Source organism: Methylomonas sp. EFPC3 (genome assembly GCF_029643245.1).
Lineage (GTDB): Bacteria > Pseudomonadota > Gammaproteobacteria > Methylococcales > Methylomonadaceae > Methylomonas > Methylomonas koyamae_B.
In genome coordinates this window covers 1,900,811-1,957,700 of record NZ_CP116398.1, presented here as the reverse complement: position 1 = coordinate 1,957,700, position 56,890 = coordinate 1,900,811, and the positions used below count along the sequence as shown (strand labels likewise).

Sequence of the window (56,890 nt, the reverse complement as noted above, 5' to 3'; positions counted from 1 at the left end):
CCTGAGGCGGTTTAACCTGGGTTTGCGCCGGCTCAGGCTGCGGCCAGCATGCCTTGGCGGACGATGAAGTCGATAATCCGCTCCAGGCCGTGGCCGGTTTTGATGTTGCTGAACACGAACGGCCGCTCGCCGCGCATCTTTTTCGCATCCCGGTCCATCACGTCCAGCGACGCGCCGACGTAAGGTGCCAAGTCGATCTTGTTAATCACCAGCAAATCCGATTTGGTGATGCCGGGGCCGCCCTTGCGCGGAATCTTGTCGCCGGCCGAAACGTCGATCACGTAAAGCGTCAGATCGGCCAGTTCCGGGCTGAAGGTGGCGCTGAGATTGTCGCCGCCGCTTTCCACCAACACAAAGTCCAGTTCCGGGAAACGCTCGCACAACTCGTCCACCGCCGCCAGATTCATCGATGCGTCCTCCCGGATCGCGGTATGCGGGCAGCCGCCGGTTTCCACGCCCAGAATTCGCTCTTCCGGCAAGGCCTGGCTACGGATCAAAAACTGCTGGTCTTCGCGGGTGTAAATGTCGTTGGTGACGACGCCGATTTGGTAATCGTCGCGCATGCGTTTACACAAGGCATCCACCAGCGCGGTTTTGCCGGAGCCTACCGGGCCGCCGACGCCGATTCTCAATACGTGTTTGTCGTTCATGTTTTCTCCAGTAGTCCGGATGCCATCCGGGGTTAAGGTTGCTCAAACCTCGATTGCGCTTGCGCTGCATCGAGGCATTATTGTTATTTCACGATCGGAACAGCCGCGAATACTGCATCTCATGCCGGCTGCTGGCCAGGGCCAGCCCGAAACAACTGCCGCCGATCTGGTCGTCGGTCATGGCCAGGGTTTGCCCAACCAAAGCCGGCAATTCGCCGGCCAGACGCTGTAATAATTGCTGCCCGGCGACTTGCCCCAATGGCACCAATTTGATCGCGCCCAGCACCTGGTTTTCCAACCAGCCCCACAGGTAACCGCTCACCGCGTCGGCCTTGTCGATTTGCCAGCGCACCGCCGCCAAGCCGAACAAAGTCGCCAGCGTCGCGTCCGGCCGTTTCTGCCAAGCCTGCGCTTCCGGCATCTCCAGATTGACCAACAAACGCGCCAAGGCTTGGCCGGTCTGCTTGTCCTCGGCGCGCAATTCGGCGGTTTCCCGATAGGCATTGAGAGTCTGGCTCCAATGCTCGACGGCTTGCATATCGCCAGCTTGCCAGGCATCGTACAACCGCGCCAGCAGCGGCGCATCGACCTTGCCCAAAGCGTTGTGCAGCAAACCGCGCAGCCAGTCGCCGGTTTGCTCGGCGTTGGTCACCCAACCGTCCTGCACCGCCGTTTCCAGCCCCTGCGAATAGCTGTACATGCCAATCGGCAAACTGGGGCTGACCAGTTGTAACAGCCGCAGCAACGACAGATTAGTGACCATGGCTGTGGTACGCGCCGGCTTCCGGTTCGAACGGCAGGGTGTGATGCTCGACGGTCAAGCCCAAACCGACCAACATTTGATCCAACACGTGGTCGGTCAGAAAGCGCAGTTCGTCCGGCAGAATTTGCAGGGCGATGTGGCGGTTGCCGAGATGGTAGCAGGCGCGGGCAAACAACAGTGGGTCGCTGCATTTGACGACCGACAGTTGTTCCGGAGCGGCATCGACGCGTACTTTGAAGCCTTGGCCGTTGGTCAGGATTGCGCCGTGTTTCAGGGTTTGGCCCCTGGGTAAAAATACGCCGACTTGGATGCCGCCTTTGGTAGTCGCCGGTTGGCGAGATTTTTGGCGGGCGTCGTAAGGCAGGGTCAGGGTGTCGTCGGGCTGGTCTTCGGTGTTGGTGGTTTCGGTGAGTTTTAGCATTGTTTTATTTTATGTAGGTTGGGTTTACCCGAAGGGCATAAAAGGCGATAGCCGTAACCCAACACGATGGCTTTTGGATTATTTGATTTCTTTTGGTTTTGTTGTGTCGCGGCAGCGACACAACATTAATGAAAGCTAGAGCTTTCGAGCACTTCGATTCCCAAGCCGGAGCTTAGGAACCAGTCCGCATCAAAATAAGAAATACCGCTGCGCCATCGGCAACACCACCGCCGGCTCGCACGTCAACAACACCCCGTCCGCCTTGACCTGATACGTCTGCGGACAAACCTCCATCACCGGCTGGTAGTCGTTCAGCTTCATATCCGATTTACCGATGTTGCGCGTATTGCGGACCGTGCCGACCCGCTTTTGCAAACCCAATTGCCCGGCCACGCCGGCGGAGACGGCGGCTTGCGGCAGGAAGATCATCGAGGTGTTAGCTGCGGTGCGACCGAAGCTGCCGAACATCGGCCGGTAATGCACCGGTTGTGGGGTGGGGATGGAGGCATTGGCGTCGCCCATCGGTGCAGCAGCGATCAGGCCGCCTTTGATAACCAGGCTGGGTTTGACGCCGAAGAAGGCTGGTTGCCACAGGACCAGGTCGGCCAGTTTGCCGGCTTCGATGGAGCCCACTTCGTGAGAAATGCCGTGGCTGATCGCCGGGTTGATGGTGTATTTGGCGATGTAGCGTTTGATGCGCTGGTTGTCGCTGGTGGCCGGGTCGCCGGCCAGCGCGCCGCGTTGCACCTTCATTTTGTGCGCGGTCTGCCAAGTGCGGATGATCACTTCACCGACCCTGCCCATGGCTTGCGAGTCGGACGAGATCATCGAAAACGCGCCCAGGTCTTGCAGAATGTCCTCGGCGGCGATGGTTTCGCGGCGGATGCGTGATTCGGCGAAAGCCACGTCTTCCGGGATGCTGGGGTCGAGATGGTGGCAAACCATCAGCATGTCCAGATGCTCGTCGACGGTGTTGATCGTGTAGGGTCGGGTCGGGTTGGTCGACGACGGCAGCACGTTGTTCAGGCCGCAGGCTTTGATGATGTCCGGGGCGTGGCCGCCGCCGGCGCCTTCGGTGTGGTAAGTGTGGATGGTGCGTCCTTTGAAGGCGGCGATGGTGTCTTCCACGAAACCGGATTCATTCAGCGTGTCGGTGTGAATGGCAATCTGCACATCGAAACGCTCGGCCACGCTCAGGCAACAATCGATCGCCGCCGGCGTGGTGCCCCAGTCTTCGTGCAGTTTCAAGCCCATCACCCCGGCCTGGATTTGCTCATCCAAGGCAGCGGGCAGACTGGCGTTGCCTTTGCCGAGCAGGCCGAAGTTCATCGGCAAACCGTCCAGCGCTTTTAGCATTTGTTGGATATGCCACGGCCCCGGTGTGCAGGTGGTGGCGTTGGTACCGGTGGCAGGTCCCGTGCCGCCACCGACCATCGTCGTCACGCCGGAACACAGCGCTTCTTCGATTTGCTGTGGGCAGATGAAATGGATGTGGGCGTCGATGCCGCCGGCGGTGAGAATCTGGCCTTCGCCGGCGATGACTTCGGTGCCGGGGCCGACGATGATGTCGACGCCGGGCTGCACGTCCGGGTTGCCGGCCTTGCCGATTTTAAAGATGCGGCCGTCCTTGACGCCGACGTCGGCCTTGACGATACCCCAGTAATCGATGACCAGCGCGTTGGTGATCACCAAATCCACGGCCTGATCGTTGCCCAGCTGACTTTGGCCCATACCGTCGCGGATCACCTTGCCGCCGCCGAATTTCACTTCGTCGCCGTAAACGGTGTAATCGGCTTCCACTTCCAGGATCAAATCGGTGTCGGCCAGCCGCAGCCGGTCGCCGGTGGTGGGGCCGAACATGTCGGCATAGGCTTGTCTGCTGATTTTGCTCATGCGCTTTTCTCCAACGGGCCCATCACTTCGCCGCGAAAGCCATAGACTTTACGTTCGCCGGCAAACGCCACCAACTGCACCTCGCGCTGTTGGCCTGGCTCGAAACGCACGGCGGTGCCGGCCGGAATGTCCAGCCGAAATCCCAAGGCCACGCTACGGTCGAAATGCAAAGCCGGGTTGGTTTCGTAAAAATGATAATGAGAGCCGACCTGAATCGGCCGGTCGCCGCTATTGGCGACCAGGACTTTGACCGTGGCGCGGCCGGCGTTGAGTTCGATGTCGCCAGCGGCGGGGAAGATTTCTCCGGGGATCATGGGGGCTCCTGTTAAATTTGGTTTTCCGCGTGGGCACGATAAATCGTGTCCACCCTACATGTTGGATTTTCTTTGCTTTCTGACAGATTTTCGTAGGGTGGGCACGTGCTTTTTGTGCCCACGCGATGACTATACAATTGGGTCATGCACTGTTACCAATTTGGTGCCATCCGGAAACGTTGCCTCCACCTGCACGTCGGGAATCATTTCCGCCACGCCATCCATCACGTCGTCGATGCTCAATAGCGTCCGGCCATAAGCCATCAACTCGGCCACGGTCTGACCGTCACGAGCACCTTCCATGATCGCGGCGGATATATAGGCCACGGCTTCCGGGTAGTTGAGTTTCAAACCTCTGGCTTTGCGGCGCTCGGCGAGGAGGGCGGCAGTGAAGAGGAGGAGTTTGTCTTTTTCTCTTGGGGTTAATTGCATAGTCGTTTCGTTAATGTGACGTTTTCGTAGGGTGGGCACGTTTAATCGTGCCCACGCGTGTTTCCAATTTGCAGTAGCCAACCGTCGACGTTAAGCTATCGTACACTTTTTTGTACAACAGGAGCATCAATGGACGCCATCAGTTACAGCGCCGCTCGCGCCAATTTGGCTAAAACCATGGACAAGGTTTGCGCCGACCATGCCCCCATCATCATCACCCGCAAAAGCGAATCCCCGGTGGTAATGCTGTCTCTGGAAGACTACCAAGCCATGGAGGAAACCGCCTACCTGCTACGTTCCCCAGCTAACGCCCGCCGCTTGCTGGAATCGATCGCCGAGCTGGAATCCGGCCAAGGCACGGAGCGCGAATTAATCGAGTGAAAATCACTTTTTCCTCCGACGCCTGGGATAGCTATCTCTACTGGCAAGCCACCGACAAGGCCATTCTCAAACGTATCAACCAATTGATCAAAGAAATCCAGCGCCAGCCCTTCGAGGGCATCGGTAAGCCGGAACCTTTGCAACACGGTTTGTCCGGCTATTGGTCGCGGCGAATTAACGACGAGCATCGAATCGTTTATAAAGTTGCCGGGGATACCTTGTTGATTGCGCAGTTGCGGTTTCATTATGAGTATTGACGTTGTTTTGTGTCGCTGCCGCGAAGGTTATTTAAATGTCGGGTCTCGGCCCGACAGCCGAGGTACTTTTCTTTGGACGGCCAAAGAAAAGTACCCAAAAGAAAGGCCGCCCCATGCCGCTTTGATCCTGCGCGCCGAAGGGTTTGAACGGGGTTTTCGGAAGGGCCATCCTTGGCCCTCCGAAAACGCGATGCATCCCTGCATCGCCCCTGCGGGCTGCTCACTCGGTACATCCATTTACCTCGCCCTTCGGGTGCTGCGCATGCAAATCGGCTATCCTGCCGATTTGTCCGTCCAAACCCTTCGGTGCTCGGCGCGGCATCAGGGGATCAAAACCATCCCGAAATTAAAGGTTCAAAATCAATCTCGGTAGGTCCGATTAGCGAAGCGTAATCGGACGCATGTTAATCATCCCCTTCCACCGCCAAATCCAAATTTCCACCCCAACTTGGCGGATAAATTCCCTTTTCCACATATCGATGGAAACTCGAATACGGCCACTCGACGGCTTTGGCGACATGCCCATGTTTAACCGGATTGATATGCACATAATCAACATGGCGTTCAAAATCTGTTTCGTCGCGTATCGAATGTTCCCAAAAATGTCGCTGCCAGATTCCACGTTCGCCAGCCATCTTTCGAACATTCGACCGGTACTCGGTTTTTGGCAATGCCCGAGAAAATCCGCTTTTGATCAATCGCCAGCGTTTGCTGAAATCCGCGTCACCCGGCGGCAACGTCCAAACCGCGTGCATATGTTCCGGTAATACCACCCAGGCATCAATTTGAAAGGAGTAACGCTTCCGCACCGCCCGCACCGTGTCTCGCAATAAATCGATTTCCCGGAGCAACAAATCGTTATTCTTTCTCACCAACAAATTCACCGTAAAAAACCAGGTGCCACCCGGAATAAAAGCGCGTCGGTAATTGGGCATGGTTTTTTAGTGTTTTAAGAGTTTGAGTGTTTGTTAGGTTTAAACATTCGTCCGATTACGCTTCGCTAATCGGACCTACGCGGGCTATAATTCGGTTTACTTACGATCTCCACGACTCTCCTCGAGCGTCGGACGTGCAAGTTTCATCAGCCAGATTTTTTCTGTGTGTATTATATGTTTCACACTCACTCCTTTCGTATCGATCTATCTTCGCCGCAATTAAAAATCCTTCAATAAGCGCACACTCGAAACTGAAATTCTTGTACCGTAATTGTTCTGGTATCAATTCATACAAGTAGTCGATAATTGCTCTCTCATTTTCAGATGGCAAAATATAATGTTGATATACTTTGGGTCGTTTGTTTTTAGCTATTACTAAAAAAACCAATAACGCTGGATAGACATATTCATTCTCCTTGGTAGTGCGTATGGCAAGATTAATGCTTGCAATAAGCTGCTCAACTTCACGTGGAGGGAGATTTAGACGTTCAACTAACATCAAAAACACCATTTCGAGGTGTTCCAAATCATAACGAAATCCTACGTATTTCTTTCTTGGTTCAAGAAATTTATCTAATTCCAATACTGTAACTAACGCTTTCACATATCCCTTAATTTCAGGTCTTTTAAGCTGGTATTCAAAGTCAAAAAAACGACGTAAATACGACTCCGAGTCAAAGTTGTAGCCGTAAACAGCGCTAATCGAATGGCAGAGTTGATATTTATCAAGTGAAAGTACGAAAACTAAGCCTTCAATGTTGAAAAGATGCTTAATTCTTTCTAATAAAGATATTGAGTATGTAGGTCGACAACGGTCAAGTTCATCGACAAAGATAACAATGGGTTTTATCTTCGATTCGGCAATTAATTTGGTTAATGCCTCATGAAATTCCGCGATGGCACTCTTTTGCCTGAAATAGTTATTTAACATGTCGCCTGTTAAAGCTTCCATTACTTTTGAGGCTTCGTCTTCAATAATTTTTTCTGCGTCGATAACCCCAGCCGTTGCGATTTTGATCAATGCTGGAATGCCTTTTTTTGCCAATGTTGTACCAATATTTTTTGCACGTTCCCAAGTTTCGTTGGATTCAGCGGAAGAGCTGATCAATTTAGAAAGCCCATCGTTCATTTCTCCTAGAAATGAAATTAAAGGGTCCTCCGAAAAATCGGTTGCCCAAGCGTTAAAATATAACGATTCAATTCCATTGTTCTGTAAGAAAGCTTCCCACATTTTTATGAATGTGGTTTTTCCCGTGCCCCATGGTGAATCTATCGCCAATACGGCAGGTGAGTTAAGATTAGAAATAAGAGTAGAAAGGTTTTCAATTTCTGGTTTACGGTTTAACAGATCTTTACTGAAAGGATCGGTGGGATCAATTTGAAGATTCTGAAACTTTAAATTCATAGCTGTTTATCTATCACTGTTTAAGCTTATGGGTGCTGAATAAAGTGAAGTGCATCGCTCGCGACAGATGCGCCTCCTCTCGTCGGCAGCATCCTACAATAGAATTTGAAACCCAAAATACAAATTTACCCAATAACTATTCAACGCGCGACGGGGTTAATCCCCTTTTGCCGCGCCGAGCACCGGAGGGTTTGGACGGATCAGCCCGCAGGGGCGATGCAGGGACGCATCGCGTTTTCGGAGGGCTAGGGATAGCCCTTCCGAAAACCCCGTTCAAACCCTTCGGCGCGCAGGATCAAAGCGGCATCGGGGTGTCTTTTCTTTTGGATACTTTTCTTTGGACAAGCAAAGAAAAGTATCTCGGCTGTCGGGCCGAGACCCGACTTCAAAACAAATACGTCGCGTTAGCGACACAAAAATCATGTCGCCCAAATCCTCGGCGCACAAACCTCCCGCCCGACAACATCCCCCCGCACCAATCCCCAAACAGCTTCAAAAAACGACTTCAACAAATCCGCCCGCCTATCCAATCCCCGACAAATCAACAACCCCTCAATCAAGGTCACCCCGCGATTAGCCTCATCCCCAATCAATTCCTGCACTGCCGCCAATTGCAAAGGAGTAGCCGGATAAACAAACATCGTCCCGCATGCCGAATGCCCAAACAAACCCCAACGGGCTTGAAAAGCTGCTGCATCCAGGCGCAAGCGCTCCATATACAGTAAACGCCCGGCGCGGCTGATGTGCCAGTTCAGGCTGGCGGCGCCGTTGTCGAAGCCTTCACCGGCAGCGGGGCGGCCTAAGGCTAATATTTCCCAGCCGATAAAGCGTGCTTGTTCGGCCAGATCGATATTCATGTTGGAATTTAACCGCGCACCTTCGTAAACGATGGTTTCCTGCGGCAACCATTCCAGACTGGCATTTTCGCCGATTGTTAAATTGATGGTTTGCTGCGCTTCGCCGCCGCCGCTGCGATAAAACTTGCCGGCGGCGGGCGTGGTGATGAGTACTTGGGCTGTGGTGTCGACAGCGGCAGTAATGCTCAACTGATCGCCGGCTACCACGCCGCCGGGCGGATGCAGCAGATAGACGTGGCAAACGCCGCCTTCCGGGTAGAAGGGGCGCTGTACGGTCAAAGGCCCGCGGTGCTCGCTGTTAGCCAAGACGGTTTTGTCGCCGCGTTGGCTAAAGCCCAGCCTTAACTCGGCCTCCCATGCTGCTGGTTCTGAGGTGGCAACGGGAACGGATGAAGCGGCGAGGTTTGCGGGCATGGATGAGCGGCGGCGTTATCAGTTTTTGGATTTTGGCGTGATCGCCGATTTTTCCGACAACAGTGGTGGCTCAGATTTTTGAGCGTGCCGTTGCCGGGCGAGGTGCAATATAACCGGGCCGAACACGAATCCCAAAATTAATACACTGATCAGTAATGCCGGCAGATCGGGGATTTCGAAAAACGGATGCAGGGCGGCTTGGGTCAATTGCAATAGGTTGCCGCCTTCCATCACGGCTTCGTAACTGCCATGCGCCTCGCTCCGCATCGACCAAACCAATAACAATGCCCCGACCGCCAGCCAATATTGTTCGGATTTCATGTCTATTTCTCCGTGATCCCGCTGTGAGTTTGAATGATGGCCGATGCCCGTTTTTGCCCAAGCCCCTTTTTTGAAAAGGGGCTTGGTTGGGTCACACCGTCAAATATCGCTTCACCATATCGTCCGCCAATTCGTCCATCGCCCCCACCGCCACATGCCGGCCGCGGTCCATGATGCAAAACTGGTTCGCCACCTTGCGCGCAAACGGCAGTTTTTGTTCCACCAGCAACACCGTGACGCCCAGTTCTTTGTGGATGCGGTCGATGGCTTGATGGATTTCGCCGGTTTCCGGTTTGGGCACGGCGACAGGTTGGCCGCGCGACTTGTTTAGGCGAATAATCACATCGCCGATTTCGCTGACGATGTTGGGCTGGATGCCTTCGGTGGGTTCGTCCAGAATCAGCAGGCGCGGATTCAATACCAAGGCTCGGCCAATCGCCAATTGCTGTTGCTGGCCGCCGGATAGGTCGCCGCCGCGGCGTTTTAGCATTTGTTTTAGCACCGGAAAAATCTCGAAGATACTGTCCGGGATTTTTTTGATGCCGTGCTTGTTGGCGGCGCGCAGGCCGGTTTTCAGGTTTTCTTCCACGGTCAACAGTGGAAAGATTTCCCGGCCTTGCGGCACGTAACCGATGCCCAGCTCGGCGCGGGATTCGGCCTTGGCTTTGGCCAGTTCCACGCCGTCGAATTGAATGCTGCCGTCGGCCACCGGCAGCAGGCCCATGATGGCTTTGAGCAGCGTGGTTTTGCCGACGCCGTTGCGGCCCATCAGGCAGACGCAGGACCCGGCGGGGACGCTCAAATCCAGGTCCCATAGGGTGTGGCTGGCGCCGTAGTATTGTTGCAATGCGCTAATGTTTAACATCATCCCCCCAGGTAAACTTGGATCACGCGCGGATCGTTTTGGACTTCGTCCATGGTGCCTTCCGTGAGCACAGAGCCTTCGTGCAATACCGTGACTTTACGGGCGATACTGCGCACGAATTCCATGTCGTGCTCGACCACGACGATGGAATGTTTGCCTTGCAAGGACAGCAATAACTCGGCGGTGCGTTCGACTTCCTGATGGGTCATGCCGGCGATGGGTTCGTCGACCAGCATCACTTTCGGATCTTGCATCAGCAGCATGCCGATCTCCAGCCATTGCTTTTGGCCGTGCGACAGTGCACCGGCCAGTTGCCGTTGTTGGGCGGGCAGGGCGATGGTTTGCAAGACGTCATGGATGCGGTCGCGTTGCTCGCCGTTGAGTTTGTGAAACAGGGTCGACCAGGTGCGCTTGTCGGTTCTTAAGGCCAGTTCCAGATTTTCGAACACGGTCAAGGCATCGAACACGCTGGGCTTTTGAAACTTGCGGCAGATGCCGGCTTGAGCGATGGCCGGTTCGTCCAGTTCCAGCAAGTCAATGGTTTGACCGAAGAACACCGAGCCGCTGTCCGGTTTGGTTTTACCGGTAATCACATCCATTAGCGTGGTCTTGCCGGCACCGTTGGGGCCGATCAGGCAGCGAAGTTCGCCGTCGTCGATGTACAAGGAAAGATGGTTCAGCGCGCGGAAGCCGTCGAAGCTGACGCTGACGTCTTCCATGTACAGAATCGGGCCGTGGCGGGCGTCGATTTCCCCGACCAGCGGCAGGCTGGCGCCGCCTTCGGTGGTGGTTGCAGCCGAGATCATCATGCCGGTTGTCCTCCGGTAGCGTTAAGAGTGGGTTTGGGTTTAATCCGCCGGCTCAACAGGCCGACGATGCCGTCGGGCATCAACAGCGTGACCAAAATGAAGGCGCCGCCCAGGCAAAACAGCCAGGCATCCGGCATCAATCCGGTCAATACGGTTTTGGCGTAGTTGACCAGCACCGCGCCGATGATGGCGCCGTACAAAGTGCCGCGACCGCCGACCGCGACCCAGATGACGATTTCCAGCGAGTTGAGCGGCGAAAATTCGCTGGGGTTGATGATGCCGACCTGCGGCACATACAGCGCGCCGGCCAGCCCGGCCAACATGGCGGCGAACACGAACACCCACAGTTTGAACAATTCCACCCGGTAACCCAGAAATCGCACCCGGGATTCTTGGTCACGGATGGCCGTGACCACCCGGCCCAGTTTGCTGTTGACGATCCAGCGGCACAACAGCAGGGCACCGATCAGGCTGAGGCCGGTCATTAGTAACAATACTGAACGGACGGCTTCGGATTGGATGTTGAAGCCGAGGATGTCTTTAAAATCGGTCAGTCCATTATTGCCGCCGAAACCCATTTCGTTGCGGAAGAAAGCCAGCAGCAGCGCGTAAGTCAAGGCTTGGGTAATGATGGACAAATACACGCCGGTCACTCGCGAGCGAAACGCCAACCAACCGAACACGAAAGCCAGCAGGCCAGGGGCGAGGAACACCATCAGCATCGCGAAACCGAAATTCTCGAAGCCGTACCAGTACCAGGGCAGTTCGGTCCAGTTCAGGAACACCATGAAGTCAGGCAGTTCGGCATTGCCGTACACGCCACGGGTGCCGATCTGCCGCATCAAATACATGCCCATCGCGTAGCCGCCCAAGGCAAAGAATGCGCCTTGGCCGAGGACCAGAATCCCGGCATAGCCCCAGACCATGTCGAGTGATAAGCCGAGTAGGGCGAAGGTGAGGTATTTGCCGATTAGGGAGACTGAGTAGGCGGAGAAATGCAGGGCCGAGTCTTCGGGGAAGATTAGATTGCATAGGGGGATTAGTAGTGTGACCGATGCTAACGCGGTTAGGACGGTGCTGTAGGTTTTGTCTTGAGTCAGATTTTGTAGGTTCATTTGACTGCCTGGTTTGGTGTCGCTACCGCGACGGTTTTTTGTAAGTCGGGTCTCGGCCCGACAGCCGAGGTACTTTCTTTTGCTCCGCCAAAAGAAAGTACCCAAAGAAAAGGCGGCCCGGATGCCGCTTATATCCTGCGCGCCGAAGTTTTTATCGAGGGTCGGCAGAAGGGGCTTCCCAGCCCCTCCGCCGCCGTGCGGCATCCCTGCCGCACCCCTTCGGGCTATTCTCGATAAAAACTTCGGTGCTCGGCGCGGCATACGGGGTTAAAACCATCAGCCGCCCGAATTTGCGTAGGGTGGGCAACTTTGCCCACCGTTGGTTGCTATTCCGCGTGGGCACTTAATCGTGCCCACCCTACGATTGAGTCTCAAGCTAGCCGGAAAGGATGGGCCGACCACCTTAATTTTCGTGGCGGGGTTAGTCCCGTTATTCCGCCCCGAGCATCGCAGCTCTTGTGCCCCGTGGGTATTTGGCGAGATCAGCCCGCAGGGGAGCGGCAGGGATGCCGCTCGTTTTCGGAGGGGCAGGAAGCCCCTTCCGAAAACCCTCGCCAAAAGAGACAAATTTGCCTGGAGCAAATTTGAACAGCCGATAGGCTGGCCCGCAGGGCGAAAACCATGGATGGTTTTCGTAAAAGCCAGGATTGAGGCGGAATTCCGGGTGGCCTTTCTTTTGGTGACTTTTCTTTGGCCAAACAAAGAAAAGTCACTCGGCTGTCGGGCCGAGACCCGACTTCTAAACAACCCGTCGCGGTAGCGACACAAAACCAAACCCCAAAGCTATCAACCACATCAAAGCCCTCGTGTTGGGTTACGCTTCGCTAACCCAACCTACGCGAGTCACATTAAGACTCGGCAGCTCTGCCTTTCTGAGGAAACAACCCCCTAGGCTTCTTCTGAATAAATAAAATAATAAACACCAGCACTAAAATCTTCGCCAACACCGCCCCTGCATAAGGCTCCAACACCTTATTGGCAATCCCCAACGAGAATCCAGCCACCAAGGTGCCGAACAAATTACCGACCCCGCCAAATACCACCACCATGAACGAATCGACGATGTAAGCCTGTCCCAGATTCGGTCCGACGTTGGTGATCTGGCTCAGGGCCACGCCTGCGACGCCGGCAATACCGGAACCCAAGCCAAAGGTCATCGCATCGACTCGCGCGGTGGGGATGCCCATCGCTCTAGCCATGCCACGATTTTGCGCCACGGCGCGGACTTCCAGACCCAGCTTCGTACGCTTCAAAATTTGCAGTAAGGCGGTAAACACCAGCAGACAAAAGATCAGGATGTAAAAGCGGTTCCAGGTCAGCGACAGAAAGTCATTGATCTGCCAGGAGCCGCTCATCCAGTCCGGGGTGGATACGCTGCGGTTCAGCGGCGAGAAGATCGAGCGCACCGCTTGTTGCAGGAACAGGCTGACGCCGAAAGTCGCCAGCAGGGTTTCCAGCGGCCGGCCGTACAGGAAGCGGATGATGCCGCGTTCGATGGCGATACCCACCAAGGCCGCGACCAAAAACGCCATCGGAATCGACAGAATCAAGGCGGTGCCCAGGTTATTGGGCAGCAGTTGTTGCATCACGTAAGTGGTGTAAGCGCCCAACATCATCAGTTCGCCGTGGGCCATGTTGATGATGCCCATCACGCCAAAGGTAATCGCCAAACCGATGGCGGCCAGCACCAGCACCGCGCCCAGGCTCAGGCCGAAGAACACGGTTTCGATGGCGGCGTAAGCTTGCATCCGGCCGCGGATTTTTATTAGCGCCGCTTCGGCCAGATTGCGGATATCGCTGTCGGCTTCGACGAAATTGCCGTCGGCGTCTTTTTCGGTCAAGGCTTGCAGCTTGTTGACGGCGTCCTGGCTATCCAATTCCTTCAAGGTCGTGATTGCATTGATGCGCTGGCTTTTGTCCGGGCTGTTGATGTCCTGCAGCAATAGTACGGCGCGGATCGCGGCGACGATTTCGGCGTCGGCCTCGTGGTCCAGGTGGTCCTTCAACAGCGCCAAGGCCTTGTCGTCGACGTTTTTGGCCATGGCTTGCACGGCGCCGAGGCGCACGGCCGGGTCGGCGTGGTTCAGTTGCAACTGGCCGATGGCTTTGCGTAGCAGTGTACGCAGTTTATTGTTCAGATTGATCTTGCCGACCGCGCCGCGCTCGAGCTCGCCCAGGCTGGCGCCGCTGATCGGGTCGGTCAGGCTGTAGCCGGTTTGGGTTTCCTGGCCGATGGCCAGCTTGGCTTCGGCTTTCAGTTCGAACAGCTTGCCGTCCTGCAAGGCCTGCAGCAGTTTCAGATTGGCGCTGTCGGCGGCCAGTTGTTCCACCGCTTGCTCCCGCTCGGACATGCTGCCTTGGCGCAGCAAGTCCAGCGGGTTGCCGGTTTCGTCGGCCAGTGCCGGCCGGGCGGCCATAGCTGCTGCGGCAATCAGCAGGACGAGTCCGGTTCTGATTAGCCAGCCGGATCGATCTACTGCACTGGTTCCGTTCGAGCCGGGCAGCGCGGAAAGGCCGGCGACAGGCTCATGACGGACGGTATTCAAAAAAGCGAGTTCGAAAAGCCGTTTAAAAACGCCGCGGGTTTCGATTCCGGTCTGAGTAGAAGTAGTAGTCATCATGCTCAAGAGGCTGTTTTTGGGGGAACGGTCGGCCGGGCGTAAACCGGGCGGCGTTTTTAAACGGGTTCTAAAACGGTGGCTTTGCATCGTAATTCCTGTCGGGGGCGAAGCCCGCGACTTCCGTGTCGCGCGCCTCGCGGGGATAACATCCGCTGTTAGTAGTTCTGTCCTGAACACTTCTTGGTTTTGGTGTTGTAGTTGCCGCAATTGATCGGTGCGGTCCAGTCGGCGATGATCGGTTTGCTGTCCGGCAGGAAGTCGGACCAAGCGTCGCCGTCGACGACTTTGTTGGTTTGCCAGACGGTGGCGAATTGGCCGTCTTCCTGGATTTCGCCGATCAGCACCGGTTTGCTGATGTGGTGGTTGGGCAGCATTTTCGCGGTGCCGCCGGTCAGGTTGGGGAATTCGACGCCGATGATGGCTTTTTGCACCGCGTCGGGATCGGTGGTGCCGGCTTTCTCGACCGCTTTCACCCACATGTTGAAGCCGATGTAGTGCGCTTCCATCGGGTCGTTGGTCACGCGCTTCGGATTCTTGATGTAGTCCTTCCATTGCTGGATGAAGGCCGCGTTTTTGGTGGTGTCTACGCTCATGAAGTAGTTCCAGGCTGCCAAATGGCCGACCAGCGGTTTGGTATCCATGCCGGAAAGTTCCTCTTCGCCGACCGAGAAAGCGACGACCGGAATGTCCTCGGCTTTGATGCCTTGGTTGCCCAATTCTTTATAGAACGGCACGTTGGCGTCGCCGTTGATGGTCGAAACCACCGCGGTTTTCTTGCCGGCCGAGCCGAATTTCTTGATGTCGGCGACGATGCTTTGCCAGTCGGAATGGCCGAACGGGGTGTAGTTGATCATGATGTCCGCCGGTTTGACGCCTTTGGCTTTCAAGTACGCTTCCAGGATTTTGTTGGTGGTGCGTGGATAGACGTAGTCGGTACCGGCCAACACCCAGCGTTGTACTTTCAGATCGTTCATCAGGTAGTCGACCGCCGGGATCGCTTGTTGGTTAGGCGCGGCGCCGGTGTAGAACACGTTTTTGGAAGACTCTTCGCCCTCGTATTGCACCGGGTAGAACAGGATGCTGTTCAGTTCTTCGATCACCGGCAAGACCGATTTCCGGGATACCGAGGTCCAGCAGCCGAAGATGGCCGAGACTTTGTCCTTGGTGATCAGCTCGCGGGCTTTTTCTGCAAATAACGGCCAGTTGGAGGCCGGGTCGACCACCACCGCTTCCAGTTTCTTGCCGAGCAGACCACCTTTTTTGTTCTGCTCGTCGATCAGCATCAGCATGGTGTCTTTTAAAGTGGTTTCCGAGATCGCCATGGTGCCGGACAGCGAATGCAGTACGCCGACCTTGATGGTGTCTTCGGCCTGGGCCGAGCCGGCAGCGCCGAACAGCGCGGTGGAGAGCGCTGCGGCGGTCGCCAGTTTGCGGAAGGAAATGCTCAGTCTTTTCATTGTAGTAGTCCTATGTCAGGAAGAAATCGTGGGCGATGGTGGCCCGTTTGCTCGCTAGGTAGGGTGGGCAGGCAGCGCCCACGCGTGAAGGCTCCTGCTTCGCGTGGGCACCTATTCGGTGCCCACCCTACGGTTTGTCAGGTTGGCGTAAATGTGGCTATGCCACCGTCATTAAATTTGCCACTGGAAGCCGACCATCATCTGGCTGACGTCGTCGCCGGTGGCGGTGGATTTGTAGTTGATGCCCTTGGTTAACAGGTCGCCGTATTGGTAGCTGGCGAAAATTTTGGCGTTGTGGCCGTCGATGATGTAGTTGACGCCGGCTTCATACACCTCGCGGGTGGAACTGGTGCTGGGGGAGACGTTGACGTAGCGCAGGAACGGCTGGAACTGGCCGATACCGATCTTTTGCGGAAACAGGTACATGCCGCTGACGTCGTAAGCATTGCCTTCGAACATCGAGAATTGGGTTGACCGGTCGGTTCCCTCGCTATCGCGGACTGATTGGTTGTATGCGTTGCCGGAAATCCCGTAGTTTTTGTACTCGCCATTGAAGGTCACGACGCCGCCGCCGGGCAATACTTTTTCCATCAACAGATCGACCGTGGTGCCCCGAAAACTACCTGCTGCCGCAGGAATCGCCGGATCGGCTCCACTGGCCGCGGTAAATCCACGGCCGGCGCCGTCTTCCTGATATTGGTTGGAGATGCCGACGGTCAGGATGTCGCCGCCTTTGCCGTAATAGGTGCCGGAGGTGTAATAGCCTGGGTTCTTCTCGACTTCCCAAAAGTTATAAGCGACGCGTTGCCCATAGAGAATGTTGTGGTCGACGTTAGCGCCGCCGCGTAAGCCGCGGAAAAAACCGGCGGCGTATTGCAAGCGACCGTCGAATGCCGCACCCCAGAAGGTGACACCGTCGTCGCGGCCGAAGGAACCGGCCGAGGTGCCGTCGGATTTGATGACCAAGTTGTAATCGGACGGTTCGAACGGGGTACCGGCGGAGAAGATGTTATAAACGGCGCTGTAGAACGGACCGTTCATTTCGCGGCGTTCGGCCGGCACCAGCATCCGGCCCACCCACAAGTTGGCGTAAGGGTTGACCTCGAATTTGCCGATCGCATCCAGCACCCGCACCTCGCCGCCGTTGCCGCAGGTTTGGCAGTCGGTGTTGAATTCCACTTTCAGGTATTTATGGATCTGGCCGTTGATATACAAACGGATGTTGTCCAGGTTGAAATCGTTGCTCCATTTTTCCGCGCCGGCACCGGCGGCGCTTTCCTGGGCGCGGAAACTGGTGCGCAAACCGGCGCCGACGCTGACCCATTTGGTGTCGTCGATCTTGAAGGTGGCGCCGGCTGTCGCTTCCGGCGCCTGGCTCAGGCCGATGGCACCCAAGGCCATACCGCTCAGCAAGCCGATGGCCCGGCTGCCGGTTTTTTGTCGATTAAAACCCGTCATTTGCATTCCCCTATCTAGTTAAAACTTGCCAGAGCCGGCGGCCGTGGCGCTCGTAAACTTCGGGGAAATTTTTAAATTTTGCGCGGTCCTGCCACAATCGGGCGAATGACTCATCAGTCATTTGACGTATGGCCGGCAACTCGCGGCGTCCGTAGAGTGGCAAGCAACTTGGGAGAGAGAAGACTATGAAAAACTTTTTTGTTTTGGCTGTCGCCGCACTGGGTTTTGCCGGTGCGGCAGGCGCGGCCGAGCCGGAACCGGTTAAGCCGCTACAAGCGGTTGCATTCGAACTGGTCGACGATAATCTGAGCCAGTTCGGCATTGGATTGGACCCGGCGAATCTGGCTGAGCGGGTACGGAACAATCTGGCGGAATGGCAGTTTCCGCTCAGCGCCAGCGGGCCGTTCAGCCACCGGTTGCAGGCCAGGCTGGGTAAAGTGGCGCGGCGGGAAACCCCGGTCGGCTTTTCCTTTTCCTCCGGCAACTCCGACCCGCGCGCCGTCGATTTCCAAAAAGCCGACGTATTGCCGGTGACCTGCAGTTTGCGCGATGCCGGCAATCAAGCGGTTTTGGTCGAACGCGAATCGACTTTCAGCGCTCATGCTTTAGACAAAGACGTTGCCCCGGCGCGGATCGCCGACAAACTGGTCGACCAAATCGGCACCGCCTGCCTGGACGTGCTGGAGCAAGCACCGCTGCCGAAGCAACCCGGCCGAGTCAGAACCGAGTTGTTCAAACCGAAATGGATGCCGGACGTGCGGGTGGAGGTTCGGGAGATTCCGGCTGCGGCGGGGGCGAGTACTGCAGCTCAACCGGCGGCGATAGGCGACGAGCCGAAGAAGGAGGTGATTATTCATAACCAGGGCAATCCGGTGATTTTTCAGTTTGGGCATGAGAGGAAGTGATATTTGGCTTGGCATGATTTGCGTGTGGCACTCATATATTTGGTTTATGCATTTGATTGCGGGACGGTTTGTTCCTTCTCCCTGAGGGAGAAGGCTAGGATGAGGGGGGATATGAATGTGTCGCTACCGCGACAGGTTCTGTTGAAGTCGGGTCTCGGCCCGACAGCCGAGATACTTTCTTTTGCTTGGCCAAAAGAAAGTATCCAAAGAAAAAGCCACCCGGAATTCCGCCTCAATCCTGCGCTTTACGAAAACCATCCGTGGTTTTCGCCCTGCGGGTCAGCCTATCGGCTGTTCAAATTTGTTCCAGGCAAATTTGTCGCTTTTGGCGAGGGTTTTCGAAAGGGGCTTCCCAGCCCCTCCGAAAACGAGCGGCATCCCTGCCGCTCCCCTGCGGGCTAATCTCCCCAAATACCCACGGGGCACAAGAGCTGCGATGCTCGGGGCGGAATAACGGGAACGACCCCGTCGCGAGATGAAAGGTTATTAGATGATTTTGAAAGCTAGGATTTTGATTGTGTTGTAGGATGCTGCCGACGAAAGGAGGCGCATCGTTCGCGATCGATGAGCTTCACTCCGTTCGGCACATCCATCGGAATAAATTTTCAGGCATTTATGAAAAATAAATCAAGTTTAGCTAGCGCTGCTTTATTATTTGTTTTATTAACATTTATATTGTCGTTATTCGATCTCGATACATTTTTATTAAAAATTCCAGAGTTTAATCAATTAGAAACTGGCGATGGGACGATATCATTTAACCTTACGCCACTAAGCAGAGGTAGTTCACTAATGCTTAACGATAAAGGTAAATCTATCGAATTGAACTGCTGGATAACAAGTGTTGGGATGAAAGATTGCGTCGCTTCCGAAGATAAAAATCAACTTAAAGGCAAAAAAGCGAAAGCATGGTGGTATGAGGCAAGAATCAATGGATTTTTTACTGAAAATCGGCTCCTTCAGCTGGAGGTTGATGGAAAGCTAGTAATTGATTATTTAGATCAACGAAGTAAATATATCAAAAGTAAGGAGGCTTATATTTATGTTTGGCCTATGTTTTTTTGCGTCGCTGTGTTTTTTTATTTTGTCGTGCGCTTGAGTAATAATTATCGCAACAAATGTTCAACGTAGCTGCATAGGGTGGGCACGGCTTTTTGTGCCAACGCGGGGAAAACCACAAACCCTGATTAACCACCGAAAACTAACAAATAAAAATGTCCCGTTACCGCCGCTCGCAAAATCCCGGTGCAACGTATTTTTTCACGGTGGTGACGTATCGGCGGCAGGCGATTTTATGCGATGAACCGGTACGAGAGGCTTTGCGAAAGGCGATTGCGATTACCCGAACCAAACGGCCGTTTACCATTGATGCCTGGGTTTTGTTGCCGGATCATTTGCATACTATCTGGACCTTGCCGGGCGACGACGCGGATTATTCAACCCGTTGGGGCGTGATAAAACGGCAGGTGAGCGTGGCATGAGGTGACGCATATCGGCGGGCCGAATGGATCAATGCCTCGAAACAAAAACATCGGGAATCGACCTTATGGCAACGCCGGTATTGGGAACATCAAATACGCGATGAAACCGATTTTGCCCGGCATATGGATTACATTCATTACAACCCGGTAAAGCACGGGTATTCGCAGCAGGTCAAAGATTGGCCGTATTCGACGTTTCATCGTTATGTTAAGGACGGCGTTTATTCGGTTGATTGGGGTGATGGCGTTGATGAATTGGTTGTGGGGGAGTGAACGGTTTGTCCGCGTGGGCACAAAAAGCCGTGCCCACCCTACGAATCTTGGTCTAACCTAAGCCGTTTTGATAGCGCGACGGTTTTCGTCCCGTTATTCCGCCCCGAGCATCGCAGCTCTTGTGCCCCGTGGGTATTTGGTGAGAATAGCCCGATAGGGGAGCGGCAGGGATGCCGCTCGTTTTCGGAGGGCCAAGGATGGCCCTTCCGAAAACCCTCACCAAAAGCGACAAATTTGCCTGGAGCAAATTTGAACAGCCGATAGGCTGACCCGCAGGGCGAAAACCACGGATGGTTTTCGTAAAGCGCAGGATTAAGGCGGAATGTCGGGTGGCCTTTCTTTTGGTGACTTTTCTTTGGCCACGCACAAATTCGTCTGGAACGAATTTGAACAGCCGAAAGGCTGGCCCGAAGGGCGAAAACCAGGGATGGTTTTCGTAGCAAAAGTCACTCGGTTGTCGGGCCGAGACCCGACTTCAAACAAACCCCGTCGCGGTAGCGACACAACCAAATGAAAACCATCCACCAAAACATCACCAAAATCCGCCGCGACTACAACGCCCTGGTCGCCAACGAAACCCTGGAAGACTACGCGCTACGCTATGCGCCGCGCAGCTTTCGGAAATGGAGCGAGTTCCAGGTCGCCAATACTGCGTTTGGCTCGACCTCGTTTTTAGTTCTTGAAGCCATCGGCGGGTTTTTGTCGATCAACTACGGCTTTACCAACGCTTTCTGGGCCATCATCGCCGTCGGCATCGTTATCTTCATCACCTCGCTGCCGATCAGCTATTACGCCGCCCGCTTTCATATCGACATCGATCTGCTGACCCGCGCCGCCGGCTTCGGCTACATCGGCTCGACCGTTACCTCGCTGATTTACGCTTCGTTCACCTTCACGCTGTTTGCGCTGGAAGCTTCGATCATGTCACTGGCGCTGGAATTGTATTTTCAGATTCCGTTGGCGTACGCCCATGTGGTCAGCGCGGTCATCGTGGTGCCGCTGGTGACCTTCGGCATCACCACCATCAGTCGGATGCAACTGTGGACCCAGCCGGTCTGGCTGTTGTTGTTGATCGCGCCGTATATCGCGGTGGCGCGGGCCGAGCCGGAGGCGTTGATGACGCTGGAAACCTATTTCTGGATCGCCGGCAGCGGCCAGGGTTTCGACTGGTTGCTGTTCGGCAGCGCGGCGACGGTGGCCTGTTCGATGGTGGCGCAGATCGGTGAGCAGGTCGATTTTCTGCGCTTCTTGCCGGATAAAACCGAGCAAAACAAATGGCGCTGGTGGGCGGCGATGTTGGCGGCCGGACCGGGTTGGGTGGTGTTCGGCGTGGTGCGGCAGTTGTTGGGGGCGTTGTTGGCGCACTTGGCGATCCGCCACGGTATCCCCGCCGAGCATGCCCACGAGCCGACCCAGATGTATCTGGTGGCGTACAACGAGCTATTCGACAATCCGGAATGGGCGTTGGCTGCCACCACCTTGTTTGTGGTGCTGAGCCAGCTCAAGATCAACGTCACCAACGCCTATGCCGGCTCGCTGGCCTGGTCCAATTTTTTCTCGCGCCTGACTCACAGCCATCCGGGGCGGGTGGTATGGTTGTTGTTCAACGTGCTGATTGCGCTGCTGTTGATGGAATTCGGCGTGTTCGGCGCGCTGGAGAAGGTGCTGGGCTTGTTTTCGAATATGTCGATCGCCTGGATCAGCACCGTCGCCGCCGAATTGATGATCAACAAGCCCTTGGGCTTGAGTCCGAAGGAAATCGAGTTCAAACGGGCTTATCTGTCCGATTTGAATCCGGTGGGCATGGTATCGACTTTCGTCGCGTCGCTGGTGTCGATTCTGGCTTATGTCGGTTTGTTCGGCGAGTGGCCCAAAGCCTTCTCGGCTTTGATCGCGCTGGGCTTGGCCTTTGCGCTGGCGCCGGCGCTGGCCTGGTTCAGCCAGGGCAAGCATTATCTGGCGCGCGACCGCGACGAGCGCAACCGCTACGCCCGTAACACCTGTTCGATTTGCGAGAACGAGTTCGAACACGACGACGTGGCCTATTGCCCGGCTTACGGCGGTAGTATCTGTTCGCTGTGCTGCACGCTGGACGCCCGCTGCCTGGATAGCTGCAAGGTCGGATTCCGCTTCGACGATTACCTGGAACGGATGGCCAAATACGGCCTGCCCGAATTTCTGAGTCTGCATGCGCGGATGCGTTTGTTGCGTTTCGGTTTGTTATTCGGCTTTCTGGCGGTGCTGACCGGCATTTTCATCAGCATCATTTATTACCAGGATTTGCTCAGCATCCGCCGCGACGCCGGTGCGTTTCAATTGCTGCTGCATAATTTTCTGAAGATCTACGCCTCGCTGCTGGTCTTCATCGGCCTGTGCACCTGGTGGCTGATTTTGAACGGCGAAAGCCGGCGCGTCGCCCACGAGGAGACTGCGAAACAAACCCAGTTATTGCTGCAGGAAATCGACGAGCACAAGAAGACCGACAGCAAACTGCAACAAGCGATGAAGCTGGCCGACAGCGCGAATCAGGCCAAAAGCCGCTTTCTGAGCAGCATGAGCCACGAGATCCGCTCGCCGCTGAACAGCATCATCGGCTACGCCCATATTCTGCATCAGGACCCGGAGATTCCGCCGCACCGCAAACAGGCCGTGGAAACCTTGAAGCGCAGCGGCGAGCATTTGTGCGCGCTGGTCGAGGACATCCTGGACATCGCCCGGATCGAGGCGCGCAAGTTCGAATTGAAATATCAAACCTTCAATTTCCCGGAGTTTATCGAGCATTTGGTGCATACCTACCGGGTCCAGGCCGAGGATAAAGGTTTGAGTTTCAATTGCCAGATCGGCAACCAGTTGCCGCAACGGGTGCGCGGCGACGAGAAGCGGGTGGGGCAGATTCTGATCAATCTGTTGGGTAATGCGGTCAAGTTCACCGAGCGAGGCGAGATCGTGTTTCGCATCGGTTATAGCGGCGGCGTCGCCAGTTTTCAGGTCATCGACAGCGGTGCCGGGATTGATGAGGAACATTTGCAGAATATCTTCCAGCCGTTTACCCGCGTCAGCCAGCCGACCGGCAACGCCGTGGCCGGTGCCGGGCTGGGCTTGACCATCAGTAAAATCCTGACCGAAGTGATGGGCGGGGAATTGACCGTGAAAAGCCAGGTAGGGCAGGGCTCGACCTTTACCGTGCGCTTGCTGCTGCCCAGTCAGGGTGCCGATGCCGAGCCGGATCAAGTCGCCGCGATCGCCGGCTACCGGGGTGCCAGACGCAGAATCATGGTGGTCGACGACCAGCGCGAGCACCGCGAGTTGTTGCTGGACATGCTGGAGCCGCTGGGTTTTTATCTGAGCGAAGCCGATTCCGGCGAGCAATGTCTGGAAAAAGTGGCCGAAGAGCGGCCGGATTTGATCTTGCTGGATATTTCGATGCGCGGCATGAACGGCATCGAAACCGCGATGCTGTTGCGGGAAGGCGGCTGCAGTATGCCGATCGTGATCCTGAGCGCGAATGCCTACGCCAGCGACCGGATGGCGGCGCTGAATGCCGGCTGCAACGATTTTCTGGCCAAGCCGATCCAGGTGCGGGAACTGATGCACAAGCTGAAACTCTATCTGGCCTTGACTTGGCTGTATCGTGACGAAGCGGTGCCGGCCGCCGATGCCGAGCGGGCGCTAGCGGTGCCGCCGGCGGAATTGCTGGCCGACTGCATCGACTGCGTGCGGATCGGCGATTTGATGGGCCTGAAAAAGGTCTTGCAACGTCTGTCGGTGCAACAACCACAATATGCGTTGTTTTTTGCCAAGTTGCTGAATCTGGCCAACGAATTCAAGTTGGGCCAAATTCGGCAATTGTTGAATATGAACAAACAGGAGGCAGGGCGATGATGGAAGCGGCTCTCAGCAACGGCACGGTATTGATCGTCGACGATACGCCGGGTAATTTGGCTTTGCTGTCCGATACGCTGTCGGAAGCCAATTACCGGGTGCTGGTCGCTACCGACGGCAGTTCGGCGCTGGAACAAATCCAATACGTCAAACCCGACATCATTTTGCTGGACGTGATGATGCCGGGCATCGACGGTTTCGAAACCTGTAGCCGGTTGAAAGCCGATCCGGCCACGGCGGCGATTCCGGTACTGTTCATGACCGGCCTCAGCGAATTGGAAAACTTGCTGCGCGGCTTCGGCGAAGGCGCGCTGGATTACATCGTCAAGCCGATCCGGCCGGCCGAAGTCTTGGCGCGGATCGAAGTGCATCTGAGCCAGACCCGCAACCTGCTCCGAGCCGAACAATTGCTGAACCACGGCGAGTTTGCCGCGCTGGCGGTCGATGCCGGCGGCCAAATCCATTGGCGGACGCCGGCCGGGGCGCAATGGCTGGCGGATTTCAAGGCATTCCGGGGGCTGGACCTAGCGCTTGCCGGCGACAGTGTGTTGCCGGAGGACATGCTGGGCTGGTTTCAACGCTGGTTGCGCCAGTCCGGCCGGACCGAGGCCGACTCGGAACCGCATCGGCTGGTGCCGGGATTTGCGGTCACAGTCAATGCCTGCGAACAGCCGGGCGAGTACCTGCTGCTGTTGCAGCGCGACGATGCGCAGTGGAGTCCGCAGACGCTACGTGAAAAACTGAAGCTGACTTTTCGCGAAGCCGAAATTCTGATGTGGATTGCCCGCGGCAAGACCAATAAGGAGATCGGCATTATCCTCAGTACCAGTCCCCGCACCGTGAACAAACACCTGGAACATATCTTCGAAAAACTGGGCGTGTCGACCAGGGCGGCGGCGGTGGCGATGGCGATGCAGCAAGGTTGAGATGTTCGGCCGGCGGGCAATAAAAAGGCCTGAAGCCTTTTCGGCGACAGGCCTTTTTGTCAGGCTTGATCGGCTGCTGTTAAGGCATGTACATGCCGCCGTTGACGTGCAAGGTCTCGCCGGTGATGTAGGAGGCTTGCTCGGAGGCCAGGAAGGATACCGCGTGGGCGATTTCGTCCGGTTGGCCGAGGCGGCCCAGCGCGATTGAGCCGAGCAGGGCGGTTTTGATCTCTTCCGACAATTCTTTGGTCATGTCGGTGTCGATGAAACCCGGCGCCACGGTGTTGACGGTGATGCCGCGCGAACCGACTTCTTTGGCCATCGATTTGGCGAAGCCGACCATGCCGGCCTTGGCCGCGGCATAGTTGGTCTGGCCGGCGTTACCGGTCGAACCGACGACGGACGAGATATTGATGATGCGGCCGTAACGGGCTTTCATCATGCCGCGTAACACGGCTTTGCTCATCCGGAAGATCGAGGTCAGGTTGGTGTTGATGATGTCGTCCCATTCCTCGTCTTTCATGCGCATCAGCAGGTTGTCGCGAGTGATGCCGGCGTTGTTGACCAGAACCGCTGGGGTGCCGTAGGCGTCACCGGTGGTCTTGATAAAGACTTCGATGTCGGCGGCGTCGGCCACGTTCAGCTTATAGCCTTTGCCGTTGTCGCCCAGGTAGGCGGAAATAGCCTCGGCACCGCTGTCGGAGGTGGCGGTGCCCAGTACGTAAAAGCCGTCTGCGACCAGTCTTTCGGCAATGGCCCGGCCGATGCCGCGGCTGGCGCCGGTAACGATGGCGGTTTTCTTATCCACGGAGTTGCTCCACAACGTTGTTGATGGTTTCGATGTCGTACAAGGTGAAGTGGGCGGCATCGGCGGCGATGCGCTTGTTCAAGCCCATCAGCACTTTACCGGGGCCGCACTCGACGAAGGCGGTAACGCCTTGCTCGTGCATGAATTTGATGCTTTCCACCCAGCGCACCGGTTTGAATAATTGTTCTTTCAGCGCGTAGCGAATCACTTCCGGCGAGCCGTGCGATTTGACGTCGGCATTGTGAATCAGCGTGGTATTGGGCATGTCGACGTTCAGGCCTTGCAGAATCTCGTTGAGCTGGTCGGAGGCCGCTTCCATCAAGGCACAATGCGACGGTACGCTGACCGGCAGTTTCAAGGCGCGCTTGGCGCCCAGGGCTTTCAGGGCTTCAATGGCGCGGTCGACGGCGGCGGTTTGGCCGGCGATGACGACTTGGCCGGGCGCGTTGAAGTTGGCGGCGGCGACGATCTCGCCGTGGGCGACTTCAGTGCAAGTGTTGACCACTTGGTGGTCTTCCAGACCCAGGATGGCGGCCATTGCACCTTCGCCGGCCGGTACCGCTTCCTGCATCAAGCGGCCGCGGGCGGCAACTAATTTGATTGCGTCGTCGAAGCCCAGTGCGCCGGAACAGACCAGGGCGGTATATTCGCCCAAGCTGTGGCCTGCCATCCAGGCAGGGCGGATCGCCGATAGCTCGCACCAAGCCCGCCAGACGGCCACGCCGGCCGCCAGCATGGCCGGTTGGGTATTGTGAGTTTGATTGAGATCGGCTTCCGGGCCGTTGGCGACCAGATTCCACAAATCGAAACCCAGCGCGTCGGACGCTTGTTCGAAGGTTCGTTTCACCACCGGGGTGGCTTCGGCCAACGCGCCGAGCATGCCGACCGCTTGCGAGCCCTGGCCGGGAAAGACGAAGGCCAGATTGTAACTTTGTTCGTTGATTGTCATCGTTAGTACCTCAGTAATGCGGAGCCCCAAGTGAAACCGGCGCCGAATGCTTCCATCAGCACGGTCTGGCCGCGTTGGATGCGGCCGTCGCGCACGCCTTCGTTAAAGGCGAGCAGCACCGATGCCGAGGAGGTATTGCCCTGGTTTTCCAAGGTCAGAATCACTTGATCCATCGACATGCCGAGTTTTTTCGCGGTGGCGGCAATGATGCGGGTATTGGCCTGATGGGGCACCAGCCAGTCGATATCGCTTTGCTGCAAGCCGTTTGCGGCCAGGGTTTCATCGACAATCCGGCCCAGCGTGTTGACCGCAACTTTGAACACTTCGTTACCGCGCATACTGATGAAGGCCGGCTCTTGCTGTTTGGCTTCGGCTGCCACTTGCGGGTTCGGGCAATACAACAGGTCTTCGTAACCGCCGTCGGAGTGAATATGAGTGGACAATATGCCGGGCTCCGCGCTGGCCGTCAGCAGGATCGCGCCGGCGCCGTCGCCGAATAGAATGCAAGTGCTGCGGTCGCTCCAGTCGACAATCCGCGAGCAGATTTCGCTGCCGACCACCAGGACGTTTTTGGCGAAGCCGGTTTTGATGTATTGGTCGGCGATGCTGAGGCCGTAAACCGAACCGGAGCAGGCGGCCTGAATATCGAAGCCAACGCAGTGTTTGATGCCCAGCCGTTCCTGCAGCAGGCAGGCGGTGCTGGGATAGACCCGCTCCGGCGTGCCGGTGGCGACGACGATCATATCGATGTCGGTCGCGGCGATACCGGCCATGGCTATGGCCTGGCGGGCGGCGATTTCGGCCATACTGGAGGCGGTTTCCTCCGGGCCGGCGATGCGGCGGCTTTTGATGCCGGTACGTTCGTAAATCCAGCTGTCGGAGGTGTCGACCATGTTGGAGATATCGTCGTTGGTGCGGACGATCGGCGGCAGATAGCCGCCGGTGCCGATTACCTTGGTCCAGCGGCTCATGAGGCGACCTTCTGCGCGAGCGCGACTTCCAGTTTTTCGCTGATTTTACGGATAACGCCTTGCGCCACTTCCAGTTCGGCCAGATGAATGGCAGTCTCGAAGGCCAGGGCGTCGGCGCCGCCGTGGCTTTTGATCACCAGTCCGCGCAAGCCGATGAAGCTGGCGCCGTTGTAGAGGCGCGGATCGATGCTGTCTTTGAATTGTTTCAGAACCGGGTAGGCCGCCAGACCGGCCAGTTTGGTCAGCCAGTTTTTCGAGAAACTGTCTTTCAATTTGGAACCGATCATTTTTGCGGCGCCTTCGATCGATTTTAAGGCGACATTGCCGACGAAGCCGTCGGTGACGATCAAATCGACTTTGACGTTGCCGGCGTTGATCGAGTTACCTTCCACGTAGCCGATGTAATTTAGCGAGGAATTTTCCAGTAATTTGGCGGCAGCTTTGACTTGCTCGTTGCCTTTCATGTCTTCCTCGCCAATATTCAGCAAGCCGATACGCGGCCGCTCGATGTTCTCCACCGCTTTGACGACTTCCTCGCCCATCACGGCGAATTGATAGAGATGTTCGGCGCTGGAATCGACGTTGCCGCCCAAGTCCAGCATGTGGGTATGGCCGAAGGTCGAAGGCAGGGTGGAAATAATCGCGGGACGATCGATACCGGGGATCATTTTCAGCACGAAACGGGCGGTTGCCATCAGGGCTCCGGTGTTGCCGGCGCTGACGCAAGCGTCGGCTTTGCCTTCCTGAACCAGGTTGATCGCTACCCGCATCGAAGAATCTTTTTTGTTCTTCAGCGCTTTTTGCGGCGTTTCGTCCATTTCCACGACTTGTGAGGCGTGTTGAATGCTGATCCGGCCGTCAAATTCGGCAAGCGCCGGTTCCAGCAGTTTGCGCAGAACCGCCTCGTCGCCAACCATGATGAGATTCAGATCCGGATTTTTTCTTAAACAGGCCAGAGAGGCGGGAACCGTTACTTGCGGACCGAAATCCCCGCCCATGGCGTCGATTGAGAGAGTTGAGCTCACGCTTATGACTAACCCCATAAGTTAAAAGAAGCCAACTGTTGCCGAACAACAAGTTGGCTTTACCCAGAGACTATCGTGCTGCCGAAATGCGCCGTTTGTCTTCCCGGCCGCCGAGACCAAAAGCGCCGGTCCCGGTTCGCGGACCGGAGCGGTTTATTCGGCATAAATCCGGCGCGGGTAGATACCCGGCGGAACGCTACGATTAATCTTCTTCGTGTGCGCCGACGATTTGACGGCCTTTGAAATAACCGTCGGGTGTCATGTGGTGGCGCAGATGGGTTTCGCCGGTCAATGGATCCTGGGCCAGGGTTTTGCCGACCAATGCATCGTGTGAACGACGTTGACCGCGTCTGGAACGCGATACTTTGCTCTTTTGTACTGCCATTTCAATCTCCAGTTTTTTTAAGTTTTGCTAAAACAGAAAAAGGGTTGTTCGCCTTGATCTGACTATCGGTCGCGCCGTATTCGGCGTCTTCGGAACGGTTGCGTTCGATGCAGTCGAACGGGTGTCGAGGATAATCCGGCAACGCCAGTAGAATTTCGTCCTCGACCAAGGCGGTTAACGAAATCGTATCGCCGTCCAGCATTAACGGCTCGGAATCGTCCAGTTGCTTGGCTTCCTGTAGCGAAGACACAACAGACAATTTAAAGCTGATATCTACAGGCCATGCCAGCGCCTGCAGGCAGGATTGACACTCCAATTGGAGGTCGCCCCCTATATGGCCGGACACGGTAACCCGTTTACCCTCTTTGCCGAACTCGATGCGGACGGCCAAGACACCGCTACGGTCAACTACGCTATCGGCCAAGCGTTCGAGCGTAGCGATATTCAATTCTCCGGCCAATACGCTACGTCTTTCAGCGAACAGCAGAGGATCAATATGGTCGGGAAACTTATCTGACATAACTGTACAATCATACAGATATCAGACTGTTGCGTCAAACTGACAACTTGCTATTCCATGACCGAGACTAGTTCCATCGTGCTGGCATCCAGCTCCCCGTACCGTCGAGAGCTATTGAAAAAATTGGCTGTCGACTTCAATTGTTGCCCGGCGAACGTCGACGAAACGCCCCGGCCGAACGAGCCGCCAACGGATTTGGCACTGCGTTTATCCGTCGAAAAAGCGCTGGCAGTCGGCAGTATCCATCCCGCACATTTGGTGATCGGCTCCGACCAGGTGGCGGCGTTCGACGGCGAAATCCTGGGAAAGCCGGGGAATCGGGAGCGGGCAGTTGCCCAGTTGCAGCGCCAATCGGGCAGAGTGGTGTCTTTCTACACCGGGCTTTGCGTATTGGATAGCGCCAGCGGACAGTATTTTACCGATCTGGTCGAGTGTGAGGTGCACTTCAAATCCTTAAGCCTGCAGCAGATTGAATATTACTTGGACATCGACCGTCCCTACGATTGCGCCGGCAGCTTCAAATCCGAATCCCTGGGTATTGCCTTGTTCGATAAAATTTGCGGCGAAGATCCGAATGCCTTGGTTGGCTTGCCCTTGATTAAATTGGCCGGTTTGCTGAAGAAATTCGGCGTCGACGTGCTGAACCCGGCGGCGGGTTAGGGCGGGCTGAATAAATCCAGCATTTGCGCTAAGTCCTGGTCGACTTGGTCGGCGATTTCCAGAATCTGTTCGCGGCTGATCCGGACCAATATCAGCGTTTGCTTCGCAAAACCGGCCGCAGTGGCTTGACGCTCGGCGGCCGATTTGCAGTCGGCCAGTCGGCAAGCAATGTGCAGTAGGTGCGCATCCAGCTTATGCAGTAAAGCTTGCTCCGGTTCCAGGTAACAGCCTACTGTCTCGTACAGGGATTCGGGCAGGCCCCAGTTCTTCAATAATTCGCGGCCAACCTCGGCATGGGTGAAGCCGAGCAGGGCTTGTTCGAGGCCTGGAACCAAACGGCGGTCGCCGTTGGCGGCCAGCAGCGCCTGGCGGCTGGGTTCCGCCAAGCGGTGATAGAGCAGCAGCGAGCCGATATCGTGCAGCAGGCCGGCGATAAACAGCCGTTCGGCGTGCAAAACCGCGCAGCGCTTGGCCAAGGCCCGCACCAAAATCGCACAATGGATGCTGCGGCGCCAGAAACTGGCCATGTCCACCAATTCGCCCGGTATTTGCCGGAACCGGTCGGCGATGCAGGTTGCCACGACCAGGCTGTACAGGTCGTCGACGCCGATTACGGTAATGGCTCGCGACAATGTGTCTATCCGGGCCTGGAAGCCGTAGAAAGGACTGTTGACGACGCGTAGCAGCCGCGCCGCAAGTACGGGGTCTTTTGCGATCACCGCGCCGATGTCGGCTGGCGAATACCGCGAGTCCCGGATCATTTCATTTAGCTGGAAATAGATGTCGGGCAACGAGAACAGGTTTGTCGCGTCGGCGACCAGTTGCCTGATTGCGGCGACCTTCACTCAGCTTTTCCGATATAGCGACAGTACGTGCTGTACGTAGTTGCGGGTTTCCGGGTAGGGCGGCACGGCGTTGCCGTATTTCATCACCGCACCCTCGCCGGCGTTGTAACCGGCTACGGCCAAGGTCAAATTCGAGTTGAACATCGCCAGCAGGTCTTTCAAATAACGGGTGCCGCCGTCGACGTTCTGTTCGGCGTCGCGCCGGTCGGTGACGCCGTAGCGACGGGCCGTGTCGGGCATCAACTGCATCAAGCCCACTGCGCCGGCAGAAGATACTGCGTGCGGGTTGTAGGCCGATTCCGCTTGAATTACGGCGTGCAGCAGTTTCGGGTCCATTTGGTGTTTGGCTGCGGCTTTGGCAATCAAATCGTTGAATTTGAGTTTGTTGCCGGACATGTACTTCAAGTCGCGGCTATACGTGCGCGGCCGGGTGCGGATGATCAAGCGGTAATCGAAGCCTTTTTTCGGCTCGTCGGTGTAATAAACCCGGCCGTCCGGGTCCACGTATTTATAGATGTCCGCCCCGGAGTCGGCGATTGGCGCGAAGGATAAGATGGCGATCAGCAGGCGTTTCATCGCGTTACCCTCCCGAAATATCAGATCATTGCTGAATCGCGACCGAGCTGGCGGCCTGTACGGCCTTGGCCCGCGCCGCTTCGACCGTCTCGCCGGTCGCCAGCGCGACGCCCATGCGCCGGGCGGCGAAGGCTTCCGGTTTGCCGAACAGGCGGACATCGGTATCGGGTATTGCCAAGGCTCGCTCTAATCCCTGGTAGCTAACCGCTTTGGCGTCGATACCGCCCAGAATCACGGCGCTGGCAGCAGTTCTGTCCAGCGCTGTATTGACCGGTAAACCCAAAATCGCCCGGGCATGCAGATCGAATTCGCTCTGGCGTTGGCTGGCCATCGTAACCATGCCGGTATCGTGCGGCCGCGGGCTGACTTCACTGAACCAGACCTGGTCGCCGGCGACGAACAGTTCCACACCGAACAGGCCGAGTCCGCCCAAGGCATCGGTGACTTTGCCGGCGATTTGTTGCGCCAGCGCGATGGCATTTTCGCTCATGGCTTGCGGTTGCCAGCTCTCCCGGTAGTCACCGTGTTCCTGACGGTGGCCGATCGGTTCGCAAAAATAAGTCTGCACCCGGCCTTCCGCATCCAGCGCCCGTACCGTCAATAAGGTGATTTCGAAGTCGAAGTCGATTTTGGCTTCGACGATGACTTTGCCGGTATCGGTGCGGCCGCCGGCTTTGGCGTAATCCCAAGCCGCTTGCAATTGGTCTGCGCTTTTCACCATCGACTGGCCCTTGCCCGATGAGGACATGGTCGGTTTGACGAAACAAGGGTAACCGATGCCGCTATCCACGGCGGCTTGCAGTTGCGCGAAGGATTCGGCAAAGGCGTATTTCGAAGTAGGCAAGCCCAATTCCGCGGCTGCCAGTTGGCGGATGCCTTCCCGGTTCATCGTCAATTGGATGGCGCGGGCATTCGGTACCACCGTGGTTTGCCCGACCCGTTCGATGTCTGCAAGTGCGTCGGTGGCGATCGCTTCCAGTTCCGGCACGATGAAGTGCGGTTGTTCCTGCGCGATCAAGGCCTTGACCGCCGCGGCATCGGTCATGTCGATCACATGGCGGCGGTGGGCCACCTGCATTGCCGGGGCGCCGGGGTAGCGGTCGACCGCTATCACTTCCACCCCGTAACGCTGCAGCGAGATCGCGATTTCCTTGCCCAGTTCGCCGCTACCGAGCAGCAGGGCTTTGGTGGCGGTGGCAGTGTCGGGTGTACCTATGTTCATGAATTAGCTAGATAGTTATCGATATCTTGTTTGGAAAAGCCGATTTTCTTTGCTACCCGATCGGCATGGCTGACGCGGGAAATGCCGTCGATCAGCTTGAAGGTCGGCATGTCGTCGGCGAATTCCACTTGTTTCGGCGTCGCCACCCGGCGATTGACGAACACGTCGACCAATTGGTGGTTATGCGTAATCAGGATGGTGCTGTTCCCTTTGCGGTAAAAGCCGTCCAGCACGTCGATCGACGACTGCATTTTCTCTTCAAAAGTAGTGCCTTCCGCCATTTCGTCAAGCACGACCAGGCTGTTGCTGCTGGCTGCCAGGAAAATGTCGCGGGTGCGTTTCAACTCGGTGCCGAAGCGGCCTTCGCCGTCGTCGAGATGGCTGATTTCCGGCGCCTGGTAAAAAATCCGATCCGCTACTGTCATTTTGGCGGCCCGGGCCGGCACGTAGCAGCCGATTTGGGCCAGCAATTGAATTTGAGTGACGGTTTTGCAGAATGCGGTTTTACCGCCGCTATTCGGCCCGGTGACGCAGACCAGCCGTTCCTCGCTCATGCTGAAATCGTTGCCGACGTAGTTTGGATTTTTGTGGCCGAGCACCGGATTCTTCGCGTCGTGCAATTCAATCGAGTGGCGGTCTCCCGCGGTCAAGTCGGGCAATACGGTTTCGCTGCCGTAGTTCTCGGCATACTTGATAAAGGCCAACAATTCGTCGAGCTGGCCCAGGCCGTCCATTAATTCGCCGAGCGCGGCAGAGTTTTTGTAGATCTCGCGTAGCGGAATGATGCAGTTGTCGCGGTCGTAGCCGCCGACCACCGGAATGTAAGCCAAGGCCAACGGCAGGAAGAATACCGAGGCTACAGACAGGCCGTCGCGGGTGACCTGGAACATGTCGCTGGGGAAAATCCGGGTCAAGCCCCAAATTGCGGCAATTAACACTGCGATCAGTAACGGTTTGAATAGCGTGGGCCGGAAAATCGTGGTCGGAGCAAACGAGTTTTTACGTTGTTCCTTGCTTTGCAGGCCTTTTTCGCTGTTGTAGACCGGGCCGACCATCAGCGAGTATTCGTTGCTTTGGGCGAAATTACCGATTTTGTCGAACACGCTTTGCAGATAAGGGCTTTGCGGCCGGCCGGAATTGTAAATCGCGCCGACCAGATTCAGCACCACGCGAATCCCGCGCACGTATTGTTTGTAGCCGTAGCCCTCGATCTGATTGTGTTCGCGGGCGGTGCCGAAACCGCCCAGGAATTCGCCGAACAGCAGCAGATACAAGCGGTTTTCGCCGGCGGCGGCATTGGCGACGATATTCTCTATGTTTTCCCGGACGGCAGGGTTGTCGCGAATTTCGCGCACGGCGTCCTGTTTGGCGGCAATGGCTTCGCAGTCGTTCATGGGCTGGGCCAGCGAACGGTAGAGTACGGCTTGGCCGGCCAGGGTGCTGGTGTAATTGACGTTGTCGAACAGTTCGTCGACCTCGATCGTATTGAAGGCGCCCGGGTCGATCACTCCGGCACCGGTTGCCAGCGGTTCGGTAGAGCGGGCCTTCGGCCATTCGCCGTTCCAGCTTTGTAGAATGTTCTGTTGCATGCTGCCTCCCCCGTTTTTTATCGGCCGCAACGTCAGCGTGCGGTTCTTATTAACTCTAGCATCAGCTCGACGTGGGCGTCGCTGTCGTTCAGGCACGGAATGTAGCGGTAGCTTTCGCCGCCGGCTTCCAGAAACAGTTCGCGATTGGCTATCGCGATTTCTTCCAGCGTTTCCAGGCAGTCTACCGAAAATCCGGGACAGATCATGTCAATTTGGCGGATACCTTGTTTGGGTAATTCCTCCAGCACTTCCACGCAATAGGGTTTCAACCATTCCGCACGACCGAATCGGGACTGAAACACCAGTTTCCATTGTGTTTCGGTCAGGCCCAATTTCTCGGCAATCAAACGGGCGCTGGTCTGGCATTGGTAATAGTAAGGGTCGCCCCATTCGGTCAATTTAGCCGGCAAGCCGTGAAAGGACATGACCAGCAATTGCGCTTGGCCATTTTCCTGCCAATGCTGCTGCACCGACGCGGCGACGGCGGCGATGTAAGCCGGGTGCTGGTGAAAATCGCTGATAAAACGCAAACCTGGCATATGCCGCCAGTCGACGAATTCGTCGGCGACGATGTCGAAAATCGAGGCCGTGGTGGTTGACGAATACTGGGGGTAGAGCGGTAATACCACGATTTCGGTGACGCCTTGTTTTTTCAGATCCCTTAATTTGTCCCGCAAGGCCGGTTTGCCGTAGCGCATTGCGCAGTCGATGGCTAGCGACGGTCCGCCGTAACGCGCTTTCAGTTTTTCGGTCAATTGCTGGCTGAACACGATCAGCGGCGAACCTTGCTCGGTCCAGATCGATTGGTAGGCATGGGCGGATTTGCGCGGCCGAAACGGCAGCACGAACAGATTCAATATCAGCCACCACAGCGGCCGCGGCAGGTTGACGACCCGCGGGTCGCCCAGGAACTCGCGCAGGAAACGCCTGACGTCTCCGGTTTTCGGCGAAGCCGGCGAACCGAGATTGACCAGCAAGACGCCGGTTTTGTCGGCAGGAGTTTCGCTCATCAGCTTATTTTCGGTTGATCAGATTGAGGAACTCGGAGCGGGTGCTGATTTCCTGGCGGAAAATGCCGCTCATCACCGAGGTGGTCATCACCGAGTTTTGTTTTTCGACGCCGCGCATCATCATGCACAGATGCTTGGCTTCGATCACGACCGCGACGCCACGGGCGTCGATAGCAGTTTCCACCGCGTCGGCGATTTGCCGGGTCAGTTGTTCCTGAATCTGTAGCCGGCGGGCGTACATGTCGACGATACGCGCGAGTTTCGAAAGGCCCAGTACCTTGCCTTGCGGCAGGTAACCGATGTGGCATTTACCGATGAAGGGCAGCAGATGGTGTTCGCACAGTGAATAGAGTTCGATGTCCTTGACGATGACCATGTCTTCGGTATCGGCTTGGAAAATGGCCCCATTCAAGACGTCGTCCAGATTCTTTTCGTAACCGTTATTCAGGAATTTAAAGGCTTTCGCGGCCCGTTTCGGCGTGTCGCGCAAACCTTCCCGGTTCACGTCTTCGCCTATTGCCTGAATGATTTTGGAGAAATATTCTTCCATCGCCGCCCCTGGGTAAAAAAATGCCGTGAGTATACAGGATCAAAAAGTAAATGCCAGAGCGTCCAAAACCACCTCAAAACCGGCGCCGGGTTTGCTGGCATTCTCGCTCAGATGCCGGCGCCAGGCGCGGGCTCCGTCTACGCCGTGGAACAAGCCGAGCATGTGCCGGGTGATGTTATGCAGACGTTGGCCTGACCGAATTTGCTGTTCTATGTAATCCTGCATCGCCATCAAGATCTGCCGCCGGCTGGGTAGCGGCCGTTCATCCCGGAAAAATCCGAGCGTCTACCTGCACCAGCAGGAACGGGTTATGGTAAACCTCGCGGCCGAGCATGACGCCGTCAACTTGGCTCAATAAAGCTTCGGCCGTATCCAGGGTATTAATGCCACCATTTATCACAATCTCAAGTTCCGGAAAATCTTGCTTCAACTGGAACACCACGCCATAACGTAATGGCGGAATCTCGCGGTTTTCTTTCGGCGACAAACCGGACAGCCAAGCCTTGCGAGCGTGGACGATGAAGGTTTTACATCCGGCACGGGCGACTGTCGCGATGAAATCGACCAATTCGGTATAGGAGTCGCGGTCGTCGATGCCGATGCGGGATTTGACCGTCACCGGAATCGAAACCGCATCGCGCATGGCCGCGACACAATCGGCGACCAATTGCGGTTCGGCCATCAGGCAGGCGCCGAAGCGGCCGTTTTGCACCCGGTCACTGGGGCAGCCGACGTTTAAATTGATTTCGGCATAGCCGTAGCCGGCGCCGATACGGGCGCATTGCGCCAGTTCCCGTGGATTGCTGCCGCCCAATTGCAAGGCGACCGGGTGTTCAGCCGCGTCGCGTTGCAAATGCCGTTCGGCATTACCTTGCAATATTGCGCCGGTGGTCACCATTTCGCTATACAGCAGGGCGTGCCGGCTTAATAAGCGGTGAAAATAACGGCAATGGCGATCGGTCCAGTCCAACATTGGCGCGACGCTAAAGCGGGATGCCGCAAACGGCGGCGGGACGGATGGGGTATTTGTCATGCTGTGCTTGGCGAGTTGTGGCTGGAACCAGGGTTTTGCTCTAGCGGGCGGCGGGGTCGTGTTCGGGCAAGTTTTTACAAAGGCATTCCTGCAGCTACCGACTATTATTGTACACAGGAGACACGGGATGTTTCTGGTTAAGATCGATACATTCCCGAGGGAGCGCCTCACTAGCGGTGCCGGGTTAAGTCTTTGGATTTAGTGTCGAGGAGGCTGTTTTGAGAGGCTTTGCCGTTATTTGTGAGTTCCGGAGAGCTGATGTAGTATTCGATTTTAGAGTTAGCGCCCTTGTTAGACGGCTTCACCCCGGCTGTTCTGGTATCGCTCGCGTCGGGTAACTATTGTTTCCTGCCCGGACGGGCTGCCCAAGTCGGTCTTGTTCGATCCCCGCGGCGGATTTTCGCGATCGATAGAATTTCAATTTTCGCTTTACATGCCTACCAACATTAATAAACAAAAACAGCGCAGGTACATTCGCTATCCGATCGAGCTGGAAGCCGTGTTGGTGGTCGATAACCGTTTGCAGTTCGACGCGGTGATTTTGGATTTTTGCTTGGGCGGATTTTTCTTGGCGCTGAAGGCGCCCGAGCAAATACCATTGGACAAAGCGGTGAAAATCCAGTTTTCCCTGGATTCGGCGGCCAACGGCGAGAAATATCGGATCGATGCCCGCGCCTTACATGTTGCCGGCGGTGGCATCGGCGTCGCGGTCGAGGATATGCCGCGGGATACGTTTAATGCATTGAAAAAATATGCCAGCGCGCCATTGAATGCGTTGTTGGCACCCGGAAACCAGAACCAGCCGGGTAAGTTGGATCAGGAGAAGTTGAGAAATCTGTTCAAGGTGTTCTTGATCGAAAACCTGCCGCCGGTGCTGAACCACTACTACGAGATGGTGGGCAACTATATCGCCGACTCCAGTCAATACAGCGAATGCTTTACCAATCAGTCGATGCTCGACGATTTAATCACGGTATTGAAAACCGGGCGGGAAACGTTTATCAGCGAATTCTGTACTTCGGTATTGTCCCATGTCGACGGCATTGCCCGGAACGAGCCGGATAAAGAGCGTTTGATTCCCGACTACAGCGTGCTTTCCCTGGTCGAGAAAGAGGACTTCGAAGACTGGCTGAATATGTCGTTGATCATCAGAAAGCTGGCTAACCATTACGACGAGCAAATCAATCTGGTCGCCGGCGAGATCGGCCGGATATTCGGTTTCAGCGAGAGTGGCGTCGTTAACCCCCTCAGCCCAGCGGTGTTGTGCGACAGTTTTCGCGAGTTGGTGATCCAGCTGGATTTGACGCGGAAAATCAATAGCCTGGTCTATAGCGCATTCGGCAAGGTGCTATTCAATGACTTGAACGGCGTTTACCAGAAAACTTACATGTTTTTGTCGCGGAACCAATCTGCGGACAAGAGAACTCCGCGGCAGCCGCATTGGAGCGATATCGGCAAATCCAGGGGGCTTGGCGGCGGGAACGTCGCCAACCGCTCAGGGTTCGGCGAACAGCAAACGCCCACTGAATTGAGCCAGGTAACGGGAGGCGGCGACACGCGGGAACGGCGGCCGCTAGGCCAGGTCGCGGCAACGTTGCTGGATTTGTTGACCGAGACCGGCATCGACTATCCCGAGCTTGCCGCACCTGCCGCGACCGCGCGTCAGGCGTCGGCCGCGGCGCTGTTCGACCGCGACGAAATTGCCACGGCCATCGCCCGGTTGCAGGAAAATCTGGCCGGAGAACCCAAGTTGCACTGGGATGCGTCGCTGCTGAAAAAGCGCTTGCAGGATACGCTGAGCGGCTTGGGGCTGGGGGCGAAATCGATTTCCGCGTCCGATATGCAACATCTGGATCTCTATGGCCGGTTTTTCGAAACCTTGTTCAACGACGTGGCGCCCGAGTCCGAGATCAAACCGGCGCTGGAACGTATCCACTTGCCTTTACTGTCTCTGGCATTGCGCGGCGACGATTTTTTAAACGCCGATTTACATCCGGTAAAAAGCATTTTGAACCAATTGTCGGTATTGGAGCCTGCGGTCAAAAGTAATCGGGTGGTAAAAAATATCAATATTAAAACCGCGGTAGACGATATTGTTGCCCGGATCAATAGCGAATCTCAAACCAACCCCGAGGTCTTCAAGCAAGCCGAGCGCGAGTTGGGCGAACTTACCCGGCAAGTGACCCGATCGGTCGATACCAATGTCAAACGCATCATAGAAACTTACGAAGGCCAACAGAAGCTGGAAAAGGCCCGGCATTCGGTACAGGACGAAATCGACAAGCGTATTGCCGGCCGGGTGGTGCCTAAAGTCATCCCGGAATTATTGCAATACGGCTGGCAACACCTGCTGCTGATCGCCGAATTGAACTGCGAACGTAAACCCGAGGAAAAACGCACCTATTTGAAGGTGTTCGACGACCTATTGTTCTGGCTGTTCGAACAGGATTCGATGCTGAAAATCCAGGCGGCGACGATCCAGACCACGCTGGATTACGTCAAGGAGCAGTTGACCTCGGTATGTACCAACGTGTTTTTACTGGACAGTGTGGTCGATGAATTGACCGCGTTGTTGCTGGGTAGCGGCGACCCGAAGGTACGCAAACCGGTCGAGACGGTCAGAATTCCGCCGGCCGATACCGGAAGTCATAAAGAGCGCCCGCTCAAGGAAGACGCCTGGATGGCGCAGGTCGAGCAGCTCAGTGTTGGCGATTGGTTTACCTTGCTGCGCGACGGCCAAGGCTTCGAATCGATGAAATTGGTGTGGGTCGGTGATTTGTTGCAATTGTATGTGTTTGTGAACCGAGACGGCCTGAATAAATTGGAGTTGAGCAGGGAGGAGCTGGCCGACCTGATGCGTAAAGGCGAAGCCATAAAAATGGAAAGTCTGGATTCGCCCTTGGTCGATAGAACGACCAATTTGATGCTGCAGAAGATGCATGAAAAACTGCTGTTCAATGCCACGCACGATCCGGTGACCGAACTGTTTACCAGGGACGAGTTCAGTAAGCAGCTCAAGAACGAGACCGCCAGAATCGGTGACGCCCACCATATGCTGTGCCATATGGAAGTCTTGGACTTGCGGGTGATCGCCAATATTTGCGGTACTGTCGGGGTCGAGCAGTTGTTGAAGAGTTTGGCGGCAACGCTATCGCAACACGTCGAGCGTAACGATTTGCTGGCGCGGTTGGGCGATGAATCGTTCGCGATTTTGTTCAAGAACTGTTCCGCGGCGGAGGGTTTGGCGTCGGCGCGTAAGCTGGTGAAAGTGGTTAACGAGGCACATTTTCAATGGCAGGAAAGCAGCTTTTCGATCAGCGTCAGCCTGGGTTTGGTGCCGTTCGCCGCCGAATGCTACGACGTACAGGAATTGCTGCGGCGGGCGGATTCAGCCAGCATGTCGGCCGAACGCTCAGGGCCGAACAATGTATTGGTGTTTTCCAGCGATGACGAGAATTTGCGTTATCAGGAAAAGCTGCACGAATGGATCGGCCGGATCGACAAAGTTTTTGCCGAAAACCGTTTGTTTGCCCGTTGCCAGATGATCGCAGGCACCGATCCCGTCACCGCCAGCCATTTGCATTACGAGATATTGCTTGGCGTCACCGGCGAGGACGGCAATGTCATTGCCCCCGACCATTTCATCCCTGCGGTGGAACGTTGTCAGCGCATGCCGGAAATCGATCAATGGGTGGTCAGCAATGTATTCGACTGGATCGGTAACAATCGCGAGTTATTCAATAGAATCGACGGTTTCTCGATCAATCTGTCCGGGCAGTCGATCAATAGCGAGGATTTTCTGGAGTTTCTGAAATCGGTGTTGGCGGCAGGCAGCGTACCTTGCGAAAAAATCACGTTCGAAATCACTGAAACCGTGGCGGCGGAAAATTTGGGATTTACCAAGAAATTTATCGGCGCGATCAAACAGTTCGGCTGTAAATTTTCGCTCGACGATTTCGGTTCCGGATACTCGTCCTATTCCTACCTGAAAAATCTCAACGTCGATTATCTGAAGATAGACGGCGCTTTTGTCAAAGACATGCATAACAACAAGGCCGACGTTGCCATTGTCAAGTCGATGAACGAAATTGCTCATTCCATGGGCTTGCAAACTATCGCCGAATACGTCGAGAACGACGAAATCAGGACGCTATTGAAAGGGATAGGGGTGGACTTTTGCCAGGGCTACGGCATCGAAAAGCCGATCCGACTGCTGGAATTGAGCGAAAAGCTGCCGCCCAGCGAGTCGTTTTCGTTCGAAAACGTCGAATTCTGGGGATTTTGATCGCTGTGAAATCCGCCAGTTACCGGCCGGCGGAACCCTGTCGCGGCCGGTAGTCCGGGCTTATACCTTGAATTGCGACACCGCTTGTTCCAGTTCCTTGGCCAGATCGGTCAATTCTATGCCGGATTTCAGCGAGGCCCTTGCAGTATCGACGCCGGTTTCGGCGATCTCGGTGATCTTGATCACGGTATGGCTGACTTCCTCGGTCACCGCATTTTGTTGCTCGGCAGAGGTGGCGATCTGGGTGTTCATCGTGCTGATGGTCGCCACCGACTGGGTAATTGCGCCCAGGGCCTGACCCGATGCCTGAGCTTTTTCCACGCTCTGTTCGGCCAGTGTCCGGCTGGCATTCATCGCGACGACGGCTTGTTTCGAGCCTGATTGCAGCTTTTCTATCATGCTCTGGATTTCGCTGGTCGATGACTGCGTGCGGCTGGCCAGCGTACGTACTTCGTCGGCGACCACGGCGAAGCCGCGGCCGTGTTCTCCGGCGCGGGCCGCTTCAATCGCCGCGTTCAGCGCCAGCAGATTGGTTTGTTCGGAAACGCTCCGAATCACATCCAGAATGCTGCTGATGTCGTTGACGTGGTTTTCCAGATTGCTGACCGTTCCCGCCGCATCGGCAATTTCTCGGGCCAGTGCGTTTATCGAGCCGACTGCCTGCTGCACCACGGTCTGCCCGGCGCGGGCTTGGCGGTCGGTTTCCGCCGCGGCTCCGGCCGCCTGCGAAGCATTGCGGGCCACCGCTTGCACCGCAGCAGCCATTTCCGTCATGGCCGACGCAACCTGTTCGATATATTCTTTTTGCGACTGAGCCCCGGCTGAGTTGTTCTCTACGGCCCGCAGCAGTACTTCGGCATTCCGTTGTAAGGTTTGCGAGTAGCCGCTGACCTTGCCGACAATTTTGTGAATACTTTCTGCGGCGTGGTCGAAGTCTTGCGCCATGACGCCGATTTCGTCGCTGGGCGAGAATCGGGTGCGGACGGTGAGGTTGCCGGTGCCGAAGGCTTTGGCGAATTTGCTGAGCGCATTGATCGAATTGACTATGTTAGTCGGCACGGTGAACGCCATCCCGACGCCGATGACAATGCCCAAGATCAGACACACCACGATGATGGTATTGGCCTGGCCGACCAGCGCCACGGTTTTGCCGGCGATTTCCTGAGCTTTACTCCAGCCGTCCTGTTCCGCGGCGGCGGCCGATTGCCGGGCGCTGGCGGCGATTTGGTCCATTTTGGCGACGATTTGTTTCAGGCGGGTGTCGTTGTCGATCCATTGCGCCGCGGCGTTTTGGTATTTTGCGGTTTCGGCCCGAGCTTTATCGATGCGTTCGTGTTCGGTCGGTTCGGGCGTAATTGCGGCGAGTTTGTCGTACAACACCATCAGTGCCGGTAATTCCTGCTGCATTTGTTGGTAATACTGGCGGTCCTTGTACAGCCGTTCTTCCTTTTCGTGTTGAATGATGGTCTGCGCCAGCGACTTGATGCGGTTGACCAGAATGTATTTTTGTACCTTGCCGTTCAGTTCGGTCTGGCTGGCGCCGTTTTCCAACAGTTTGGCATATTCCGTTTCTTGCTTTTCGGCAAAGGCGTCGGCTTCGGCCAGTACCGCTCTGCCGCTGTTGACCATGGTGTCGACCGCTTGCCGATTGTTTTTCAATGCGGCGACGCCGTTATCGTATAACTCGCGGAAATCTTTGACATTGTTGCGTACTGAAGCCGATTGTTCCAACAAGGCTTTATCGGAAAAGGTGTTGCCTATACTGTCGACTTTGTTCAGGTTGTCGTCCATGGTGTTCAACACCTGCTTGGCGCGGCTATAGGTTTCCTCGCGTTCGTAGAGCAGGTAATTGAGCTGCTCTATCGTCGCGTCGTAGGCGCCGGCGTGCACGTCGACGGCCAGTTTAACGGCCGGCACCTTCCATTCTGCGATTTCGTCGAGACTTGATCCCAACCGGCCGATATAGATCCAGGCTAACAGCCCGAATATGACTAAGATCAGTACCAGAGCCGAAAAGCTGGCGATCAATTTGTTCCGTATGGTGAGTTGCATTAAAGATTTTCCAAAGGTTGAAGGCGTATCAGACGGCTGCTAGGCTAGATGATTCGCCGGCTTGCGCCGGTTTTTCGAAAGTGTAGACCATATTTTTGGGGAAGGAAGGCGGTGACGCCCGCAGTCACAGCGAGCTTCCGCCTTGCTGGGAGTTGAGGACGGAGCGAGTTTGGCGCTAGTGGTTTTGTGGCTTGGTAGGTGGCTGACGCGCTGGCCCGGGCCGATACTTCAAAGTTTCGGCTCGGGCCAGTCCATAGGCTAAATCCAGTCGGAGTCGTCGGAGCCGGCGGTATCGAAGTCGTTCGATCCGTCGCTGGCATAATCGTTCGGCTCGTCCGCGGTCGCGGCGGCAATCGCCTCGTCGCCGTAGTAGTTGTTGATGACCGTCGGTTCCGCCAAGCTATCGTGCGGGGATTGGCTCCACAGCGATTGGCCGCCGCCGTGGTGGCCCAATAGGCTTTCGATGCCTTGATATAGAAACGATCCGGCGACCACGCCGGCGGCAGTGGTGGCGATGTTGCCCAGAAAGCTCGAGCCGCCGCCGAACGCGCTGGCTTGCGGTGGCATCGGCGCGTTGCGCGGCACCTGGTAATTGCCGACGCCGGGAACGCCGTCAGCAGCTGGTGCTGCCGCCCACGGATCGTTGCTCAAAAATCCGCCGCGCGGTGCCGTCGCGGCGCTATTTTGCAATTGCTGTTGCAGGTCGGCGATCTGGCTTTTGGCGCTGTTCAACGCTTGTTCGAGTAACATGGCCCGTTGCACCAGCAGGTAGGCGGCATCGGGTTGTTTGGCGACGCCGTCGGCAATCAACTGCGCGGCTTCCGCATCTTTGGCGCTGATTCTGGCCTCGGTCAATTGTTTTAAGAACAGGTTGAGTTGATCGCGTTCTTGAGGATTCATTCGAATGGCTCCGTTTTTGAGAATATTGGCCGCTCAGCGGTTGCGCAGCAGACCCCAGGGGTAGCTTAAAGGTTCCGGAACGATGTGGGGCAAGCTGCGCCGATTTTCAACGCCTGAACCGTCGGCCGCGGCCCGATTGCGCATTGGCGCCGGTCAGGAGCGCTGTCGGCGCGTTTCGCGCTCGGCGGCTTTTTCGGCGCGGATCGAGGCCATTTCCATCATCTCGGCCTCTATCATCTCCGGAGTTTCCAGTGTGATTCGGCCGATAGTGCCGGCACGCAACTCGGTCAGTAGCAGTTTGGCCGCCTTGTCCAGTTCGACGATGCCGCCGGCGCGCAAGCAGCCGCGTTTGGCACCTATCGCTTCCAGCAAGGCCTGCGATTCTTCCGCTAGGGTTTCCATTCGATAGCGTTGGCGCATTAGTTCCGGATACACACGACGCAGGTAATCCAGCGTATACAAAGCAATATCGGCGTGTTCGAACGCGGTATCCTTGACGGCACCGGTGGCGGCCAGCCGGTAACCGCTGTGCCGGTTCTCGACGTTAGGCCACAGTACGCCAGGCGTGTCGGACAGCACGATATTCTTGCCCAGGTTGATGCGTTGTTGCTGTTTGGTCACGGCCGGTTCGTTGCCGGTTTTGGCGATGGTCCTGCCGGCCAGTACGTTGATGATGGTCGATTTGCCGACATTCGGGATGCCCATGATCATGGTTCTGACCACTTTGCCGGCGGCGGTTTTTTCCGGCAGCATTTTGCCGCACAGGTCAATGATCTGTTTGATTTTGTCGGGTTGTTGCGTGGTTACCGCCAGGGTTTTCACCGCTTGCTCGCGTTCCAGATACGCCTGCCACTGCTTGGTCAGTTCCGGATCGGCCAGGTCGGTTTTGTTCAATACCCGGATACAGGGTTTGCTGCCGCGCAGTCTGGCCAGCATCGGGTTTTGACTGCTGTAAGGGATGCGGGCGTCGAGGATCTCGATCAGCAGATCGATCTCAGGCAGCGCATATTTGATTTCTTTGCTGGCCTTGTGCATATGGCCGGGGTACCACTGGATTTGCATGAGCGGTTGTCTGCAGTCGGGAATGGAGCGCAATTGTAACGTAGTTGAGTAGGTGCGGCAGCGGCGAGCGGCGCTAATCCGGTCGCGGCGGTAGACGTTGTTTGCCAGGGTTTGCTACAATCTGCCGAATTTTTGGTGCTTTCGGCACATCTCAACCCCAGTCCTTCACAATCATCCCGGAGAAAATTCTATGGCAATTAAAGTTGCAATTAACGGTTACGGCCGTATCGGTCGCAATGTTCTGCGCGCACTGTACGAGGCCGGTCGCACCAACGAAATTCAAGTGGTTGCGATCAACGATTTGGGCGATTCCAAAACCAATGCGCATTTGACCAAATACGACACCGTTCATGGCAAATTCCCGTTTGATGTGACAGTGGATGGCGATTACATTGTGGTTAATGGCGACCGCATCCGGGTTTTCGCCGAGCGCGATCCGGCTAAATTGCCTTGGGGTGAACTGGGCATCGACGTCGTGCACGAGTGCACCGGTTTCTTTACCAGCAAAGCCAAAGCCTCCGCGCACATTTCTGCCGGCGCCAAAAAAGTCATCATTTCCGCTCCGGGCGGTAACGATGTCGACGCCACCGTGGTTTACGGCGTCAACCACCAAACCCTGAAAGCGTCCGACACCGTGATTTCCAACGCGTCTTGCACCACCAACTGCTTGGCACCGCTGGTTAAACCGTTGATGGACACCATCGGCGTCGACCACGGTTTGATGACCACGATCCACTCTTACACCAACGACCAAGTGCTGACCGACGTTTATCACAGCGATTTGCACCGCGCCCGTTCTGCGACCCAGTCCATGATCCCGACCAAAACCGGCGCCGCTGCCGCAGTGGGTTTGGTATTGCCGGAAATGAAAGGCAAACTGGACGGTTTCGCCATGCGGGTTCCGACCATCAACGTTTCCGTGGTCGATTTGTGCTTCCAGGCCTCGCGCAACACCACCAAGGAAGAAATCGACAGCATTCTGCGCGAAGCGGCTAACGGTTCTTTGAAAGGCATTTTGGCGATCAACGATGAGCCTTTGGTGTCTTCCGATTTCAACCACAATCCGCACTCGTCGATTTACGAAGCGGGTCTGACCAAAGTGACCGGCGGTAACTTCGTTAAAGTCTTGTCCTGGTACGACAACGAGTGGGGTTTCTCCAACCGTATGTTGGACACCACCATTGCGCTGCATAACGCCAAATAAAGGGATTACATGCTGTTACGAAGAACCAAAATCCTGGCGACGCTGGGACCCTCCACGGACAAGCCGGGCGTACTTGAGGAATTGTTCGACGCGGGTATCGATGTCGTTCGTTTGAATTTCTCGCACGGTTCCGCTCAGGATCATATCGACCGTGCCAACCGCGTGCGGGAACTGAGCAAGAAAACCGGCCGCAGGGTCGGTATTCTGGCCGACCTGCAAGGCCCGAAAATCCGGATCGAGCGTTTCAAGGAAAACAAAGTCTGGCTGGACGAAGGCCAAGACTTTGCCCTGGACATCAATCTTGGTAAATACGACGGCGACCATACTCAGGTCGGTATCAGCTACGAGCCGCTGGCGCGCGAAGTCAAGCCGGGCACTCGCCTGCTGCTGGACGACGGTCGGGTGGTGCTGGACGTGGTCAACGTCGAGAACGGCACCCGCGTCAACACCAAAGTGGTGGTCGGCGGCGACTTGTCCAACAACAAGGGCATCAACCTGCTGGGCGGTGGTTTGTCGGCGGCGGCGTTGACCGACAAGGACAAAGAAGACATCAAAACCATCGCGGTGATTCAGGCCGATTATGTGGCTATCTCCTTCCCGCGCACCGCCGACGACATGCACGAAGCCCGTGCCTTGTTGGAAGCGGCCGGCTCCTATGCCGGTTTGGTGGCGAAAATCGAACGGGCCGAAGCGATGGACGTGATCGATGAGATCATCATGGCGTCCGACGCGATCATGGTCGCCCGCGGCGACTTGGGTGTGGAAATCGGCGACGCCAACTTGCCGGCGGCGCAAAAGCACTTGATCAAACGTTCGCGCGAACTGAACCGGGCCGTGATTACTGCAACGCAGATGATGGAGTCGATGATCGAAAACCCGATCCCGACCCGCGCCGAGGTGTTCGACGTTGCCAACGCGATTGTCGACGGTACCGATGCGATCATGCTGTCGGCGGAAACCGCTTCCGGCAAGCATCCGGTGAAAACCGTGCAAGCCATGGTGCGCATCTGCTGGGAAACCGAAAAGCAACCGAGCGTGACTCATTCACATCACCGCATGACCGATAGCTTCTCGGCGATCGACGAAGCCATTGCGATGTCGGCGATGTACATGGCCAACCACACCAAGATCAGCGGTGTGGCCTCGTTGACCGAGTCCGGCTCGACCCCGTTGTGGATGTCGCGGATCAACTCCAACATCCCCATTTACGCGTTTAGCAGTCACGAAAAAACGCTGGGCCGGGTGACGTTGTACCGCGGCGTATTCCCGATTCCGTTCAGCCGCGAATCGATGGAAAAAGCCGAAGTCAACAAAGCCATCATTGACAAGCTGCGTACCCGCGGTGTGGTCAACAAAGGCGATACCTACATCATCACCAAAGGCGACGCGACCGGCCATCAGGGCGGTACCAACTCCCTGAAAGTGGTCACCGTAGAAGACTGATCGGTTTTGCCCTAAATCAAAACGCGGCGTTCCGGCTTTGGCCGGGCGCCGCGTTTTTTGTTTGTGGGGCCGGCGAGCGGGAGTGTGGGTGCTTGGGTCTTTCTATGAACCATTAACTCGGTACTTAAATATCGTTTGCCATGCACGTGTCGAAGATCCCGTCTCCGCTAGTTTCGATCAGCTTAGCCCGAACGGAGTTCCAGGATAAATTCGGCGAATCATTACAGCTTGGCAAATTATTCACTGGCCAGACCGAGGCACGAACCACCGAATATCGCGTTGTAAGTTCATAGATTTACCAGGTACTTTCGTACCGGTACGCGGGTGTCATGACAAGTCGCGACGATTGTTTTACAGTGACCATGCTCAAAATGTGAGCTTACCGTAGTTACTCAGAGGAGGATCTGCCATGGGTATCCGAAAAAATCACACCACATTAACGCCGGACGAAAAGGCGCGTTTCATTGCCGCTCTTTTGCAACTCAAAGCTAACGGCGTCTACGACCGATATGTGCGTCATCACCGTGAGCTATTCAACAGTGGGATTCATCGCAGCGTGTTGTTTTTGCCATGGCACCGGGAGTTTTTGCGGCGACTTGAACTTGACCTGCAGGCTATTGACGCCTCAGTAAGCTTACCCTATTGGGATTGGACTACCGACCGTAACGCCAACTCGAGTCTTTGGGATGATGATTTCATGGGCGGCAACGGCGTTCCGCGCGGCGGCGCAGTGCAAAACGGCCCGTTCGCATTCGGTAGCGGTCGGTGGCCGTTGACTGAGCGCGATTCCCCCAGCGATCCCGTCGAACTTACTCGCGACCTGCAACTCAGTCAGTTACCCACCGCCAATACCGTGCGTGCCGTATTGGCTAGCGTGCCTTATCGAGTATTCGTGCGTAACGCGGAGAACCAAAGCCATAACACGGTGCATACGTCGGTCGGCGGTGCCGCGGGTACCGCCAGTTCGCCCAACGATCCGATCTTTTTTCTTTTGCATTGCAATGTAGACCGGCTTTGGGCGCTGTGGCAACGCCAACACCCGGATCAGGCAGCGTTCCAAGGCGATGCCAATTTCAATTTGAACACGCCGCTAGAGCCCTGGCAAAATGAAGTGTCGCCACCGACGCCGGGAAGCGTTATTAACCATACGACCCTGGGATACAGCTACGACGACGAATTGGCGCAACCTCAGCAAATTATCGATTTGACGGTGGGGGCGGCTTCGCGGCCGGCCAATATCGGACTCGCCAGCGAGCGCGACTGGTATCGCTTTTTGGCGCCGACAGCCGGGATCTATACGCTGGAAACAAGTGGGCCAACCGATGTATTCATGTCGCTATTCGGGCCTAACAATCAGACCGATCTGGTTACCAGCGACGACGATAGCGGCCCTGAAACCAATGCTCGAATCGAAACCCAGTTATCGGCAGGTACCTATTTTATCGAGGTGCGCCATTATCAGGCTGGCGGCACCGGTCCATACGGGATTGCAGTGGGTGGCAATGTATCGCCCAATCCGCCGCCTGGGTTGCCGGAAATCTTGGTCAACGGCCCGGTGGTGCAAGGCAATATCGCCGCTGCGAACGAAAGCGATGTATATACCTTTATGGTTTCCGCTGCCGTCAGCCATACGATTACGACATCCGGTTCGACAGATACCTTTATCAGCCTGTATGGACCCAACAGCCAAACCAGTTTTGTGACGCAAGACGACGATAGCGGACCCGGCACTAATTCGCAAATTGTTCGGGTCCTGCTGCCCGGTCAGTATTTCGTTAGGGTGCGTCATTACAGTCCAACCGGTACCGGGGCTTACGGAATTTCGGTGACTCGCTAGCGAGAGCGGAATTGGAAAGGTACCGATGCCGGAATTAACGCTTCTTCCGAACTAAAATTGACCAGGCGTTGGCATCAATTCTGCCGCAAAATCGCTTATAGCCTGTCTAATTTGGCATAAGCCAACATCAGCCACTTCAAGCCGGCGTTGCGGAAATTGATTTGTACCCGCTCTTGATCGCCTTCGCCTTCGGTTTGCAGCACGACGCCTTCACCGAATTTCTCGTGGCGGACGGTTTGGCCGAGTTTGAAGCTGCCGCCGCCCAGAGTGGCGGATGCCGACGGCGCAGCGGCGGCAGGGCGGGTGACGTTGGCGCGCAAGCGGATTTCCTGTATCGATTCCTGCGGCAGTTCGCGCAAAAAGCGCGAGGCCCGCGGATAGCTGTCTTTGCCGTACAGGCGGCGCGATTCGGCGTGGGTCAAATAGAGTTGTTGCATGGCGCGGGTGATGCCGACATAGCATAGTCTGCGTTCTTCCTGTAACCGGCCGGGATCGTCCAGTGCCTGTTGCGACGGAAACAGGCCTTCTTCCATGCCGACCAGAAACACCAGCTTGAACTCCAGGCCCTTGGCGGAATGCAGCGTCATCAACTGCACGCAATCCTCGTCGGCTTCGCCTTGCATTTCGCCGGCTTCCAGCGCGGCGTGGGCCAGAAACATGTCCAGCTCAGACAGGTTTTCCGCATTATCGCGATCATAGTCGAACAATCGGGCGGCGTTGACCAACTCTTCCAGGTTTTCCAACCGGGCTTCGCCTTTATCCTGCTTTTCCTTTTTATACAGTTCGATCAGGCCGCTGGTTTCGACGATATGTTTGACGGTTTCGTGCAGACTCCAATCTTGTGTAGCCCGGCCCAGCTCAAGCACCAGATTCATGAAGCCGCGCAGCGCGTTGGCGGCACGGGCCGGCAACTGGTTTTGTTCCAGCATGGCCTGCGCCGCCTGCCACAAGGACAATTGCTTTTCGCGGGCCAGGAGTCGCATGTCGTCCAGGGTTTTGGCGCCGATGCCGCGGGTCGGCGTATTGACGACCCGTTCGAACGAGGCGTCGTCGTGCGGGTTACTGGACAAACGCAGATAGGCGAGGGCGTTCTTGATCTCCATCCGTTCGAAAAAGCGCAGGCCGCCGTAAACCCGGTATGGGGTGGCGGTGGTCATCAAACGTTCTTCGAACTGGCGGGATTGGGCGTTGGAACGGTACAAAATCGCCGTTTCGCTGCGTAGGCCGCCGTCGCGCACCCATTGCCGGATTTTTTCGACGACGAAATAGGCTTCGTCCTGTTCGTTGAACGCCGAGTACAAGGCCAGAGCGTGGCCGTCGCCGGCGTCGGTCCACAATTCCTTGCCCATCCGGTTGTCGTTGTTGGCGATCAGCGTGTTGGCGGCTTTCAGAATGTGGCCGCTGGAGCGGTAGTTCTGTTCCAGGCGGATCACACCATGTTGCGGATAGTGTTTTTGGAAGGCGTAGATATTTTCGATTTTGGCGCCGCGCCAGCCGTAAATCGATTGATCGTCGTCGCCGACCACGAACAGGTTGTTGTTGCCTTCGGTCAGTAATCGCAGCCAGGCGTATTGGATGGTGTTGGTGTCCTGAAACTCGTCGACGTGGACTTGCTGGAACCGCTCGCGGTAAAAGCTCAATAAATCGGCATTGTCGCGCAGCAGTTCGTGGGCGCGGAGCAGCAGTTCGGCGAAATCGACCAAGCCGGAGCGATCGCACAGTTCCTCGTAAGCCAAATAGATCTGGCGCATCTGCCGCAGGTAAAAATCGCCCCTGTCCTGCATGTGGCGGGCGCGGATGCCTTCGTCCTTTTGCCCATTGATGAACCATTGCGCTTGCTTCGGCGGCCATTTGCTGTCGTCCAGGTTCAGATTCTTGATCAGGCGTTTGACGATGCGCAATTGGTCGTCGCTGTCCATCACTTGAAACGTTTCCGGCAGTTTGGCTTGCTTGGCATGTTGTCTGAGCAAGCGGTGGGCCAGACCGTGAAAAGTGCCGATCCACATCGAGCGGGCAGAGGTGTTCAGCAAATCCTCGATCCGGCCGCGCATCTCGTTGGCGGCCTTGTTGGTAAAGGTTACCGCCAGGATGTGGTAGGGCGAGACGTGGTTGATCTTGATATGCCAGGCGATGCGGTGTACCAGCACCCGGGTTTTGCCGCTACCGGCGCCGGCCAGCACCAGCATGGCTTGGGAAGGGGCCGAAACGGCCAGACGTTGCTGGTCGTTTAACGGGGCAATGATAGAAGAGACATCCATTTTTTATAGCTTGCAGATTTCGGGGAGCTGTGTATATTTGCTTGCCTTTAAAGGGAGAGCCTTGCGTCAGGACTAAATAAATACAACACAGAGAGGATTGGAAATGAGCTTCGATTATAAACGTTTGGTCAAGTTTGAGCACAACATCGGCGATAAAGACAAAAAAGTGCGCATGGTTTCAGGAGTGGTTTTGCTGAGCGTGTCTTTGTTTACCGCCAGCGTGTTAATGCTGCTGGTCGGTTTGGTGTTGGTCGCCACCAGCTACTCCGGCTGGTGCCCGGCGTATTCAGGTTTTGGAAAAAACACGCTGAGCGGCGGTTTTGCCGCCACCGATGCCAGCACCGACAACGGCCAATAAATGCGGGGCAGCCTGAATTCGCGATAGCGCGAATTCAGGCTGCTGTCATTTTTCAGTGTTTCTCGTATTCGCCGTCAATCACAGACCGGTCGCGGGCAGTGTGTCGGAATATCGAACCAGCCTGGGTGGTGGATAAATGCCGCTCGATCAGATAATCGGCTATTTTTCGCCGGACTGCCGGAATCAAGCAGGCGAAGCCGCATAAGTCGGTAAAGAATCCCGGCGTCAGTAATAAGGCCCCACCGACCAACAAGACCGGGCCCTCCACCATTTCATAAGCCGGAATTTCTCCTTGTCTCAAACCGTTCTGGAACCGGTTCCAGGTTGCAAAGCCCTGTTGCCGTAATAGCCATGCTCCCAGGGTCGCGGTCAACACCACCAAAAGCACGGTCGGAAAGGTGCCTATGACGCTACCGACCTGCAACAACAGGTAAATCTCCAAAAACGGTACGATCAGAAAAGTCAGAAACAGGGCGTGCATGATTTTCATGGTGAGTTGGCCGGGAAAAAAGCGGCTAATACTAAGAGCATCCCAGTAGAAATTCCAGGATAATATCGCGATGTACCAATTGATACTCTGTACCTGTCCCGATGCGGATTGCGCCGAAAATTTGGCGCATGCGCTCATCGCCGAAAAGCTGGCGGCTTGCGTCAACATCGTGCCCGGCGTCCGTTCGGTTTACCAATGGCAAGGCCAAATAGAAACCGCTCAGGAACATTTGCTGCTGATCAAGAGTCGGCAGGACCGTTATCCGGCAATCGTAGCTGCCGTGACAAAACTCCACCCTTATGAAGTTCCGGAAATTATCGCGCTCGACATTGAACGCGGGTCTCAGGATTATTTGCAATGGATAAATTCATGTTTGATTGGCGTTTGATTTTTTTCTGGGTTTTAGTCACGTTGTCATCGCTGGTCGCGGCTGAAGACAGCCAGGATTTTTTGCCGGCGGAGCAGGCGTTTAAATTAAGCGCAAGCGCTCAAAGCGGCAATAGTGTCCAGCTTAACTGGCAGATCGCCGACGGTTACCACCTGTACCGGGACAAGACCAAGTTTCAGTCGCAGACCGAGGGCATCGTGCTGGGTCAGGCGCAAATGCCCGAAGGTGCTAGCGAACACGATCCCAGCCTGGGCGATGTCGTGGTCTACCGCAATTCGTTGCAGGTAGGGTTGCCGCTGGTAAACGACAAGGGTTTGCCTCAGCTCAAACTGCTGGTGAAGTATCAAGGCTGTGCCGACGCCGGCGTTTGCTACCCGCCGCAAAAAGTGGTGCTGGATATCGGTTTGCCGGCAGCGCCAACGACGGCGGTCGTCGGCGGCGAAACGGTGCAACAATTCGTCAAGGGCTTGAAAGGTTTGACGGCCAATGTATTTTCCGCAGACTTGTTGCCGGCCGAACAAGCCTTCCGGTTTTTTGCCAGCGTCAAGGATGGGCATACCCTGCAGGCCTCGTGGCTGATTGCGGACGGTTATTACCTGTACAAGGACAAATTGTCGCTGACGCTACAGGCGCCGACGACGGCGCAATTGGGCAAACTCCCGCTGCCGGAAGGCGATGCCTACCACGATGCCGAATTCGGCCAGGTGCAGATCTACCGTAACCAGGTGAATGTCGATGTGCCGTTAATACGCGGCCAATCGGCGGCCGAAACCGTCCAATTGCTGGCAAAATTTCAGGGCTGTGCCGACCGCGGCGTCTGTTATCCGCCGATGCAGCAGACGGTCAGTCTGGATTTGCCGGAGGCGGGTTCGTTACCGGTTGAACCGGCGGCAGCCAATCCGCCGGAGTCGGAGCAAGATCGGATCGTCAATGCTTTGCGCCACGACAGTCTGGCGTTAACCTTGCTCAGCTTTTTCGGCTTCGGTTTACTGCTGGCTTTTACCCCGTGCGTGTTTCCGATGATCCCGATTTTGTCCGGGATTATCGTTGGTCACGGCCATCAGGTCAGCGTGCGCAAAGGTTTTTTGTTGTCTTTGAGTTACGTCTTGGCCTCGGCGTTGATGTACACCGCATTCGGCATTCTGGCCGCGCTGTTCGGCAGCAATTTGCAGGCAACGTTTCAAGAGCCCTGGGTGATTGCGACCTTCTCCGGCTTGTTCGTGTTGCTGGCCTTGTCGATGTTCGGTTTTTACAATTTGGAATTGCCCAAGTCGATTCAAACCATGCTGCATCGCTCTAGCGATCGCCATCGAGACGGTTCTTATTGGGGGGCGGCAATCATGGGCGCTTTGTCGTCGCTGATCGTCGGGCCGTGTGTGGCGGCGCCGTTGGCAGCGGCATTGATCTACATCGGCCAGACCGGCGATGCGGTGCTGGGCGGAGCGGCCCTGTTCGCGATGGGTTTGGGCATGGGGGCGCCGTTGTTGTTGCTTGGTGCGTCGGCGGGCAAGTTGTTACCTAAATCCGGCAGTTGGCTGAATTCGACCAAGGCCGTGTTCGGTGTGGTGATGTTGGCGGTGGCGGTCTGGATGCTGTCGCGTATTTTGCCGGCCTCCGTGGCGATGCTGTTGTGGGCTTTGCTGTTGGTGATTCCGGCTATCTATCTAGGCGCGATTGAGCCATTGCCGGAAGCCGCCGGCGGTTGGCGCAAGTTATGGAAAGGCCTGGGGTTGGTCATGCTGGTGTTCGGCATTTTACAACTGATCGGCTTGAGCGCCGGCAATTCCAATCCATTGCAGCCGCTGCAAGGCTTGGCTGGCGGTGGTGGCTCGAAGTCCGAACCGGAGGGGCTGCGCTTTGAGCGAGTGGCGAACCTGCCGGAACTCGAGCAGCGGATACAGCAAGCCGCCGCCAGCGGCCGTAGCGTGATGTTGGATTTTTATGCGGACTGGTGCGTGTCCTGTAAAGAGATGGAGGCTTATACCTTCACCGATCCGCGCGTAAAACAACGCTTGGCCAATACCGTATTGTTGCAGGCCGATGTCACAGCCAACAACGAAGCGGACCAGGCCTTGTTGAAACGCTTCGATCTGATCGGGCCGCCCGGCATTATCTTCTTCGGCGCAGATGGCCATGAGCGTAGCGGCATGCGCGTGATCGGCTATCAGGATGCCGCCACTTTTTTGAACACTTTGCAGCAATTATGAAGCCGAAAATACTGGTTTTTTGTTTGGTCGCGTTAATGGCCGTCGTCGCGGGTATCGCCTTTTACGGGTACCGGGAGCAAGCCCCGGCTGCAACAACCGAGCCCGGACCGGAGTTGAATTTTAGTCTGCCGGATTTGCAGGACGTGCCGCAGTCGGTAGCGCAATGGCGCGGCAAGATTTTGCTGGTCAATTTTTGGGCGACCTGGTGTCCTCCCTGTTTGAAGGAGATCCCCGAGTTCGTTAAATTGCAGGCCGAATATCAAGATCGCGGCGTGCAATTTGTCGGTATTGCCCTGGAAGATAAGCAGCCGGTGTTGGGCTACCAGAGTCGGGTGAAGGTCAATTATCCGCTGCTGATCGGCGGCGAGGACGCGGCGATGTTGGCGCAGCGCTTGGGTAACTTGATCAATACCGTGCCGTTTACCGTGATTGTCGATCCGCAAGGCAAAATCGTGCACCGCCAATTAGGCGAATTGTCCAGGGAAAAAATTCTGGAAGTCATTGAGCCGCTACTGCAGCCTAATTAACGCCAAATACAGGGAAAGCGTTGCTTAGACGGCTAGAAAGCGGTTTATCTGGACAAAAACCTGCGAATTAGGCAGAATTTCGCTTTATTTGATTCTTTCTTGTTCGATATTTTCATGGCGATCCTTACCGTTCTGAACGGACCCAATTTAAATATGTTAGGCGTTCGGGAACCGGGGTTATACGGCAGCAAAACTTTGCAGGATATCCAGGGCAGCGTTGAGAGTTTGGCGCGGTCGTTGGGGCATCAGCTGAGTTTTTGGCAGAGCAACGCCGAACACGAAATCGTCGAACAGATTCATCAAGCTTACCGGCAAGGTGTCGATTTTATCATCATCAATCCTGCTGCGTTTACCCATACCAGCGTGGCGATTCGCGATGCCCTGCTGGCTACCAAGATTGCATTCATAGAAGTTCATTTATCGAACGTGCATGCCCGCGAGCCTTTCAGAAGACATTCTTATTTTTCGGATATCGCCGTCGGCGTTATCTGCGGATTAGGGGCTACCGGTTACGAATTGGCTGTTCAAGCCGCTCATCAGTTATTACAAGAGAGAACTCAGAACGATGGATATTAGAAAAATAAAAAAATTAATCGATCTTATCGAAGAATCCGATATTGCTGAGATAGAAATTAGCGAAGGCGAAGAGTCGGTACGCATCAGCCGCTACTCCGCGGCTACGCCGATGCAATATGCGGCTCCGGCGCCGGTAGCGGCTACACCGGCTCCTGCAGCGGCGGCGCCCGCTGCGGCTCCGGCGGAAGAGAAAATCAGCGGCCACGCCGTCAAATCGCCGATGGTCGGCACGTTCTACCGTTCCGCTTCGCCCGGATCGGCTGCGTTTGTCGAAGTCGGTCAAAGCGTTAGCGTTGGTCAGACCCTGTGTATCATTGAAGCGATG

Annotated in this window: 55 protein-coding genes (2 of these 55 cut by a window edge); 20 read left to right on the top strand and 35 right to left on the bottom strand. The window is 56.0% G+C overall.

Annotated elements, in window-relative coordinates; all coding sequences use genetic code 11:
* Positions 1-5 carry the 3' portion of an N-acetylmuramoyl-L-alanine amidase gene (locus tag PL263_RS08775; protein ID WP_278212656.1) on the top strand. Its footprint begins 1,462 nt before the window's first position, so 5 of the gene's 1,467 nt are visible here — the last part of the coding sequence; its start codon lies beyond the left edge, outside the window; the stop codon is at positions 3-5.
* 27 nt (positions 6-32) lie between these two features.
* On the opposite strand, the gene ureG is transcribed toward PL263_RS08775, so the two are convergent.
* The 6 genes from ureG to ureA form a co-directional block, all read right to left on the bottom strand.
* Positions 33-650: an urease accessory protein UreG gene (gene ureG, locus PL263_RS08770; RefSeq protein ID WP_140914399.1), complete on the bottom strand. Its 618-nt coding sequence runs from the start codon at positions 648-650 to the stop codon at positions 33-35.
* Between the two features lie 88 nt (positions 651-738).
* Positions 739-1,413 (bottom strand): urease accessory protein UreF, encoded by a 675-nt coding sequence (locus PL263_RS08765; RefSeq protein ID WP_278212655.1) that lies wholly within the window; start codon positions 1,411-1,413, stop codon positions 739-741.
* Complete coding sequence (ureE, locus tag PL263_RS08760) at positions 1,403-1,834, bottom strand: urease accessory protein UreE (protein ID WP_278212654.1); 432 nt, start codon at positions 1,832-1,834, stop codon at positions 1,403-1,405. Before ureE ends, PL263_RS08765 begins: the two co-directional genes overlap by 11 nt.
* A 189-nt stretch (positions 1,835-2,023) precedes the next feature.
* A complete protein-coding gene (gene ureC, locus PL263_RS08755) occupies positions 2,024-3,727 on the bottom strand; it encodes an urease subunit alpha (protein ID WP_278212653.1) in 1,704 nt (567 codons plus the stop codon).
* Complete coding sequence (locus tag PL263_RS08750; RefSeq protein ID WP_140914403.1) at positions 3,724-4,041, bottom strand: urease subunit beta; 318 nt, start codon at positions 4,039-4,041, stop codon at positions 3,724-3,726. The genes ureC and PL263_RS08750 overlap by 4 nt, the downstream gene beginning before the upstream one ends.
* A 129-nt stretch (positions 4,042-4,170) precedes the next feature.
* Positions 4,171-4,473 carry an urease subunit gamma gene (gene ureA, locus PL263_RS08745; RefSeq protein WP_278212652.1) on the bottom strand — a complete coding sequence of 101 codons (303 nt, stop codon included), beginning with the start codon at positions 4,471-4,473 and terminating at the stop codon, positions 4,171-4,173.
* 129 nt (positions 4,474-4,602) lie between these two features.
* On the opposite strand from ureA, the gene PL263_RS08740 reads away from it, so the two are divergent.
* From PL263_RS08740 to PL263_RS08730, 3 genes are read left to right on the top strand one after another with little or no spacing between them, the layout of a single operon-like run.
* On the top strand, positions 4,603-4,854 hold the full coding sequence (locus tag PL263_RS08740) for a type II toxin-antitoxin system prevent-host-death family antitoxin (RefSeq protein WP_071155240.1): 252 nt from the start codon (positions 4,603-4,605) through the stop codon (positions 4,852-4,854).
* A complete protein-coding gene (locus tag PL263_RS08735) occupies positions 4,851-5,111 on the top strand; it encodes a Txe/YoeB family addiction module toxin (protein WP_278212651.1) in 261 nt (86 codons plus the stop codon). Before PL263_RS08740 ends, PL263_RS08735 begins: the two co-directional genes overlap by 4 nt.
* A complete protein-coding gene (locus PL263_RS08730; protein WP_278212650.1) occupies positions 5,101-5,484 on the top strand; it encodes a hypothetical protein in 384 nt (127 codons plus the stop codon). The genes PL263_RS08735 and PL263_RS08730 overlap by 11 nt, the downstream gene beginning before the upstream one ends.
* A 31-nt stretch (positions 5,485-5,515) precedes the next feature.
* Here PL263_RS08730 and PL263_RS08725 read toward each other — a convergent pair whose 3' ends face one another.
* The 10 genes from PL263_RS08725 to PL263_RS08680 all read right to left on the bottom strand — a co-directional run bounded on the left by PL263_RS08725 (position 5,516) and on the right by PL263_RS08680 (position 17,368).
* On the bottom strand, positions 5,516-6,046 hold the full coding sequence (locus PL263_RS08725) for a transposase (RefSeq protein ID WP_278212649.1): 531 nt from the start codon (positions 6,044-6,046) through the stop codon (positions 5,516-5,518).
* Positions 6,047-6,146: 100 nt separating this feature from the next.
* Positions 6,147-7,451 carry a P-loop NTPase fold protein gene (locus tag PL263_RS08720; protein ID WP_278212648.1) on the bottom strand — a complete coding sequence of 435 codons (1,305 nt, stop codon included), beginning with the start codon at positions 7,449-7,451 and terminating at the stop codon, positions 6,147-6,149.
* Between the two features lie 419 nt (positions 7,452-7,870).
* Positions 7,871-8,722 (bottom strand): urease accessory protein UreD, encoded by an 852-nt coding sequence (locus PL263_RS08715; RefSeq protein ID WP_278212647.1) that lies wholly within the window; start codon positions 8,720-8,722, stop codon positions 7,871-7,873.
* 18 nt (positions 8,723-8,740) lie between these two features.
* Positions 8,741-9,043: a hypothetical protein gene (locus PL263_RS08710; protein WP_278212646.1), complete on the bottom strand. Its 303-nt coding sequence runs from the start codon at positions 9,041-9,043 to the stop codon at positions 8,741-8,743.
* Positions 9,044-9,134: 91 nt separating this feature from the next.
* Positions 9,135-9,908, bottom strand: coding sequence for an ABC transporter ATP-binding protein (locus PL263_RS08705; protein ID WP_278212864.1), 774 nt, complete (start codon positions 9,906-9,908; stop codon positions 9,135-9,137).
* A complete protein-coding gene (gene urtD / locus PL263_RS08700) occupies positions 9,908-10,627 on the bottom strand; it encodes an urea ABC transporter ATP-binding protein UrtD (protein WP_331709861.1) in 720 nt (239 codons plus the stop codon). The genes PL263_RS08705 and urtD overlap by 1 nt, the downstream gene beginning before the upstream one ends.
* Before the next feature lie 86 nt (positions 10,628-10,713).
* Positions 10,714-11,832 carry an urea ABC transporter permease subunit UrtC gene (gene urtC / locus PL263_RS08695; protein ID WP_278212644.1) on the bottom strand — a complete coding sequence of 373 codons (1,119 nt, stop codon included), beginning with the start codon at positions 11,830-11,832 and terminating at the stop codon, positions 10,714-10,716.
* Between the two features lie 848 nt (positions 11,833-12,680).
* On the bottom strand, positions 12,681-14,453 hold the full coding sequence (urtB, locus tag PL263_RS08690; RefSeq protein ID WP_278212643.1) for an urea ABC transporter permease subunit UrtB: 1,773 nt from the start codon (positions 14,451-14,453) through the stop codon (positions 12,681-12,683).
* Positions 14,454-14,608: 155 nt separating this feature from the next.
* The gene (gene urtA / locus PL263_RS08685) at positions 14,609-15,910 is read right to left on the bottom strand and encodes an urea ABC transporter substrate-binding protein (RefSeq protein WP_278212642.1); all 1,302 of its coding nucleotides are present in this window, start codon (positions 15,908-15,910) and stop codon (positions 14,609-14,611) included.
* A gap of 171 nt (positions 15,911-16,081) precedes the next feature.
* Positions 16,082-17,368 (bottom strand): hypothetical protein, encoded by a 1,287-nt coding sequence (locus tag PL263_RS08680; RefSeq protein WP_260839272.1) that lies wholly within the window; start codon positions 17,366-17,368, stop codon positions 16,082-16,084.
* Between the two features lie 185 nt (positions 17,369-17,553).
* Here PL263_RS08680 and PL263_RS08675 point away from each other — a divergent pair, with 185 nt between their 5' ends.
* The 5 genes from PL263_RS08675 to PL263_RS08655 all read left to right on the top strand — a co-directional run bounded on the left by PL263_RS08675 (position 17,554) and on the right by PL263_RS08655 (position 24,835).
* Complete coding sequence (locus tag PL263_RS08675; RefSeq protein WP_278212641.1) at positions 17,554-18,273, top strand: hypothetical protein; 720 nt, start codon at positions 17,554-17,556, stop codon at positions 18,271-18,273.
* 615 nt (positions 18,274-18,888) lie between these two features.
* Positions 18,889-19,404, top strand: a complete 516-nt coding sequence (locus PL263_RS08670; RefSeq protein ID WP_278212640.1) for a hypothetical protein — start codon at positions 18,889-18,891, stop codon at positions 19,402-19,404.
* Between the two features lie 83 nt (positions 19,405-19,487).
* Positions 19,488-19,754, top strand: coding sequence for a transposase (locus PL263_RS20350; RefSeq protein ID WP_347568946.1), 267 nt, complete (start codon positions 19,488-19,490; stop codon positions 19,752-19,754).
* Positions 19,755-20,537: 783 nt separating this feature from the next.
* Entirely contained in the window at positions 20,538-23,909 is a 3,372-nt protein-coding gene (locus PL263_RS08660; protein ID WP_278212639.1) for a response regulator, read from the top strand.
* Entirely contained in the window at positions 23,906-24,835 is a 930-nt protein-coding gene (locus PL263_RS08655) for a response regulator (RefSeq protein ID WP_278212637.1), read from the top strand. Before PL263_RS08660 ends, PL263_RS08655 begins: the two co-directional genes overlap by 4 nt.
* A gap of 79 nt (positions 24,836-24,914) precedes the next feature.
* Here the strand turns inward: PL263_RS08655 and fabG are convergent, their stop codons facing one another.
* The 6 genes from fabG to PL263_RS08625 form a co-directional block, all read right to left on the bottom strand.
* Positions 24,915-25,703 (bottom strand): 3-oxoacyl-ACP reductase FabG, encoded by a 789-nt coding sequence (gene fabG / locus PL263_RS08650; RefSeq protein ID WP_278212636.1) that lies wholly within the window; start codon positions 25,701-25,703, stop codon positions 24,915-24,917.
* Positions 25,636-26,592: an ACP S-malonyltransferase gene (gene fabD, locus PL263_RS08645; RefSeq protein ID WP_278212635.1), complete on the bottom strand. Its 957-nt coding sequence runs from the start codon at positions 26,590-26,592 to the stop codon at positions 25,636-25,638. Before fabD ends, fabG begins: the two co-directional genes overlap by 68 nt.
* Positions 26,593-26,594: 2 nt before the next feature.
* Positions 26,595-27,563, bottom strand: a complete 969-nt coding sequence (locus PL263_RS08640; protein ID WP_278212634.1) for a beta-ketoacyl-ACP synthase III — start codon at positions 27,561-27,563, stop codon at positions 26,595-26,597.
* Entirely contained in the window at positions 27,560-28,561 is a 1,002-nt protein-coding gene (gene plsX, locus PL263_RS08635) for a phosphate acyltransferase PlsX (RefSeq protein WP_278212863.1), read from the bottom strand. Before plsX ends, PL263_RS08640 begins: the two co-directional genes overlap by 4 nt.
* Before the next feature lie 229 nt (positions 28,562-28,790).
* Positions 28,791-28,973 carry a 50S ribosomal protein L32 gene (gene rpmF / locus PL263_RS08630; RefSeq protein WP_054763470.1) on the bottom strand — a complete coding sequence of 61 codons (183 nt, stop codon included), beginning with the start codon at positions 28,971-28,973 and terminating at the stop codon, positions 28,791-28,793.
* 1 nt (position 28,974) lies between these two features.
* On the bottom strand, positions 28,975-29,493 hold the full coding sequence (locus PL263_RS08625; RefSeq protein ID WP_278212630.1) for a YceD family protein: 519 nt from the start codon (positions 29,491-29,493) through the stop codon (positions 28,975-28,977).
* Positions 29,494-29,550: 57 nt separating this feature from the next.
* Here PL263_RS08625 and PL263_RS08620 point away from each other — a divergent pair, with 57 nt between their 5' ends.
* Positions 29,551-30,153 (top strand): Maf family protein, encoded by a 603-nt coding sequence (locus PL263_RS08620; protein WP_278212628.1) that lies wholly within the window; start codon positions 29,551-29,553, stop codon positions 30,151-30,153.
* Here PL263_RS08620 and PL263_RS08615 read toward each other — a convergent pair.
* Genes PL263_RS08615 through dusA form a run of 8 tightly spaced genes read right to left on the bottom strand, consistent with a single transcriptional unit; the run spans position 30,150 to position 36,978 of the window.
* Positions 30,150-30,998 carry an HDOD domain-containing protein gene (locus PL263_RS08615; protein WP_278212626.1) on the bottom strand — a complete coding sequence of 283 codons (849 nt, stop codon included), beginning with the start codon at positions 30,996-30,998 and terminating at the stop codon, positions 30,150-30,152. The genes PL263_RS08620 and PL263_RS08615 overlap by 4 nt on opposite strands.
* A complete protein-coding gene (locus PL263_RS08610) occupies positions 30,999-31,574 on the bottom strand; it encodes a lytic transglycosylase domain-containing protein (protein ID WP_140912154.1) in 576 nt (191 codons plus the stop codon).
* Positions 31,575-31,599: 25 nt separating this feature from the next.
* Complete coding sequence (gene purT, locus PL263_RS08605; RefSeq protein ID WP_278212622.1) at positions 31,600-32,796, bottom strand: formate-dependent phosphoribosylglycinamide formyltransferase; 1,197 nt, start codon at positions 32,794-32,796, stop codon at positions 31,600-31,602.
* The gene (locus PL263_RS08600) at positions 32,793-34,385 is read right to left on the bottom strand and encodes a DNA mismatch repair protein MutS (RefSeq protein WP_278212621.1); all 1,593 of its coding nucleotides are present in this window, start codon (positions 34,383-34,385) and stop codon (positions 32,793-32,795) included. The genes purT and PL263_RS08600 overlap by 4 nt, the downstream gene beginning before the upstream one ends.
* A gap of 32 nt (positions 34,386-34,417) precedes the next feature.
* The gene (hemH, locus tag PL263_RS08595; RefSeq protein ID WP_278212620.1) at positions 34,418-35,395 is read right to left on the bottom strand and encodes a ferrochelatase; all 978 of its coding nucleotides are present in this window, start codon (positions 35,393-35,395) and stop codon (positions 34,418-34,420) included.
* 4 nt (positions 35,396-35,399) lie between these two features.
* On the bottom strand, positions 35,400-35,945 hold the full coding sequence (gene folE, locus PL263_RS08590) for a GTP cyclohydrolase I FolE (RefSeq protein ID WP_140912158.1): 546 nt from the start codon (positions 35,943-35,945) through the stop codon (positions 35,400-35,402).
* Between the two features lie 39 nt (positions 35,946-35,984).
* Positions 35,985-36,176, bottom strand: coding sequence for a tRNA-dihydrouridine synthase (locus PL263_RS08585; protein ID WP_278212619.1), 192 nt, complete (start codon positions 36,174-36,176; stop codon positions 35,985-35,987).
* 31 nt (positions 36,177-36,207) lie between these two features.
* On the bottom strand, positions 36,208-36,978 hold the full coding sequence (gene dusA / locus PL263_RS08580; protein ID WP_278212617.1) for a tRNA dihydrouridine(20/20a) synthase DusA: 771 nt from the start codon (positions 36,976-36,978) through the stop codon (positions 36,208-36,210).
* Between the two features lie 433 nt (positions 36,979-37,411).
* On the opposite strand from dusA, the gene PL263_RS08575 reads away from it, so the two are divergent.
* The gene (locus PL263_RS08575; protein WP_278212616.1) at positions 37,412-41,263 is read left to right on the top strand and encodes a DUF1631 family protein; all 3,852 of its coding nucleotides are present in this window, start codon (positions 37,412-37,414) and stop codon (positions 41,261-41,263) included.
* Positions 41,264-41,323: 60 nt separating this feature from the next.
* Here PL263_RS08575 and PL263_RS08570 read toward each other — a convergent pair whose 3' ends face one another.
* The 3 genes from PL263_RS08570 to ylqF form a co-directional block, all read right to left on the bottom strand.
* On the bottom strand, positions 41,324-43,315 hold the full coding sequence (locus PL263_RS08570) for a methyl-accepting chemotaxis protein (protein WP_278212615.1): 1,992 nt from the start codon (positions 43,313-43,315) through the stop codon (positions 41,324-41,326).
* Positions 43,316-43,573: 258 nt separating this feature from the next.
* Positions 43,574-44,215, bottom strand: coding sequence for a DUF2076 domain-containing protein (locus PL263_RS08565; RefSeq protein ID WP_278212614.1), 642 nt, complete (start codon positions 44,213-44,215; stop codon positions 43,574-43,576).
* A gap of 153 nt (positions 44,216-44,368) precedes the next feature.
* On the bottom strand, positions 44,369-45,277 hold the full coding sequence (gene ylqF / locus PL263_RS08560; protein ID WP_278212612.1) for a ribosome biogenesis GTPase YlqF: 909 nt from the start codon (positions 45,275-45,277) through the stop codon (positions 44,369-44,371).
* 190 nt (positions 45,278-45,467) lie between these two features.
* On the opposite strand from ylqF, the gene gap reads away from it, so the two are divergent.
* The 3 genes from gap (at position 45,468) to PL263_RS08545 (ending at position 49,761) form a co-directional block, all read left to right on the top strand.
* The gene (gene gap / locus PL263_RS08555; RefSeq protein ID WP_140912164.1) at positions 45,468-46,481 is read left to right on the top strand and encodes a type I glyceraldehyde-3-phosphate dehydrogenase; all 1,014 of its coding nucleotides are present in this window, start codon (positions 45,468-45,470) and stop codon (positions 46,479-46,481) included.
* 9 nt (positions 46,482-46,490) lie between these two features.
* The gene (gene pyk, locus PL263_RS08550) at positions 46,491-47,924 is read left to right on the top strand and encodes a pyruvate kinase (RefSeq protein WP_140912165.1); all 1,434 of its coding nucleotides are present in this window, start codon (positions 46,491-46,493) and stop codon (positions 47,922-47,924) included.
* Positions 47,925-48,333: 409 nt separating this feature from the next.
* Entirely contained in the window at positions 48,334-49,761 is a 1,428-nt protein-coding gene (locus PL263_RS08545; protein WP_278212610.1) for a tyrosinase family protein, read from the top strand.
* Between the two features lie 95 nt (positions 49,762-49,856).
* On the opposite strand, the gene uvrD is transcribed toward PL263_RS08545, so the two are convergent.
* Complete coding sequence (uvrD, locus tag PL263_RS08540; protein WP_278212608.1) at positions 49,857-52,019, bottom strand: DNA helicase II; 2,163 nt, start codon at positions 52,017-52,019, stop codon at positions 49,857-49,859.
* Positions 52,020-52,122: 103 nt separating this feature from the next.
* Between uvrD and PL263_RS08535 the strand changes: the two genes are divergently transcribed.
* On the top strand, positions 52,123-52,377 hold the full coding sequence (locus PL263_RS08535) for a DUF2892 domain-containing protein (RefSeq protein WP_140912168.1): 255 nt from the start codon (positions 52,123-52,125) through the stop codon (positions 52,375-52,377).
* A gap of 52 nt (positions 52,378-52,429) precedes the next feature.
* Here the strand turns inward: PL263_RS08535 and PL263_RS08530 are convergent, their stop codons facing one another.
* Entirely contained in the window at positions 52,430-52,867 is a 438-nt protein-coding gene (locus PL263_RS08530; RefSeq protein ID WP_278212607.1) for an FxsA family protein, read from the bottom strand.
* Positions 52,868-52,937: 70 nt separating this feature from the next.
* On the opposite strand from PL263_RS08530, the gene cutA reads away from it, so the two are divergent.
* From cutA to accB, 5 genes are all read left to right on the top strand, one after another.
* Positions 52,938-53,255 carry a divalent-cation tolerance protein CutA gene (gene cutA, locus PL263_RS08525; protein ID WP_278212606.1) on the top strand — a complete coding sequence of 106 codons (318 nt, stop codon included), beginning with the start codon at positions 52,938-52,940 and terminating at the stop codon, positions 53,253-53,255.
* On the top strand, positions 53,237-55,462 hold the full coding sequence (locus PL263_RS08520) for a protein-disulfide reductase DsbD (RefSeq protein ID WP_278212605.1): 2,226 nt from the start codon (positions 53,237-53,239) through the stop codon (positions 55,460-55,462). Before cutA ends, PL263_RS08520 begins: the two co-directional genes overlap by 19 nt.
* Positions 55,459-55,989 (top strand): TlpA disulfide reductase family protein, encoded by a 531-nt coding sequence (locus PL263_RS08515; protein ID WP_278212604.1) that lies wholly within the window; start codon positions 55,459-55,461, stop codon positions 55,987-55,989. The genes PL263_RS08520 and PL263_RS08515 overlap by 4 nt, the downstream gene beginning before the upstream one ends.
* Positions 55,990-56,103: 114 nt before the next feature.
* Positions 56,104-56,565: a type II 3-dehydroquinate dehydratase gene (gene aroQ, locus PL263_RS08510; RefSeq protein WP_140912173.1), complete on the top strand. Its 462-nt coding sequence runs from the start codon at positions 56,104-56,106 to the stop codon at positions 56,563-56,565.
* Positions 56,555-56,890, top strand: the 5' portion of a protein-coding gene (gene accB / locus PL263_RS08505; protein ID WP_278212602.1) for an acetyl-CoA carboxylase biotin carboxyl carrier protein. 108 nt of this gene lie beyond the right edge of the window; only the first 336 of its 444 coding nucleotides appear in the window; it begins with the start codon at positions 56,555-56,557; its stop codon lies beyond the right edge, outside the window. Before aroQ ends, accB begins: the two co-directional genes overlap by 11 nt.

Coding starts and splice junctions, on each gene's coding strand:
- PL263_RS08625 (WP_278212630.1), bottom strand. CDS start 29,493: ATGTCAGATAAGTTTCCCGACCATATTGATCCTCTGCTGTTCGCTGAA.
- PL263_RS08660 (WP_278212639.1), top strand. CDS start 20,538: ATGAAAACCATCCACCAAAACATCACCAAAATCCGCCGCGACTACAAC.
- PL263_RS08670 (WP_278212640.1), top strand. CDS start 18,889: ATGAAAAATAAATCAAGTTTAGCTAGCGCTGCTTTATTATTTGTTTTA.
- urtD (WP_331709861.1), bottom strand. CDS start 10,627: ATGGAAGACGTCAGCGTCAGCTTCGACGGCTTCCGCGCGCTGAACCAT.
- PL263_RS08515 (WP_278212604.1), top strand. CDS start 55,459: ATGAAGCCGAAAATACTGGTTTTTTGTTTGGTCGCGTTAATGGCCGTC.
- PL263_RS08765 (WP_278212655.1), bottom strand. CDS start 1,413: ATGGTCACTAATCTGTCGTTGCTGCGGCTGTTACAACTGGTCAGCCCC.
- PL263_RS08620 (WP_278212628.1), top strand. CDS start 29,551: ATGACCGAGACTAGTTCCATCGTGCTGGCATCCAGCTCCCCGTACCGT.
- PL263_RS08680 (WP_260839272.1), bottom strand. CDS start 17,368: ATGACGGGTTTTAATCGACAAAAAACCGGCAGCCGGGCCATCGGCTTG.
- plsX (WP_278212863.1), bottom strand. CDS start 28,561: ATGGGCGGGGATTTCGGTCCGCAAGTAACGGTTCCCGCCTCTCTGGCC.
- ureG (WP_140914399.1), bottom strand. CDS start 650: ATGAACGACAAACACGTATTGAGAATCGGCGTCGGCGGCCCGGTAGGC.
- PL263_RS08740 (WP_071155240.1), top strand. CDS start 4,603: ATGGACGCCATCAGTTACAGCGCCGCTCGCGCCAATTTGGCTAAAACC.
- dusA (WP_278212617.1), bottom strand. CDS start 36,978: ATGACAAATACCCCATCCGTCCCGCCGCCGTTTGCGGCATCCCGCTTT.
- urtC (WP_278212644.1), bottom strand. CDS start 11,832: ATGAACCTACAAAATCTGACTCAAGACAAAACCTACAGCACCGTCCTA.
- ureC (WP_278212653.1), bottom strand. CDS start 3,727: ATGAGCAAAATCAGCAGACAAGCCTATGCCGACATGTTCGGCCCCACC.
- PL263_RS08520 (WP_278212605.1), top strand. CDS start 53,237: ATGTTTGATTGGCGTTTGATTTTTTTCTGGGTTTTAGTCACGTTGTCA.
- fabG (WP_278212636.1), bottom strand. CDS start 25,703: ATGCCGCCCACTTCACCTTGTACGACATCGAAACCATCAACAACGTTG.
- cutA (WP_278212606.1), top strand. CDS start 52,938: ATGTACCAATTGATACTCTGTACCTGTCCCGATGCGGATTGCGCCGAA.
- PL263_RS08655 (WP_278212637.1), top strand. CDS start 23,906: ATGATGGAAGCGGCTCTCAGCAACGGCACGGTATTGATCGTCGACGAT.
- PL263_RS08750 (WP_140914403.1), bottom strand. CDS start 4,041: ATGATCCCCGGAGAAATCTTCCCCGCCGCTGGCGACATCGAACTCAAC.
- PL263_RS08710 (WP_278212646.1), bottom strand. CDS start 9,043: ATGAAATCCGAACAATATTGGCTGGCGGTCGGGGCATTGTTATTGGTT.
- pyk (WP_140912165.1), top strand. CDS start 46,491: ATGCTGTTACGAAGAACCAAAATCCTGGCGACGCTGGGACCCTCCACG.
- rpmF (WP_054763470.1), bottom strand. CDS start 28,973: ATGGCAGTACAAAAGAGCAAAGTATCGCGTTCCAGACGCGGTCAACGT.
- ureA (WP_278212652.1), bottom strand. CDS start 4,473: ATGCAATTAACCCCAAGAGAAAAAGACAAACTCCTCCTCTTCACTGCC.
- PL263_RS08570 (WP_278212615.1), bottom strand. CDS start 43,315: ATGCAACTCACCATACGGAACAAATTGATCGCCAGCTTTTCGGCTCTG.
- purT (WP_278212622.1), bottom strand. CDS start 32,796: ATGAACATAGGTACACCCGACACTGCCACCGCCACCAAAGCCCTGCTG.
- PL263_RS08610 (WP_140912154.1), bottom strand. CDS start 31,574: ATGAAACGCCTGCTGATCGCCATCTTATCCTTCGCGCCAATCGCCGAC.
- PL263_RS08640 (WP_278212634.1), bottom strand. CDS start 27,563: ATGAGCCGCTGGACCAAGGTAATCGGCACCGGCGGCTATCTGCCGCCG.
- PL263_RS08720 (WP_278212648.1), bottom strand. CDS start 7,451: ATGAATTTAAAGTTTCAGAATCTTCAAATTGATCCCACCGATCCTTTC.
- urtA (WP_278212642.1), bottom strand. CDS start 15,910: ATGAAAAGACTGAGCATTTCCTTCCGCAAACTGGCGACCGCCGCAGCG.
- gap (WP_140912164.1), top strand. CDS start 45,468: ATGGCAATTAAAGTTGCAATTAACGGTTACGGCCGTATCGGTCGCAAT.
- hemH (WP_278212620.1), bottom strand. CDS start 35,395: ATGAGCGAAACTCCTGCCGACAAAACCGGCGTCTTGCTGGTCAATCTC.
- PL263_RS08535 (WP_140912168.1), top strand. CDS start 52,123: ATGAGCTTCGATTATAAACGTTTGGTCAAGTTTGAGCACAACATCGGC.
- PL263_RS08545 (WP_278212610.1), top strand. CDS start 48,334: ATGGGTATCCGAAAAAATCACACCACATTAACGCCGGACGAAAAGGCG.
- PL263_RS08530 (WP_278212607.1), bottom strand. CDS start 52,867: ATGAAAATCATGCACGCCCTGTTTCTGACTTTTCTGATCGTACCGTTT.
- PL263_RS08705 (WP_278212864.1), bottom strand. CDS start 9,908: ATGTTAAACATTAGCGCATTGCAACAATACTACGGCGCCAGCCACACC.
- PL263_RS08600 (WP_278212621.1), bottom strand. CDS start 34,385: ATGCAACAGAACATTCTACAAAGCTGGAACGGCGAATGGCCGAAGGCC.
- urtB (WP_278212643.1), bottom strand. CDS start 14,453: ATGATGACTACTACTTCTACTCAGACCGGAATCGAAACCCGCGGCGTT.
- PL263_RS08565 (WP_278212614.1), bottom strand. CDS start 44,215: ATGAATCCTCAAGAACGCGATCAACTCAACCTGTTCTTAAAACAATTG.
- PL263_RS08730 (WP_278212650.1), top strand. CDS start 5,101: ATGAGTATTGACGTTGTTTTGTGTCGCTGCCGCGAAGGTTATTTAAAT.
- PL263_RS08585 (WP_278212619.1), bottom strand. CDS start 36,176: ATGGCGATGCAGGATTACATAGAACAGCAAATTCGGTCAGGCCAACGT.
- PL263_RS08715 (WP_278212647.1), bottom strand. CDS start 8,722: ATGCCCGCAAACCTCGCCGCTTCATCCGTTCCCGTTGCCACCTCAGAA.
- PL263_RS08725 (WP_278212649.1), bottom strand. CDS start 6,046: ATGCCCAATTACCGACGCGCTTTTATTCCGGGTGGCACCTGGTTTTTT.
- PL263_RS08675 (WP_278212641.1), top strand. CDS start 17,554: ATGAAAAACTTTTTTGTTTTGGCTGTCGCCGCACTGGGTTTTGCCGGT.
- aroQ (WP_140912173.1), top strand. CDS start 56,104: ATGGCGATCCTTACCGTTCTGAACGGACCCAATTTAAATATGTTAGGC.
- PL263_RS20350 (WP_347568946.1), top strand. CDS start 19,488: ATGTCCCGTTACCGCCGCTCGCAAAATCCCGGTGCAACGTATTTTTTC.
- ylqF (WP_278212612.1), bottom strand. CDS start 45,277: ATGCAAATCCAGTGGTACCCCGGCCATATGCACAAGGCCAGCAAAGAA.
- ureE (WP_278212654.1), bottom strand. CDS start 1,834: ATGCTAAAACTCACCGAAACCACCAACACCGAAGACCAGCCCGACGAC.
- uvrD (WP_278212608.1), bottom strand. CDS start 52,019: ATGGATGTCTCTTCTATCATTGCCCCGTTAAACGACCAGCAACGTCTG.
- PL263_RS08575 (WP_278212616.1), top strand. CDS start 37,412: ATGCCTACCAACATTAATAAACAAAAACAGCGCAGGTACATTCGCTAT.
- fabD (WP_278212635.1), bottom strand. CDS start 26,592: ATGACAATCAACGAACAAAGTTACAATCTGGCCTTCGTCTTTCCCGGC.
- folE (WP_140912158.1), bottom strand. CDS start 35,945: ATGGAAGAATATTTCTCCAAAATCATTCAGGCAATAGGCGAAGACGTG.